The organism is Haloarchaeobius litoreus (genome assembly GCF_024495425.1).
In the GTDB taxonomy this organism is placed as follows: Archaea; Halobacteriota; Halobacteria; order Halobacteriales; family Natrialbaceae; genus Haloarchaeobius; species Haloarchaeobius litoreus.
Map to the genome: position 1 here is coordinate 164,402 of NZ_JANHJR010000001.1, position 53,926 is coordinate 218,327.

Below are 53,926 nucleotides of genomic sequence, written 5' to 3' on the forward strand. Positions count from 1 at the left end.
ACCGCGAGGGGATTCAGGTCGACGTGGTGGTCGAACAGGGCGTCGAGACGGCTGGGTGCCTCCGGCCACGTCCCGTGCTCGACGGCCCGTTCCGCCCAGCCGCCGAGGTGGATCGCGTCGAACCGGTTGCCGTTGTGCGTGAGTATCCCGTCGGCCTCGCGTCCCCGACACCAGTCGTCGACCCGTCTGAGGAGGTCGGTCGTGGCCTCGACGCTCCAGCCGCCATCGCGAAAGAGGACGGCCGTCTCGACGGGTGCGCCGGGTGCAGGCTGGTGGCCGAGCCCGACCGCGACGAGCTCGAAGTAGTCCGTGTCCCGGAAGTCCGAGCCCTCCGGCGACCGGTTGGGGCTCGCCGTCTCGATGTCGATCGCGAGGAGACCGTCGGGGATGGTGGGCATCGCTGTGCACTTTCTCCGTCCTCCGATATGAACGTGTGGTCAGGGACGAGCGCGGGTGGCAGTGCCCGGTGGGTTGCGGTAGGAAGATGCTCCGTCAAGGATTCGAACCACGGTCGTTCCACGCCGTTTCGCTCCCTGATTCGAATCCCCCCTCCGAATCTCGACAGCAAACACGACTCGCTGTCGCTCGCCGGTCTGCCGTAGGAAAATGCTCCGTCAGGGATTCGAACCCTGGTCCTTGCCGTGAGAGGGCAAGATGATTGGCCGGACTACACCAACGGAGCGGCGCGCTTCTTCGCATCTGCTCGTTTCGTCGGTATAATTAAAACCCTTGCGTTTCAGCCTCGCCGTGGGGCGGTTTACCGTTCGTCGTCCTCTGTGTCCTCGTCGTCGAACGGGGAGCCGACGGCGTCGGGTTCGTGGCCGGCGAGGCTGACGATGTTCTCGCGGCCGACGCGGAGCTTGCTGATGCTGCCGTCGTCCTCCATGTCTGAGAGCAGCATGCTGACCTTGGACTTCGACCAGTCGGTCTCGTCGACGATGTTGGACTGGCGCATCCGGCCGCCGTTCTCCGTCAGCAGCTCGACGACGCGGTCCTCGTCGGTGAGCAGCTCCTCGTCGGGGACGCTGGGTTCGGCCGGCGGCGTCTCGGCCGTCGCGCTAGCCCCGGCGGAGTCGGAGGGGCTGTCGGTGGTCACCGCGCCGTCGTCGCGTCCGTCGTCGCGGCGGCGGAACCAGACGGCGGCGCCGGCCATACCGACGATGACGAGCGCGAGCACGATGGGCACCATGGGGAGCGATCCATCGTCGCCGCCCTGGCCGGGCGTCGTGGCGGTGGAGTCACCCGGCCCAGACGTGGTGCCATCGGCGGCGGTGGTGCCCCCGCCTCCATCGCTCGTCGACGTCGACGTCGCGGTCACGGTACCGTAGACGACGCGCGGGCGCTGGTCCGAGAAGCTGCGCTCGCCCTGCCAGGTGACGCTGTCGCTCTCGGCCGGCGTCGGTGCGGAGAACTCGCCGGACGGGCTGACGTTCTCGAACACGAGCCCGTCGGCGGGGAGGAAGACGAGCGACTGTGCGGGGCCGATGTAGAACCCTCCCTCGAACACGTCCGCGACCACGACGCTGTCCCCGGTTGTCTGTGCGAACGCGGTCCAGCGGAACGACATGTTGACGATGCCGACGTGGCCGTCGAAGGTCGGCTCCTCGCTGGCGCCCCGGCGGAAGTCCGTCGCGACCATCTCACGTCCCGTCTCGTTGCGGCCGAACGCGACGAGATCTTGCGCGCGGCGCTCGAAGTTCGTGTACAGTTCGGTCTCGTTGGACTCGAACTCCGTCGCGAACTGCTGGAACTGCTCGCGCTCGGACTCGTTCGAGAGCTGGCGCTCGTAGTGGATGGCGAAGCGCGCCGAGCCGTTCTCGAAGACGCGGATACGGAACTGTGTGCGGTCGAACTCCTGTGCACTGCCCAGCGCGCCCGTCGAGTTTGGCGGAGCGTGGACCGAGCTGTCCGGCCCGGATGCCGCCGCTGTGGCACCTCCGGCGAGCAAGACTGCGCTCACCGCGAGCAGGACGAGCGCTCCGACACCGAGTAGCCGACGCATTCGTCACCCCTTACTCGGGGAGGGATTAAGAACGCTAGGTCCGCGGGTCGACCTGCCGCCCCCGGGTGACTACCGTCTCGACGTCCGACCAGACGTCGACCGAGGTCCGGGGATCGCCGGGGAGCAGCACCAGGTCGGCGTACGCCCCCGGCTCGACCCGTCCGGCGTCGACACCGACGAGCGCTGCGGCGGTGTGCGTGGCGGCTTCGAACACCCCTTCGGGCGTCATACCGTACTCGGTCATCAGCGCCAGTTCGGTGGGGATGTCGGCGAACGTGTTGAACGGGGTGCCAGCGTCGGTGCCCATCGCGATGGTCACGTCCGCCGCTAGCGCGTGCTCGAACGCCTCCTCGAACGCCGCCTGTGCCTCTCTGGCCTTCTCGACGGCGTAGTCGGGGATGGGCGCATCGTCGGCGTTATCGACGATACCGGCGAGCGCGCTCGCGGTCGGCACCCAGTACGTTCCGGCCTCGGCCATCTCCTCGGCGGCCCTGGCGTCCATGAACGTCCCGTGCTCGATGCTGTCGATGCCCGCGTCGACGGCGTTCCGGATGCCGGCGGTCCCGTGGGCGTGTGCGGCTGTCGGGACGCCCTTCGCGCCCGCGGTCTCGACGAGGGTCTCGAGCTCGTCTGGCGCCAGCTCGGGTGCGCCCGTGTTCGCGCCGGGCGTGAGCACGCCGCCGGTGGCCATGCACTTCACGACCCCTGCGCCGCCTTTGAGCTGTTCGCGCACGGCCGTCCGTATCTCGTCACGGCCGTCGGCCTCGCGGCCGAACCAGTGGCCGTGCCCGCCGGTCATCACGACGTTGCGACCGCAGGCGACGACACGCGGGCCGGCGACGACGCCCGCCTCGACGGCCTGTGCGGCGTCGAGCGCGATACCGTCGGGCGCGCCGAGGTCGCGGACGGTGGTGACGCCCGCGGCGAGGGCGTCGCGGAGGTTGCTGGCTGCGCGGTAGGTCAGTGACGCGGTGGAGCGGTCGACGTCGCTCGCCGGGTCGGGTCCGGCGTCCATCATCAGGTGGACGTGCGCGTCGACCAGTCCGGGCGCGACGTAGGACCCGTCGGCGTGGATGGTGGTGTCCGCGGCCACCTCGGTGGCGGGTTCGACGCGGGTTATCTCGCCGTCGACGGCGACCACGTCTGCCTCGCGTGAACCCTGGTGGTCGACCACGGTTCCGTCCCGGATGACGAGCGTGTGGCTCACGAGTCGTCCAGCTCCTCGGTTCCCGCGTCGGTCACGCGCTGCTGGACGCGTGCCGCGGCGTCACGCGCACCGTGCTTGCTCGCGTAGCCCTCGCCGCTGTCGGCGAGGATTCGGCCGTTGTCGGCGACCAGCCGCCAGCGGTACTCGTCGGCCTTGTCCTGGAACACCTCGAAGTGGGTGTCCTCGAACGACGGGATTGCGGCCCCGGGGGCGCGCTCGCGGATGCGTCCGATGGCGTCGCGTGCCCCCGACTTCGTGGTGTAGCCCTCGCCGCTGTCGCCGATTATCTCGCCGTTGCTGGCGACCAGCCGCCAGCGGTACTTCCCGGCACGGTCCTCGTACAGTTCGAACGTTGCGACCATACCGGTCGTTCGACGAGTGGTCACAAAAAACTGGACCCGCACGGGATGACGCATCGCACGGGCAGTCCAGTCGACGCGAAGAGTGGTGGTGGTGGATTGGCGTCGTTGTGGTGGTTGGGGTGTGCCTCTGACCAGAGTTGCGATGGGGGGGTGGGGGGGTCGTCCAGTCAGGGTGGATGGCAGCAGACGAACGGGTAATTCGGGTCTGCCGTCACACCCTACCTTCACGTTGAACCTACCCCTACATAAAATTACCGCAGAAAATCGCTAATGGTTATTAAAATGCGCTGGGGTCGAGACCAATGGTCATGCACCCGTCGAATTGCCATTAGATAGAAATAAAAGGAGCGCCCAAGTAATAGATACAAACCGAAACCCGGAGCGTGTTACCATGAGACTACGACAACCCACCGACTTCCTGATACTCGAAGCACTGCAGGCGCAGGGTCGCAACGTCGCGACGAACCTCGCCCACCACACCGACAAGAGCCGCAAGAACATCAACAGCCGGCTGCCCGTGCTGGCGGACTACGGTCTCGTCGAGAAGATCGGCCCGGCGCAGCGCTCCGGCCTCTACGAGATCACCAAGAAGGGCCGCATCGCGCTGATGTACCAGGACAAGTACGACGAGGTCGAGGACTTCGGCGCCCTCATCGAGGGTCCCCACGCGAGCGACCCGCAGCCCGACGGCCAGAGCCAGGCGGCGCTCGTCCGCGGAGCCGACGACGAGGAAGACGAAGACGACGAGTGACGGCCTCTGCGGCCCCGACCGCTGTGCGGTAGTGACAACCCTGTAGCGCTCCCGTCTCCCCTGCGCTCCCGTCTCCACGGCCCGACCCGCTCTCCGCTGTCCCGAACGTCGAGCGACAGCACCCCAGAACGAGTTCCCGGCCGCCGGTCCCCCGCCTACGGCGCGAGCCGGTTCTTCCGGTTCCGCATCTCCGACTCGTAGTGCCCGAACGTGATGGGGCACCACTCGCTCGCGAGGTCGAGCACGCGCTCGGTCATCTCGCGGATCTCCCACTGCGCGTCGGCCGCCGCGCGCATGTCGGCGACGTGCATCAGCATCCGCGCGTTCATCGACATCACCATGTTCACCTTCGTCCCGATGGGAAGCACGAACCGCGCGTCCTCCGGCGGCATCCCCAGGTCGAGCAGCTCCTGGTAGTCCTCGACGGACTGCCGGACCGAGCGTTGGAACAGCTCCTCCCGTTTCGCGACGGTCTCGTCGTCGACCGCGCCGGTACGCTGGTTGCGCCCGACCCAGTCCGGGTCCGACGCCGACGGCGGCGTGACGACCATCGCACCCTCCTCGACCTCGGCGGGGTCGACGTCGTCGAAGCTGACGTACCGCATCGACTGCACGTCGAAGCTGACGTGGCGATGCCGGGTGATCTGGGCCATGCAGGAGCGGCTGATCCCCTTCACCGCGAACGTCGCCTGGACGTGCTCGAACGGGCCGAAGTGGCCGTGGTCGAGCAGGTGGCCGATGAGCGTCTCCTGTTTCTCCTCGATGCTCTCCCCGTCGATGTTCTCCATCACCGTCTCGAACGATTCCTCGCCCACGAACCCGTCGTAGTAGTCGTTGCGCGCCGCCGTGCAGATGAGTTCCTCCGGGTCCTCCGTGGCCTCGAGTAGTTGGACCTTCATGTGTTCGTCGTACTGGCTCTCGCGGGGGAGCGTAAAAATTCGGTTCCGTTCGTGTCGCCCGCCGGAACCACTACCCCTAAACCACCACCCTCCCAAGCGACGACGAGATGAGCACGTCCGAGGAGTGGACGTTCCCCGACGACGTCGACCACGAGGTAGTGCAGGACGCCCTCGTCGAGTGGTACGAGGCCGACCACCGCGACTTCCCGTGGCGACGCACCGACGACCCCTACGAGATACTCGTCTCGGAGGTGATGAGCCAGCAGACCCAGCTCGGCCGCGTCGTCGAGGCCTGGGAGGCGTTCCTCGACCGCTGGCCGACGACCACCGCACTCGCGGACGCCGACCGTGCAGACGTGGTGGGCTTCTGGACCAGCTACTCGCTCGGCTACAACAACCGCGCGAAGTACCTCCACGAGGCCGCCCGGCAGGTCGAGGAGGAGTACGGTGGCTCCTTCCCCGAGACGCCCGACGAGCTGCGGGAGCTGATGGGCGTCGGTCCCTACACCGCCAACGCCGTTGCGAGCTTCGCGTTCAACGACGGCGACGCCGTGGTCGACACGAACGTCAAGCGCGTCCTCTACCGCGCGTTCGACGTGCCCGACGACGACGCGACGTTCGAGCGCGTCGCGGGCGACCTCATGCCCTCGGGCGAGTCCCGCGTCTGGAACAACGCCATCATGGAGCTCGGCGGCGTCGCCTGCGAGAAGACACCCTCTTGCGACGCGGCGGGCTGTCCCTGGCGCGAGTGGTGCCACGCCTACGAGACGGGCGACTTCACCGCGCCCGACGTGCCCACGCAGCCGAGCTTCGAGGGGAGCCGTCGCCAGTTCCGCGGGCGGGTGATATCGGTGCTGAAGGAGTACGACGAGCTCGGGCTGGACACGCTCGGCCCGCGCGTGCGGGTGGACTACTCCCCCGACGGCGAGCACGGCCGGGAGTGGCTCCGGGGCCTGCTCTCCGACCTCTCGGACGACGGGCTCGTCGAACTGGACGAGTCCGGGGACGAACTCGCGGCCCGACTCCGGCGGTAGCCGCTGGTTCGAAGCGTACGAACCGACACCGGCGTCTCGGAGGCCGCCCCGTTCGGACTCGGGAAACTGGACCGGTCCGTCGAGGCGAACGCTCCCGTCGAGAAGCGAGCTGGCTTTCAGAGAGAGAACGACCGGCTGCTGGCGGTCCCTGTGGCCGAGAAGCTGCCAGTCAAAGCCGGTTCGATGATCGCCTACACGGGTGTCCTGCCGTTCACCGGTGAACTACCTCGGGGCGAGCTCCGAGGCACTCGCCGCGGGCTTCCGTAGATGCGTCGGGGCCGGCACTCCCCGTGTCGTCGGCACGCTGTCGTCGGCACGCTGTCGTCGGCACGTTACGCTGGGTCGGTCTCACTCGTCGCTGGGAGTGGGACGACCCGAAACACGTAATCCTCGTAGACGGCATCGAGATTCGTCGGACTCTCATCGTCGGTGTGCTTTCGACACAGGACGGCCCTCGCCTCGACTGCGCCGTGTCCCGTCTCCTCCTGATACCGTTCGAGGACTTCGAACGTCGCCGGTTCGTCACAACCGCGACGGTGACACCGGGGAGACGAATCCGAGCCACCGTCACCTTCGCGTCGAGTGGCATCGGTCTCCGTCCGTGGTTCGGCCTCGTCGGCCCGGGTACGCGCCTCCGTTGTCTCGCGCTCCCGCTGGCGACGCTCCTCGTCGCCCGCTTGCTTCTCTCGCCCCTCCTTGCTGTCTGCCACGTTCGATTTTCGGGAACAAGAGCCAAGAATCCTGCGGTGGGGTAACAACACGCGTGCCGGCCATCCAGAAACGCCGGGAACGGCGGTTCCCTCTTCGGGGTATGGGGTCCTACTCTCGGACACCAGTGACGACCAGAACGGAGACTGTCTCTGCCGACAGGAGCGCCTCCGTCGTGCTCCAAGGCAGACCTGTCCTGACTGGGGACCGTCGCTTCGCCTGTCAGTCCTCGGCGACAGACCGGGCCGACCCGGTCGCTGTCGCCGGTGCGGGCGGTTCGTGGGTCCCGAACTCGGGGTGGGTCTCCTCCATCCACACGTAGACGACGGCCCCGGAGGCGAACATCAGCAGGGCGGTCATGTAGAACGCTGCCTCGGCGTTCACGAACTCCATCGCGAGGCCGATAAGTATCGCGCCGACGCCGTAGCCGGAGTCACGCCACATCCGGTAGACGCCCATCCCGGTCGCCCGCCACGTCGGGTGAGCCGCGTCGCCCGGGACCGTCATCAGGTTCGGGTACAGCAGCGCCATCCCCAGCCCGGAGACGGCGGAGAGGGCCACCCAGGGGAGGTAGCCCTCGACGAGCACCATCCCGAGGACGCCCGCACCGGTGAGGAACATCCCGGCGATGACGGGCGGGCGACGGCCGATACGGTCCGCGAGCCCGCCGGTCGCGATCTGCAGGAAGTACATCGCGCTGTGGACGCCGACGACGAACCCGACCGCTGCGATTCCGAGCCCCTCACTCGTGAGATACAGCGGGACGGCGAGCCAGAACAGCGTATCGACGAACTTCTCGATGTGTCCGGCCTGTGCAGCGGCGAACAGCGTCCTGTCGCCGTAGGTCGCGCGCTTCAACACCTCGCGGAACGGTAGGTTCGCGTCGTGATGGTCGTCGTCGTCGATCTCCGCTCTCGCGAGCTGGACCGTCTCCCTGATGAGGAACACAGCGATGAGCAGCGCGAGCACGACGACGACGGCGAGAAAGTAGAACGGCTCCGGCCGGAGGTTCGTCCCGGCGGCGATGACGCCCGTGACCCACGCACCGACGGCAACACCACCGTAGCCGAACGCCTCGTCGATGCCGACGGCTAACCCGCGTTGCTCGGGGCCAGCGATGTCGATCTTGGCGTTGATGGCCATGCTCCAGGTGAGTGCCTGGTTGATTCCCAGCAGGACGTTCCCGACGGTGACCCACGCCCAGTTGGGCGCGTAGATGAGGATGATCGGGAGCGGGAGGGCGGTCAGCCAGCCGAGGACGAGCACGGGCTTGCGGCCGTACTCGCTGCCCCACTTGCCGGCGTAGAGGTTGAGTAGCGCCTTGACGAACCCGAAGGAGACGACGAACGAGCCGATGACGAGGAACGACTCGACGCCGAGGACGTCCTCGCCGAGCACGGGGACGACGGCGCGCTCGGAGCCGATGGTCAGCCCGGTCGCGAACACGAGCAGGACGTGCAGCGAGAACTGTCCGAGGTGCTCGCGGATACCCTGCTTGAGGTCGGTCGTCGCCCCAATCGTCACCGCGACACCCTCCGATTCGTCTCCGTCGTCCGGTCGCCTGACTCCTGATTGACCCTCGTCCGTCGACGTCGCTCGACCGTCCCGCGGTCCGACATTCCTGCGTGTCCGTAGGTCCCATCCCTGCATATGAGTACTGCCGGTCATGACCGGTATCCTCTTGCCTGCCGCGTCCCAGCTGTCCGTATGAGCCTCTACCAGTCGTCGTTCCGGGTGCGACACGAGTGTCCGTACCGGGAGCTCTCGGAGCGGTACCCCGACCTGACCATCCGCGAGTGGTACCTGAGCGACTGCCAGGTGCTCGAAATCACCGCCACCGAGGCACCGACCGAGGAGCTCCTGGAGGACGTCGAACGGCTCGGCGACGTACTCCACCGCTCGGTCGACACGACGGGGCTCCACGTCGTCACGCAGTCATGTCTCTGCTCGCTCGAGGACTCCATCATCGAGCGCTTCGAGTCGCACAACTGCCTCTACCAGCCACCGACGGTCCACCGACAGGGTTGGGAGCACTACTCGGTCGTCGCGTTCGACGAGGCCGACGTCCGCGCGCTGCTGGCCGAGCTGGACGACGACCGCGACATCGAGCTCCTCTCGAAGACGGCCATCGAGGAGCAACACGTCCCGCACAGCATGCTCGCACCGGTCGACCGGCTGTTCGCTGACCTCACGGACCGCCAGCTGGCCGCACTCCAGCTCGCGCTCGAACGCGGCTACTACGAGCAGCCCCGGGCCGTCTCGATTCGGGAGCTGGCCGAGGGGACGTCGGTCGCACGCTCGACGTTCGAGGAGCACCTGCGGAAGGCCGAGAACAAGCTGCTGACGAACGCGGGGGAGTTCCTGCGACTGGTGACGGCGACGTCGACGACCGACCCACTCGGGGTCGAGGCAGGACAGCAGGCGGGCGGGACCGCGGACTGAGCACCTCCCGTCCCGGCATCAGCCGATGGTGAGAACCTCGTCCGCGTCCTCGACGACGCCGAGGCAGTCCGCCATCGTGGCCCGCGGTCTGAGCTCGTCGGCTTCGAGGTCGCGCGAGTCGAGACACGTCCCGCAGGCGAGCAGCGTTCCGCCGTTCTGGGTGTACTTCAGCATCACGCCGTGAGGGTTGAACTTCTCGTGCTCCAGGTCTGGAGCGTCGACGCCGTCGCCGAGGAGGAACACCTCGACGGAGTGGTCGGCGTCGAGCGCGGTGTTCGCCAGCCGGAACGCGTTCCAGACCCGCTCGGGATCGTTCGTCTCGAGGATGATGCCGAGATACATACTGGCAGTTCGACCGCTGGACGTTTGAATTCACGTGCTGGCTCTCGGGACCGGAGAACGAACCGACCGTGGTGTCCCGGGATGGGTCTGTTTCCGGACTCAGTCGTCGCTCGCGCCGACCACGGCCCCACGCGACACCTCGCTCGCGTGCCCGGTCCGACGCGCCCAGAGCAGCAGCATGCTCGGGAAGACGAACACGCTGACGAGGAACGACAGGGAGAGCGCGAGCACGACGAGCATGCCGAACGAGCGCAGCTGCGGGCTGGTGTGGAGCAGGAGCGTGGCGAACGCGCCACCGGAGGTGAGCGTGCTGCCGAGTAGCGCCCCACCGGTGCCGGTGACGGCGGTCTGGAGCGCGGTGATGGGGTCGTCACCCCGGGAGAGCTCCTGTGCGAAGCGGTCGCTGATGTGGATGTTGTAGTCGACGCCGAGGCCGACCGCGAGGCTCAACAGCAGCGCGGTGAGCAGCGTCACCGGCGTGTTTGTGAGGTACATCCCCGCGAGCACGAGCCCGATGACGAGCGCGATAGGGACGACGGTGAGCACGCCGAGTGTCGCGCTCCCCCCGGTGAGCCGGTAGACCAGCGCGAGCACGAGGGCGATGACGCCGAGCGCGATGAGCATCGTGCGGACGATGCCGTCGGCCATCTGGCCGAGCTCGGCGTTGGAGAACGTCGCCTGGCCGACCGCGGTGGCCGTGTACTCGCCGTCGCCCTCGGCGACGTCGGCGATGCCGTGCATGGCCGCGGCGCGGTCGTCGACCTGCAGGCCCTGCTCGACGGGGACGAGCATCCGCATCGTGCGGTACTCGTCGTCGGTTCGTTCGACGACCCGGCCGGCCTGCTCCGGGTTGGCCTCGTACAGCGCGTCGTAGACGCCGCCCACGTTCCGGTCGGGGACGCCGTCGCCGTCGGTGTCGGCGTCGGCCAGCACCGCGGCGAACTCCTCGTCCTGGGCGGCGACGCGCTCCATCACCGACAGCGGCGAGACGACGGGAACCGACCCGGAGCGGCTGAACACCGCGTCGCGCTCGGCGGCGTCCGCGGTCGCCCGCTGGACGCGTTCGAGCGCGGCGGGGTCGGTCACTTCGCCCTCGATCAGTATCATCGTGTAGCGCTGGCTCTCGCTCTCGGCCTGGAACCGGTCGTCGACGTAGCGGTCGTTCTGGTACCACTCGGTCTCGACCGCCTCCCAGGCGAGCGGGCCGGGGAGGTTCGTCTTCCAGTCGGCGACCTCCTCGGAGGTCTGGTAGCCCTGCCGGTCGAGGTCGGACCAGGCGGCCGCACCGCCAGCGCCGGCGAGCACGGCGACGACGATGACGACGGGTGCCGCGACGCGGGCGGCTCTGACGCCGGCACCGAGCACCGGGGCCAGGTAGCGACCGCGCCCGAGCGGGGCCTTGCGGCGGTCGAGACCGACCCGTTCGAGCAGGCCGTCGATGCTGACCTTCAGCGCGGGGACGAGCGTCGTGAACACGACGAACGCCGAGACGACGCCGAGGGTGATGCCGATGCCGAGCTGGCGGATGATGGCCAGCGGGCTCGTGAGGTTCGCGAGGAACCCGACGGCCGCGGTGATCGTGACGAGCAACAGCGCGACGCCGACCGAGGAGAGCGACCGATACATCGGCTCGCGGATGCCCTCGCCCTCGCCGCGCTGCTCGCGGTAGCGCATGAACACGTGGAGGCCGTAGTCGATGCTCAGCCCGGTGATGAGCACCGGCCCGATTATCATCGTCACCCCGGCGGGGATGCCCAGCCAGCCGAGGATGCCGAACATGCAGAGCACGGAGACGACGACCCCGAAGAACCCGACGACGACGTCGACGAGGTCGCGGTAGGCGAAGCCGAGCACCGCGAGGATGAGCAGCAGCGCGGAGGGCAGGATGAGCTCGGTCGTGTCGGCCCAGACCTGCTGGCTGTAGCCCTGCTGGGCGTGCTGGCCGACGGTGAAGAACTCGGCCCCGCCGCGGTCATCGGTCGCCTCGTAGAGGGTGCGCTGGGCGTCGGCGGGCGGGCGGAAGTTGTTCGCACCCTCGGCGGTCGTGAACGCGAACACGGTCCGACGGCTCTCCGCGGTCGCGGTGCCGGGCTCGTAGGTGTTCGGAAGGAGCCGCAGCGCGGGCGAGCCCTCGGTGAACGTGTTCTCGACGACGGCACGCACGTCGGACTCGCTCGCGGCCTCGAGCGCAGCGACCTGTTCGTCGAGGCTCGCGTCGCGGTCGCCCGCGAGCTGGGTCGCGACGACGTTCTCGACGCCGGTCACGCCTCCGTCGTCGGTGAGTGCGCCAGCGACGGACTCGTTCGCGCGGACCTCGCGCTGGTACTCCAGCGAGGCGAGCAGCGACTCCTTCGTCAGGACGTTTCCGTCCGTCGAGCGGACGTAGACGTTGGAGTAGGTGACGTTGTTCGATCCCACGTCGCCGTAGTGCTGCTGGATGTAGTCGGCCTTCTGGGCGACGGTGGTGTCGCCGAAGGCGTCGCTGTCCGTGGAGTTGGTCTGGCCGGTATCGAGCTGCGTGATACCGCCGATGACGCCCGCACAGACGACGAGCATCACGAGGAGGACGATTCTGTTGTGGTCGGTGACAGAGCGGACGACCCTGTCGAGGGGACCCCCAATCATTTCTGCACTCCGACCGACGACAGCCGTCCCGTTATAAACCACTCCCCAGTTTCAGACGCAGAAACTACCGTCTCGTCCGGTGATGATGGTCGCGGATCCGGCCCGTCGGCCTGGTAGTTTCTTGTCGCTGGGCCCAGTGGGGGACGTATGGCAACCCCGGCGGAGTCGCTCGCGGAACCGGCCGTCCTCGCACACACGAAGCGGCGGCTGTTCCCCGACGAGACCGAGGGGTCGTACGCGGTCGTGGACACGCAGTTCGCGCAGACGAACTGGGTCGCCGGCGCGGCCATCCCCGCCGAGGTGACCGAGACGCTCGCGCCGTTCAACCACGTGCGGGTCGGGTCGGGCTACCCGGACCTCGTCGGAGTGCGGGCGCTCGAAGCCGACCTCCTCGCGGTCGAGCGCTTCGGTGACACCCCACCGCTGGTGGCCGTTGAGGCGAAGGGCTACACCGAGGCCGGCGGCGTCGACGTCGAGCGCGGCATCGTCCAGGCGTACGACCGGCTGCACGAGGCCAACGCGGCGTACGTCGCCGCGCCCGCACGGTCCATCTCGCAGTCCGACCGCACGCTGGCCCGGGAGCTGAACGTCGGCGTGCTCGGCGTCGAGAAGTCGGGGTCGGTCGCCACGCTCGAACTCCCGCGCGTCGTCGGTAACCGGACCGCGGGCGAGGCGACGGCCATCCGCTTCCAGGCGAGTGCGCAGGGGGTCGCCGACCAGTCGTTCGGTCTGAACCACCCGAAGAACTACCTCGCGTACCCGCTCGCGCTGGCCCAGGACGGCGACACCGAGTCGTTGCTGGCAGAGCACGTCGTCGCCGCCACCGACAGCGCCCGCGGTGGTGCATCGTTCCTCGGGCTGGTCGACCTCGGTGGGGCACGGGAGTCGCTCACGCCGCTCGGCCGCGAGGTCGTCCGGTTCGCCCGACGCGAGCACGACGACCTCGATTCTGCCATCCGGCGGTTCGCCGACTGGAAACGCTCCAGAACGCGGTTCTACGACCTCGCGCCGCGCTGGGGGCTCCTCACGCGGCGCGTCGTGTTCGACTACCCCGCAACGCAGCTGCTCGTCGAGGAGCTCCGGCACCTCCACGACGACGGGTTCCCCGAGCCGTCGCTCCCGCAGTTCGTCCGCTACCTGCACGAACTCCACCCGTCGTTCACCGTCGAGCTGTTCCTCCGCGGCGAGGAGGACGTCCGCGAGCGCGCGCTCACGACCGACGGCGAGCTCCGCGACGAACCCCTGCACGACGGGTCGACCTACCACTCCCCGACGGTGTTCCAGCTGAAGGCGCTGCTCTACCACGCCGGTATCCTCACCGAGCGCGGGAGGGAGCCCTCGCGGCTGACGCCCGACGAGGACGTGTGGGCACTTCGCGACCGGGCCTGAACCTCGGCGCTCCGCAGGTCCTCAGACCTCGACCGCCCACAGTCGGTAGTCCGCCGACCGGCCGTACACCTCGGTGAACACGTCGTCGACGAGCTGTGCGACCCGGTCGTCGTCGGTCCGCACCGTCAGTCGGGCGTGGGTGCCCTCGGCCTCGTCGGGGCTCACGAGCTCCTCGATGGTCGCCGACGGGTAGTCACGGACGAGCGCCTTCAGTCGGTCGAGCTCGGCGTCGGTGCAGTCGAGCGCGAGCGTGTCGTCGAAGTACTGCACCCACGGCGCGCCGTGGCCCTGCTCCGCGTCCGCCTCGTCGGGCTCGGTCGTCAGGGTGACGTACGGGCTCCCCCGTTCGCGGTGGGCGGCGAGCGCGTCGACGAACAACTTGCGGCGTTCCTCGGCGTCCGCAGCGTCGAAGCGGGTCATGACTCGGGCTTCGCGGGGCGGCTGGAAGAACGTGGCGTGTTCGGTTGCCGGGCGTTCTGGCTGTTCTCGGCGCTGTCTCCGTGGTACCCCTGCAGTCGGCAACGCTCCGACCACTCGACGGAACGCCCACCGACGGGCCGGGATACGAAAACATTACTTGCCGGCGAGAGAGGGTTCGGGTATGGCCCTCAGGACACCGCCGTTGCGCGGACGCCACGAGGAGGCCGGTGGGTCGTTCACGGACTTCGGCGGGTGGGAGATGCCCGTCGAGTTCGCGGGCATCCGCACCGAGCACGAGGCGGTCCGCGAGGCCGTTGGCATCTTCGACGTCTCGCACATGGGCGAGGTGGAGGTGTACGGCCCGGACGCCACGAAGCTGATGCAGCGGCTGACCACGAACGACGTGACGGAACTCTCGCCGGGTGACTCGCAGTACGCCTGCATCACCGACGAGGAGGGCGTCATCCTCGACGACACGGTCGTCTACCGGCGGCCCGACGAGGGCGAGACGCCGACGTACCTGTTCGTCCCGAACGCGGGCCACGAGGACTGGATGGTCGACCGCTGGACCGACCACCGCGACGAGTGGGGCCTCGACGCGACTGTCGACGACCGCACCGAGGAGTACGCGATGTTCGCGGTGCAGGGCCCCGACGCGGTCGATCACGTCAGGGAGGCCACCGAGAACGGTAGCGAGGTGGCGTCGCTGTCGCGGTTCACCGCGGCGACGGCGACCGTCGCTGGCGCGGACTGCCTGGTCGCCCGGACCGGTTACACGGGCGAGGACGGTTTCGAGCTCGTCGTGCCGTGGGACGCCGCCGCGGACGTGTGGGACGCGTTCGACGGCGTCGAGCCGTGCGGGCTCGGCGCGCGCGACACGCTCCGGCTGGAGGCGGGGCTGCTCCTCTCGGGGCAGGACTTCCACCACGAGGAGAACCCGCGCACGCCCTACGAGGCGGGCATCGGCTTCACCGTCAAGCTCGACACGGAGTTCGTCGGCCGGGACGCGCTGGAGGCCCAGAAGGAGCAGGGCGTCGACGAGAAGCTCGTCGGCATCCGCCTCGTCGACCGGGGCATCCCGCGCCACGGCTACGACGTGACCGACACCGACGGCGACGTCGTCGGGACGGTCACCAGCGGGACGATGAGCCCGACGCTCGACGAACCCATCGGACTCGCGTACGTACCGACCGACCTGGCCGACCCGGAGACGATGCTGCGCGTCGTCGTCCGGGAGCGCCCGAAGAAGGCCGTGGTCGAACCGCTCCCCTTCTACGAACGATAACATGAGCTTCGAGACACCCGACGACCGGCAGTACAACGAATCGCACGAATGGGCACTGCGCGACGGCGACACCGTCCGCGTCGGCATCAGCGACTTCGCCCAGGACGAACTCGGCGACGTGGTCTTCGTCGAGCTCCCCGACGTGGGCGAGGACGTGACACAGGACGAGGCGTTCGGCGTCATTGAGTCCATCAAGGCCGTCTCCGACCTCTACGCGCCCGTCTCGGGCGAGGTCACCGCGGTCAACGAGGACCTGTTCGACGCGCCCGAGATGGTCAACGAGGACCCCTTCGGTGACGGCTGGATGCTGGAGATCGCCATCGAGGACGAGTCCGAACTGGACGAGCTGCTGTCGGCCGACGAGTACACCGACCAGGTCGCCTGAGCGGTCGGTCGCGGCTTCCTCACCCGTTACTCGCTTCCTCGGAGCGTGCGGTCTGTCGACCGTAATCAGGCCCCGGGAACCGGCGAGCGCCGCCGGGAGCTGGCGCGGCGACAGCTGCCGAGATATGTACAGGAACGAGCCCAGAACTGGAGACTCGGCTTCGGTTGTATCCGTGTCCGTGCATACTACTCCGGTTCGAACCACGGTAATCATATGCCAGTAGCCCAAAGCGCGTTCCATGAAGCGAACCGAGGGACGCGGGTCAGTCGCGGACGGACACGACGGAGTGACACCATGAGTGGAGACCACACACCAGCGGGGAGCCCCTTCGCGCCGCACACCGCCGCCGACACCGAGGCGATGTTGGACGCCGTCGGCGTCGACAGCGAGGCGGAGCTCTTCGACATCCCGGACGGCGTCGGGTTCGACGGCGAGTTCGGCATCGAGCCACGGAGCGAGCGGGCGATACGGGCGGAGGTCGAACGGACCCTCGAGAGGAACGACGACCTGGTGGAGCTGCTCGGCCGGGGCCACTACAGCCACTACGTGCCCTCGCTGGTCGACCACCTCTCGCTGCGCTCGGAGTTCCTCACCTCGTACACGCAGTACCAGCCGGAGGTGACCCAGGGGTTCCTGCAGGCGCTGTTCGAGTACCAGTCGCTGCTCGTCGAGCTGACGGGCCTCGGCGTCGCGAACTGCTCGATGTACGACGCCGCGACGGCACTGGGCGAGGCCGCAACGCTCGCGGACCGCCTGCGACAGACCTCCGGGGCGCGTGTCCTCGTCCCGGAACAGCTCGCGGAGGGCCGCCGTGAGGTGCTCGCGAACTACGTCGGCGGTACCGACCTCACCGTCGAGGAGTACCCGATGGACGACGGCAACGTCGACGTCGAGGCGCTGGGGAACGCGCTCGACGAGTCGGCCGTCATGGTCTACGCCGAGAACCCGACCGTGCGGGGCTGCGTCGAGGAGTCGCTCGACGCCATCGGCGACCTCGCACACGACAACGAGGCCCTGTTCTGTCTCGGTTCGGACCCCGTCTCGCTCGCGCTCCTCCAGGAGCCCGCGAGCGTCGGCGCGGACGTGGTCGTCGGTGCCGCCGACGTGCTCGGACTGCCGACGAGCTACGGGATGGGCCTCGGCCTGTTCGCCACGCGCGAGGAGTACGTCCGGCAGGTGCCAGGGCGACTCGTCGGTGCGAGCACGGACGACACGGGGCGGCGGGCGTACACGCTGACGCTCCAGACCCGCGAACAGCACATCCGCCGCGAGCGCGCCACCTCGAACATCTGCACGAACCAGGCGTGGGTCGCGCTCCGGGCGGCCATCCACGCGGCGTCGCTCGGCCCCGACGGGCTGGCCGACCTCGCGAAGGAGTCCGTCACGGACGCGCAGGAACTCGCCAACCGCGTCACGGAGGTCGTCGGCGTGAAGGCACCGGTGCACGACCGCCATCACGTCCGCGAGTTCGTCGCCCACACCGACCAGCCCGCCCCCGCGGTCGCGTCGGACCTGGAGGACGAGGGCTACGCGGTCCACGTCCTCGGTGAACACCACGTCCAGCTGAACGCGAACGCACTCCCGGAGAGCGAGGTCGACGGGTTCGTCGACGCCCTCACGGAGGTGGCCCGATGAACTACGACCAGGCGCGCTGGACGGACGACGACGAGCGCTACGAGCCCCTGCTCTCGGAGAAGCACACCGACGAGGCCGACCTCGACGACGCGCCGCTGCCGGACGAGCTGACGCGTGACGCCCTCGAACTGCCCGACCTCTCCGAGCCCGAGCTCGCCCGGCACTACACGCGGCTCTCGGAGATGAACTACGGCGTCGACTCCGGGCCGTACCCGCTCGGCTCGTGTACGATGAAGTACAACCCGAAGTTCACCGAGGACGTGGCAGTGCTCGATGCGGCCGCGGTCCACCCCGACCGCTCGCCGGAGAGCGTGCAGGGCACCCTCGAACTCCTCTACGACCTGCAGGACTACCTCGGCCGCATCGGCGGGATGGACGCGGTGACGCTCCAGCCGCCCGCGGGCGCTGCCGGCGAGTTCACCGGCGTCCTCGTCGCGAAGGCGTACCACGAGCACAACGGCGACGAGCGCTCGGAGATCATCATCCCCGAGAGCGCCCACGGCACCAACTTCGCCAGCGCGGCGCTCGCTGGCTTCGACGTGGTCTCGCTGCCCGGCGGCGACGACGGGCGGGTCGACCTCGAGGCACTCGAAGCCGCGCTCTCCGACGAGACCGCGCTCCTGATGCTCACCAACCCGAACACGCTCGGGCTGTTCGAGCGCGACATCGAGGAGATCGCCGAGATGGTCCACGACGCGGGCGGCCTGCTCTACTACGACGGCGCGAACCTCAACGCGCTGCTCGGGCGCGCACGCCCCGGCGACATGGGCTTCGACATCATGCACTACAACGTGCACAAGACGTTCGCGACGCCCCACGGCGGCGGCGGCCCGGGAGCCGGCCCGGTCGGGGTCGTCGACGAGCTCGCGCCGTTCCTCCCGAAGCCTCAGATCGTCCAGACCGCCGAGGGCCGCTACGACTTCTTCGACCCCGAGCACTCCATCGGGAAGGTCCACGGCTACCTGGGCAACTGGCTCGTGCTCGTGAAGGCGTACGCGTACATCGCCCGGCTGGGCGATCCTGGGCTCTCGGACGCCAGTGCGAAGGCGGTTCTCAACGCGAACTACCTCGCCAGCCAGATCGAGTACGAGGTGCCGTACGGGCCGTTCCACCACGAGTTCGTCGCCAGCGCGGGCGAGCAGGACGCGGCCGACGTGGCCAAGCGGATGCTCGACTACGGCGTCCACCCGCCGACGACGAAGTGGCCCGAGATCGTCGGCGAGGCGCTGATGACCGAGCCGACCGAGATCGAGAACCGGAAGACGCTGGACCAGCTCGCCCACGCGTTCAACGCCGTCGCAGGTGAGGACGACGAGGCGCTCGCGGCCGCACCCGAACGGACGACCGCCCGGCGCATCGACCAGACCGCCGCCGCGCGCGACCTGCGGCTCTCCTGGCAGTCCCTCGACGGGGAGTAGTCGACGGGCTACAAAAATCGATTTCAGCGGAGATATACGTTCCTGCGGCCGGTACCCGGGACCGATGACGGACCAGAGCGACGACGTCCGTGTCGAGGGCATCGACCACGTCGAGTGCTACGTCCCGGACCGACGCGAGGCTGCGGAGTGGTATCGAAAGACGCTCGGACTGGAGACCAACGAGATGGGGTGGGAGTCCTACGGCCCGCTGATGGTCACGAGCGACGCCGGCGCGACCAACCTCGCGCTGTTCGAAGGGGACCCCTCGGGCGCGGAACCCGGGGTGGGCTTTCACCGGGTCGCGTTCCGCATCGACGGCGAGGGGTTCTTCGAGATCGTCGACCGGCTCACGGCGGACCCGACGGTCGATGTGGACGGCCGCGACGACGTCAGGGACCACACGTACTCCTTCTCGGTGTACTTCAGCGACCCGTACGGCAACCCGTTCGAGGTGACGACGTACGAGTACGCGTTCGTCGAAGAAGCGCTGAGCGTCGACGGGCCCGGTCCCTCCGGATGACCCGTCGGCCGGGGGACGACAGCTCCCTTCTCGTCTACTCGAACAGCGCGATGGCCTCCCCGTAGCGCCGGGTCGGCTCCTGCCAGTCGACCACGGCGAAGAATGCGTCGACGAAGTCGCCGCGGGCCGGGCCGTAGTCGTGGTAGTACGAGTGCTCCCAGACGTCGAGCGCGAGGATGGGGTGTGCGCCCCACAGTGCGCCCTGGTCGTGCTTGTCGACGACGACGTTCCGGAGCTGCTCGCTGTGGGAGTCGTAGACGAGCAGCGCCCAGCCGCCGGCGGCCGAGGCAGCCGCCTCGAACTCGGCCTTCCACGCGTCGTAGGAGCCGAAGTCGGCTTCGATGCGGTCCCGGAGCGCGCCCTCGGGCTCGTCGCCGCCGTCGGGCCCCATGCAGTTCCAGAACAGGTCGTGGAGGATGTGCCCGGAGCCGTTGTGGGTGACGTTCCGCATCGCGCCGGCGGAGCCGTCGGTGGTCCCGGCGTCGCGGTTCGCCGCGAGCGTCTCTTCGGCCGTATTCCAGCCGTCGACGTAGCCCTGGTGGTGGGTGTCGTGATGCCAGCGGAGGACCTGCTCGCTGACGTGCGGTTCGAGGGCGTCGTAGTCGTACGGTAGCGGATCGAGTTCGTAGTTCGCCATTGCAGACCCTGCTACCGGCGCGACGGGAATATATGTTAGCTGAAATAAATTTTGGTAGCTCGACCGACGTACCCGGTGGTGGTGACGCGGCCGACCGGACCAGGGAGCAACCCCATTTGCTATCGCGCTATATGGTTTACAAGGGGGTTGCGACGGGTGAGTCGGTCGGGGAACAGCCGCTGGCGGGGGATTCGGGGGCAAAAACGGCCCAGCTGGGGCTCGGCGGGGATGACGCGGCAGAGGAGTCGGGTCGCTCGCTAGCTCAGGCTTCGCTCGTGTCGACGTTACCGTTGATCTTCACGAAGCCGTAGTCGCACTCGGTGCAGTGCCACTTGACCTTCTCGCCGAGGTGGACGTGCGTGCTCGCGGCGCGATAGAAGGTGACGTCGCTCTCGCAGTCGGGACAGTAGTGTTCCGTCTCCAGGCTCATGCGAGCCACTCCGTGGGGACGGGACTTTATTGATTCGAAGCGCGCTCAGCCGAACAGCTCGTCCAGGTCGACCTCGTTCTCGTCGTCCGCAGGACCAGGGCGGTCGGTGCGCTCGACCGACACGCCGTCGACGAACCGGTCGAACGCCGCCGTCTCGACACCGTCGGTCGTCGCCGCCGGCTCGGTGTCGGCCAGCGCCATCACTTCCTCAGGGGACTCCTCCGGAAAGGTCTCGAACAGTTCCTCGGGCGCAGCGCGCTGGTCTGGGAGCGACATGACGTTGTATGCGGACGACTACCACATTAATCTACGTCAGACGTCTGACGTACGGGGGTGTCGCCGCGCGCGTGGTGGGGTCCGTGACACCAGTCACGGCATGGCGGCTGTGGTCGGATGGGCTGCGGGGGTTCGATGGGCACGACGACAGGACTCCGATCGAGTGGGCTTCGAGTCGGGGTTGCGACGGGGCGGACGGACTGGCAGTGGGGGCGCGGCGACGGCCCGGCCATCCCAGCTCGGGTAGCGGCTGGGTTCTCCGGCGGTGTGGCCCGTCTCCGGACCTCCGGGTTCAATTCGACGCTGTACGCTCAGTTCGGGGTCGCTGCGGAGCGTCCCGGTCTGGCTAGCCCAGCAGACCATAAACCAAATAGCACGATACCAAATGCCTCCCGCCTGCCCGTTCGCGGCCGGAGTTAAGTGGGTCTCGCCCGAACCGCCGGACATGAAGATATACACGGGCCGTGGCGACGACGGTATGACCGACCTGCGCGACATGTCCCGCGTCTCGAAGACGAGCCCACGCATCGAGGCGTACGGGACCGTCGACGAGCTGAACGCGCTCGTGGGGACGGTCCGACCGACGGGTCACGACGACATCGACGAGAAGCTCGCCGGCGTGCAGAACCACCTCCACGTCGTGCAGGCCGACTTCGCCAACCCCGACCCGGAGGAGGACGACCCGATGATCACGTCGGAGCACGTCGACCAGGTAGAGGCGTGGATCGACGCCTACGACGACGAGCTGGAGCCGCTCCAGTCGTTCATCCTGCCGACGGGCAGCGAGAAGGGGTCGCGACTCCACCACGCGCGCACGGTGTGCCGGCGGGCGGAACGCCGCGCGGTCGCGCTGGCCGCCGACGCACAGGCGAACGAGGACGCCATCCAGTACCTGAACCGGCTGTCGGACGGGCTGTTCGTCTGGGCTCGCGTCGTCAATGCCCGTGACGGCGTCCCCGAGGAAAGTCCGACCTACTGACCGCCGTCCGCGCGTTCGTAGACGACCATCCCGCCGCGTTCGTTGCGCTCGACCGCGCCGCGCTCTTCGAGCACGTCCAGGTGGCCGATAGCCTCGCTCATGCCCGAGAACTGCTCGGTCACGGGGAGGTCGTCGAACAGCCCCGCCATCACGTCGACGGCGGTCGTCGGGTCATCGACCAGTTCGAGCACGGCGGCGGTCCGCTCCTCGTGTGCGTCGAGTATCTCCCGGATGCGCCCCGCCGGGTCGGTGATGACTTCGCGGTGGCCGGGGAGCAGCCGGTCGTAGCCGGCGTCGCGCTGGCGCTCCAGACAGTCGTTGTACCGGGGGAGCACGTGTGGGCGCTCGCCGCCGGGTTCTTCGGGCGGCTGAAGGAACGGGTTGGGTGTGATGTCCGGCAGGACGTTGTCGCCGACGATGCAGACGGAGTCGCCGTCGTCCTCGTAGGTGTACGTGAGTTCGCCCGGTGCGTGGCCGGTGACCTCGTCGACGGTGAGGCTGATGCCAGCGACGGTCACCGTATCACCCGCAGCGAGCGTCTCGTCCACCTCGACGTCGGGAGCGTAGTTGAGGAACGCCTCGGGGAGCTCGGTGACGGTGTCCGCCGTCGACGCGGACATCCCGTTGCGCTCGAAGAAGTCGGTGAAGAACTCGCGCTCGTAGGCCCAGCGCCCTGCGAAGTCGCCGACGATCTCGGCACAGGGTTCGCTTGCGTACACTGTCGCACCCCGCTCGGCGAACCGGTGAGCACTCCCGAAGTGGTCGGGGTGGGGGTGGGTCACCAGGACCTGCTCGACGTCGTCGGGGGTCAGGTCGTGCGCCTCCAGCGCGGTGAGGAGTTCGGCCCAGGCCTCCTCGCCGTCCGGACCGGGGTCGACCAGCGTGCGCCCGGCGAGGTAGGCGTTGATGGGGCCGACCTGGAAGGGGGTCGGAATCGGATACCGCTCGAACATACTCGGGAGTGAGCCCTCTCGGTGGTAAACCCTTGGGCCTCGGCGAAAACGGTGGGTCGGCGGGACAGGCAGGAGCGGGGTCCGGGTGATGCCCACGGGCCCCTGGCGCGTCGGTGCGCGTCTGTGGCATGTGTGGCTATGGGAGTCCAGACGGCGGCTGTGGCACGGTGTGGATCCTCGCCGACCGCAGTTTTAGGTCTGCCTAACAATAACAAAAAGCTGCCGGTTTCGGCCGACCTAAAAGTGGCTGGTTCTGACCTTGCATCGGCGACACATATATAGCTCGCTCCAGCGTACTCTCGTCTATGAACCGCCACTTCAGAGACGCCCGATACCACGCCCGACGCACCGCCGAAGAACTCTACGCTGGCGTCGAGATGGAGCTCGAACCCGTCCGCGAACGCGTCGAAGCGCGTATCGACGAGTACCGCGGCGTCGAGGAGCCGGAACCCGAGCCGACCCGAACCAACCGTGTCCGGAAGGTCGGCGCAAACGCCCGCGAACGCCTCGGCGGAATGCCCATCAGCCGGTAACCCGGAAGGCAACCCTTAAGTTTCGGAACCGGGTAGCGACAGGTGTCGCGGGTTGGTGGTCTAGTCCGGTTATGACACCTCCTTCACACGGAGGAAGTCGGCAGTTCAAATCTGCCCCAACCCACTGAGTTTCTTACCGCTGCTTCAGGAGGAGTGGATACGCCGTCGCTCTCGCGGTTGGATACTCCTGGGCGAGTTGGAGAGGTCACGGCGACGCGCAGGAGCAGGCCGAGGTCCATCTCAGTGACCGGTGTCCAATCTCACGACCGCCGACCCCGACCGGGCCCGCGGTTGATCTGCTGGAACGACTCCAGTACGTTGTCGAAGTCGGCCATCGTCCGGCGAAGCTGACCCTCCAGTTCGTCGACCTCGTCGCGGAGCGCCCGGAGGTCGGAGGTGTCGTCGAGGACGCCGGGGCCGTGTTCGAGTTCGAGGAGGGTGCGCTTGGTGGACAGCTGGAGGAAGCGCCGGAGGTCGTCGCCGTGCTCCCGTGCGGCCAGCTGTTGTTCGATGACGGCGACGAGGTCGTCGGCCTGGACGGGTTTGCAGACGTAGTCGTCGAACGACAGCTCGAGAATCTCGAAGTCGGGGTCGACGGCGGTGACGACGACGATGGCAGGGTCCTCGTCGCGGCGTTCGAGCCGTTCGAGCACTTCGTCGCCGGAGCAGCCCGGCATCCGTCGGTCAAGCAGGACGACGTCGACGCCGTCGAGCGCGCCGAGGACGTCCTCGCCGTCGTAGACGGTCCGGACGTCGTACTCGTTCCGGAGCCAGAGTGTGTACATGTCGGCCAGTTTCTCCTCGTCGTCGACGACGAGGACCGTCGGTCGCTCGGTGTCGTCCCCGGGCATCACTGGCCAGTACGAGGATTGTCACCGAGTTATACTTTATTGCAAAATCGTGTGTCGCTGTCGCCGTCTCCCCTCTTCGAAGTGGTCGAGGAGCAGTCGTCGTGCTGTGCTATCGCGCCGGAATCACGCGAGCGACGCGTTCTTGTCGGTCGCATCGTCGTCGACGGCGTCGGTCGTCGTCTCGATGTCCTCGACGTCGTTCGCGGACGCCTCGTCCGAGCCGGACTTCGTGGACACTGTGGACTCCTTCGCGGCCTTCAGTTCGCGCTCTACCTCTTCGCGACCCTTCTGGAACTCCCCCATCGCCTCACCGCTGGATCGTGCGAGCTTCGGCAGTTTGTCCGCGCCGAAGAGCAGGATGACCAGCAGGAAGATGAGTACGATCTCCGGGCCGCCGATTCCCCCAATGAACAGCGGTATCATCATGGCTCTAACCGAACGGTAGTAGGGTGTGTGAGCAGATAAACATATCGTAGGTGATAGTTGTGTCGCCGGGATGCACAGCTTTACGTCGGGAACGGCGCAACCGAGCGACGACGCGATGGAGACGGAACACGCCTGCACTGTCGGCGACGCCCGCGACATGACGACGCTCGCGACCGACTCGGTCGACCTGGTCGTCACGTCGCCGCCGTACCCGATGATAGAGATGTGGGACGAGACGTTCGCGTCGCTGAACCCGGCCATCGGCGACGCGCTCGACGACGGCGACGGCGAGCGGGCGTTCTCGCTGATGCACGACGAGCTGGCGGCGGTGTGGGCGGAGCTCTCCCGGGTGGTCCGCCCCGGCGGCATCGTCTGCTGCAACGTCGGTGACGCGGTCCGCACGCTCGACGGGAGCTTCTCGCAGTACCCGAACCATGCCCGGGTCACCGCTGACATGCGCGAGCTCGGGTTCCGGCCGCTGCCCGACGTGCTCTGGCGCAAGCCCACGAACAAGGCGAACAAGTTCATGGGGTCGGGGATGCTCCCGACGAACGCCTACGTCACCCTCGAACACGAGTACGTGCTGGTGTTCCGCAATGGTGCGGACACCAGACCGTTCGAGCCCGGGGCGGACCGGCGCTACGAGAGCGCGTACTTCTGGGAGGAGCGCAACGACTGGTTCTCCGACGTCTGGACGGACCTCACGGGGGCCATGCAGGACCAGCACGTCGACGACGCGGTCCGGAGCCGCTCCGCGGCGTTCCCGTTCGCGCTTCCCTACCGGCTCGTGAACATGTACTCCGTCTACGGCGACACGGTGCTCGACCCGTTCTGGGGCACCGGTACGACCACGTTGGCGGCGATGCTCGCCGGCCGGGACTCCCACGGCTACGAGCTGGATGCGGGCTTCGCGGCCGCGTTCGACGACCGGCTCGAGGACCTGCCGGCACGCTCGCGTGCGCTCATCGACGAGCGTCTCGACGCACACCGTGCGTTCGTCGAGGCCTGTCGTGAGGAGGGTGACACGCTCGGCTACGACGCCGAGCACTACGAGTTCCCGGTGCGGACGAAGCAGGAGCGTCGCATCCGCTTCTACGAGGTGGCCGGGGTCGAGCGGACCGGCGACGGCTACCGGGTGTCGTACGACCCACGGTGATCGCTGCTCAGAGCAGCGTCGCGAGCACGAACAACGCGAGGGGGACGCCCGTGACGACTGCCGCCCTCGGTCGGTCGACGTCCGCCTCGACGGCGAGCCCCGCCGAGAGGATGTGCAGCTGCCAGGCGGCGGTGAGCACCGTTGCGAGGGCGATGTACGGTTCGACGGGGGCGATGGCGGTCCTGACCGCTTCGGGGGCGCTCTCAAGGTTCGTGATCGTCACGTCCGCGAGCGCGAACTGGATGGCGACGAGTCCGGCCGCGAGTCGCCCGAACTCCGGTACGGCCACCCAGCCGGCGATCGAGAACGAGCCCGAGAGGCTGGTGTCACCACCGGCGAGCACCCCACCGAGGTACACCGTGACACCGCCGGCGAGCCAGAGCAGGAACGGGGCGACCACCACCGTACCGATGAACCCGTTGGCGGCCTCCCGGACGAGCGAGCCGGCGTCACGCTCGATTTCGGCGGGCTCGTCGCAGCCTTCGGTGGCCGGGGAGTCGTTGCCGAAGGCGTCGCAGATGCCCTGGGGCGGGCGGTCCGGGTTGTCGACCATCACGGTCCCCTGCACAGCACCGGCGAGGATGCCGGCCATGACGGTGACGCCGACGGCCAGTGCGATGGCGAGGCCGACGACGGCGAGCGCCGCGACGGGTAGCGTCGAGGCTGTCCCGCGGTCCTCGAAGAACGCTCGTGGGTCCAACAGGAACTGGCGGACGGCGGCGAGCACGGAGTGGAGGGCTGACATCGACCGGGGGTTCGGCGACGGTCCCTGAAAACCTTCTCCTTCTCCGAACAGGTCAGATTATGTACCACTGCCGGAGCAGCACGCCGATGGCGTGGAACGCCCGGAAGCCCATCCCGAATGCGACGCCCGCCGGGACGATGCCGAGGAGGGCCGCTCGCTGGCGACCGAGGTCGTGACGGACGGTCAGCCCGACGACGTAGAGCCCGATGGCCCACAGGCCGACCACGGACCGGACGTAGGGGTTCGGGACGCCCGCGACGACGCAGGGCGCGGTCGCATAGCAGAGTATCTGGACGGTCTCGCTCACGCCACCGCGGTCGGGCGCGAACGGAGCCAGCAGTACGGTCTGGAGTGCCGCGAGCAGGTGGACCGCCGCCGGGGCCACGAGCAACACCGCGACGCCGAGCCAGAGCGCGGCCGAGAGCGGCTCGCTCCCGGCGACGACCGGGTAGGCGTCGTCGACGAGCGCGAACCGCACGCTCTCCTCGACGAGCACGACGACCATCGCGAACACGAGCCCGGGGGCCTGGTCCGACGGGGCGATGCCGTTCGCGAAGAAGCGTCGCGGTCGGAGGAGGACCTCGGCCCACGCACGGGCCAGCCCGCTCGGGCCGCGGGCACGCCCACCCTCCGGGTCTTCGGTCCACTGGGTCATGTCAGTCGTTCCTGAGCGTGTGACAGCTGCGACAGCGCGCCTCGTAGGACTCCTCCGCACCGACGACGATGGTCGGGTCGTCGCGGTGGGCGGCCTCGCCGTCGACGAACCGCTGGGTCCGCGTCGCCGGCTCGCCACAGACCGCACAGATGGCCTGCAGCTTCTCGACGTACTCCGCGGTGGCGAAGAGCTGTGGCATCGGCTCGAACGGCTCGCCGCGGTAGGTCTGGTCGAGCCCGGAGACGATGACCCGGCGACCCTCGGCGGCGAGATGGTCGCAGACCGCAACGAGCGTCTCGTCGAAGAAGTTGCCCTCGTCGACCGCGACGACCTGCTCGCCGTTCAGCCCCTCGACGATGTCCCAGACGCCCTCGCCCTCGGACTCGACGGCGACGGCGTCCCAGCTCCGCCCCTCGTGTGATCCCACGGTGTCCGTGCCGTACCGGTCGTCGAGCGCGGGCGTGAACACCGCAACGTCCTGTCCCGCGATCTCGGCGCGTCGGAGGCGTCGGAGCATCTCCTCGGTCTTCCCCGAGAACATGCTGCCCGTGATGACCTCCACCCACCCGCTGTTCGTGATGGCGTGCATCTGCACGGAACCGCGTGAGCCGACACTAAAGACGTTACTCTCTCGGGCCGGTGGTCGCGTTCCGGCATCGGAAGTTTACAATTACTGTAAACCCCGGGCCCGGTGAGTGTCGACATCGCCGGACCAACCGGGTGGCGTGGTTCCTCCGACGATGTGACCGTCCACTCGGCCGTCTCCAGACCAACGTCACTCCGCGCCGACGTTCTCCTGACTCTCGAAGGACGCCGGGTCGGGCTCGATGTTCGCGTACTGCACCGCACGGGTCCCGAGCGTCGCCACGCGCTCTGCCAGCTTCTCGTCGACGAACGCGCCGTCGTCGAACGCCTGGTACGCCTGCGGGATGGCCGCCTGGTGCGGGATGACCCAGGCGTTGAGCGCGCGACAGACCGACCGGAGGTGTTCGAGCGCGGTCACCGGGAAGTGGCCGCCCGAGACGGCGAGCAGGCCGACGGTCTTGTCCTCGAACTCGTCGAACCCGCAGTAGTCGAGCGCGTTCTTCAGCGGGGTGGCGTACGAGCCGTGGTACATCGGCGTGCCGAGCAGGACGGCGTCGGCCTCCCGGACCGTCCGCGTCAGCCCGGGCGCGTCGCCGGCCACGTCGTCGTCGGCGTCGTACACCGGCAGGTCGTACTCGCGCAGGTCGACCAGCTCGGTGGCTGCGCTGGCGTCCTCGGCGGCCGATAGTGCGTGGCGGAGCGCCTTCCGGGTGTAGCTGCCGTCCCTGAGACTGCCGCAGATGGCGATGACGGAGAGGTCCTCGTCTGTCGACATAATCGATCGGAGGACTCCCGCGGTGAAATAGGTAGGTGACGGCGCGTCACCCCTTATATCTCTTCCCTTGGTTTCGAGTGCCGAGTCGCAGGCCGACTCCGGGGTCGATTCTGTTGCGAGGTTTATGCGACCAAAACGGGTACTACCGTCTATGAGCACCCCCGACACCAGCTACGAACACGGGGCCGGAAGCCCTGCCGAAGAGTTAGTCCGTCCGACCGAGGCACGAGGCGATATCGCGGTGCGCGCTGCCCGGTATCCGTTGAAACTCGCGAAACACGCCCTCTGGCGAGCCGTTGTGGCCAACAAGGGCCTGTCACGAAGCGTTCTACCTGCGGTGTTCCGGCCGGCGACCGCACTCGTACCGGGACACCATTCGGGGGATATCCGTCACGAGAATGGTCGCTGGTGGCTGGACGTCGACGGGAACCGCACGTACGCACTGCCGGACTTGGCGAGCAACGCGACGAACCTGAAGCAGGGGACCGTCGCCCGGCTGCTCACGGTCGGATTCGGGAACGATAGGATGGTCAGACGGTACGAACTTCCCGGATTCGTCGAGCTCGAACCCGAGGACGTGGTCGTCGACGTCGGCGGCTACGTCGGGACTTTCGCCGCTTTCGCTGCCGGCCGAGCGGACATCGTCTACTCTCTCGAGCCGGACCCGCTGAACTTCAGCTGCCTCGCGCACAACGTCGCCGACCGCGGCGATATCTACCCCCGTGAGATCGGGCTCTGGTCCGAGGCGGGCACGATGGCCGTCGCGCCAGTCGCCGATGCCTCCGACGCCCATCTCTGCGAGGAAGGAACCCTTGAGGTTGACGTGACGACGCTCGAACGCTTCGCCGCGAAGGAAGAAATCGATGAAATAGACTTCCTGAAACTCGACGCCGAGGGGTTCGAGCAGCCCGTCCTCGAAGGGATGGGCGACCTGTCCGTGCGCAAACTCGGCGTCGACTGCGGGGAAGGTGAGGGCGACAACACCGACGAGATACGGGCGCTGCTGGAGGCACGCGACTACAGGGTTCGGACGAAAGGACACCTGCTGTACGCCCGGCTGTAGCTCAAAGCGATATCTCGCTCGCCTGCTCGCGGTAGGATTCGAACTCCTCGCGGAGCCACGCGACCGCGTTCGGGCTCGTGTTCCGCACCACGACCTGCACGCCGTTCTCGGTGTAGATGCCGAAGCTCGCCTCCGTCGTCCCGTCCTCGTGGTCGACGAGCATCAGCCCCAGCGGCGGGAGCTCGTCGATCTGGTAGATGGTGACGCCGTCGGCGTCCTCCATGATGTAGTCCGCGTACGTCGTCGCCAGCTCGGTCAACGCGTCGGCGCTGAACACCAGCTCCGTCTCCAGGCCGTCCGTCTCGATGCGCTCGTTGAACGCCTCGACGTACGCGCCGTGGACGGCCGGCGAGACGCCCCGCACCCGCTTCGCCGTCGAGACCAGGTCGACCGTCTCCTGCATCGCCTTGTCGGGCGCGTGGATGTCTGACTGTGTCACCTCGCAGCCGACGAACATCTCGGGCGGGACGAGGTCCGACCGCGGCAGCGTCGAGAGCCACTCGTCCACCTCGCAGATCGCGTCGACCGCGTGTTCGAACTCGTGGAACTGGTCGACGACGAGCCGGCCCGATACCGTCAGCTCGAAGCCGCGGTCGCCGCGGTCGACCAGCCCGGCGAGCTCCAGCTCGCGGATGGCCCGTCCGACCGTCGACCGTGCGACGTTGCAGTCGGCCGCCAGCTCGGGTTTCTCCTTCGGTTCGTCGTACAGCGACGCGAGGAACGGCCTGCGCTTCGAGAGAAGCTTCAACACTTCGCCTACGTCATCGGCCCCCATACCACGAACGTAACGGTCGATTGGTATACAGATTACGGCATCCCGACGGTCACTCGCGCCGGCCCCAGACGGCTTTCCCGTGGTCGAGCCGGACGGCACAGCTGCCGTCGACCGGCAGGCTCCGTCCTTCGGTCCACGCGGAGGAAAACACGCGCCGGGCTCGACGACGAGCGGTGGGTAAAAACGGTTTTTGAGCTTGGGATAGTTGAAAGTCCCCCCGGGTCCAACGTAGAGGCGTGCCCCGCGGCGCTCCGGCCCTCCCGGCCGAAGCCGACCCACGCTAGTCGTTGCCCCAGTGGGTTGCCAACCGACCCGTCCACACCGCCCTGCGTCCGGGGCACTGCCCGACCCCGCGCCCTGTCGGTCCCCGCAGCTCGCACCCACTTCCCGGTGCACTGCCCTCCCGCCATCCATCTGCCACGCCGGAGTCGCCAGCCCACGAACTCCGGCGGGCTCCGTTCGCTACTCCGATACTGCCGAGAGAACCAGCGTCGTCGTCGTCGACGCGAACGGGACGCCGAGAAACGGCGTCGACCCCGCCTACTCGATCACGACGAGCACGTCGCCCATGTCGACGCTCTGGCCCTCCTCGATGGCGATCTGGGTGACCGTGCCGCCGCGGGAGGCGACCACGTCGTTCTCCATCTTCATGGCCTCCAGCACGACGAGCACGTCGCCCGCCGCGACCTCGTCGCCCTCGTCGACGTCGACGGAGAGGATGGTGCCCTGCATCTCGGCGTTGACCGTCTCGCCGTCGCCCTCGACGTCGACGCCGCCACCGCCGGACGCGGCGCTCCCGCCGGAGCCGCCGTCACCGCCACCGCTGCTGCCGCCCCGCGGGCCGCTCGTGCCGCCGACGGGCATCGCGCCGCGCTCCTCCAGGTTGACGTCGAAGCGCTTGCCGTTGACCTCGACGGTGAACTCGCGCTCGACGACGTCCTCGTCGTCGCCCGCGCCGCCCGTGTCGGAGCCCCACTGCTCCTGGGCCTCGGCGATGCGGTCGTGGTCGAGGTGCTCGTCGAGGTACTTCGTCGTGTGCGTGCCAAGGACGAACTCCTGGTCCGAGAGCATCAGCCGGTGGAACGGCATGATGGTCGTCACGCCCTCGATGTCGTACTCCCGGAGCGCGCGCAGGGAGCGCTCGATGCACTCGTCGCGGTCGCTTCCCCACACGACGAGCTTCGCGATCATCGAGTCGTAGTCGGTGACGATTTTGTCGCCCTGCCGGAGCGCGTCGTCCAGCCGGACGCCGATGCCGCCCGGCGGGTCGTACGTCGTGAGCTTGCCGCCCGGCGCGGGCGCGAACTCGTTGGCCGCGTTCTCGGCGTTGATGCGGAACTCCATCGCGTGGCCGGAGAGGTCGACGTCGTCCTGTGCGAAGTCGAGCTCCTCGTCTGCGGCGACCTTGAGCTGCCACTTCACGATGTCGATACCGGTGAGCTCCTCGGTGACGGTGTGTTCGACCTGGATGCGGGTGTTGACCTCGAGGAAGTAGAAGTTCGCGTCCGGACCGAGCACCTCACCGGCTGCGGCGTCGCGCTCTTCCTCCTCGACGAGGAACTCGAACGTGCCGGCGTTGTAGTAGCCGGCCGCGTCGGCACCGCGACGGGCGGAATCACCGATCTTCTCGCGGAGCTCGTCCGAGAGCGCGGGGCTCGGCCCCTCCTCGATGACCTTCTGGTGGCGGCGCTGGAGTGAGCAGTCGCGCTCGCCGAGGTGGCGGACGTTGCCGTGGTGGTCCGCGAGGATCTGCACCTCGATGTGGCGCGGGTTCTCGAGGTAGCGCTCGAGGTAGACGTTGTCGTTGTCGAAGTACGCCTCGCCCTCGCGCTTCGCGCTCTCTAACTGGTCGGCCGCCTCGTCGGCGCTCTCGACGATCTTCATGCCGCGGCCGCCGCCGCCGCCCTCGGCTTTGATGGCGATGGGGTAGCCGTGTTCCTCGCCGAACTCGGTGACCTCCTCGGGCTCTTCGACGGGGTCGGTCGTCCCGGGGACGATGGGCACGTCGGCCTCGCGCATCGTCTTCCGGGCCTTCGTCTTCTCGCCGAGTTGCTCCATCGCGTCGGCGGCGGGGCCGACCCAGGTGATGCCGTCCTCCGCTTCGACCTTGCTCGCGAACTCCGCGTTCTCCGCGAGGAAGCCGTAGCCGGGGTGGATGGCGTCGGCGTCGGCCTTCTTCGCGGCCTCGATGACGGCCTCGTGGTCGAGGTAGGAGTCCGCCGCGCGGGCGGGCCCGACGTTGTACGCCTCGTCCGCGTAGCGCACGTGGCCGGAGTTCTTGTCGGCCTCGCTGTAGACGGCGACGGTCGACACGTTCAGCTCCTCGCAGGCGCGCATGACGCGCACCGCGATCTCCCCTCGGTTCGCGACGAGAACCTTCCTGAACATTCTTGCCGAAAGCGTCTCGGACGACGCACCTTATTGTATCGATTCTTGCTACCCTGGTCAACCGGCGACCCCCCACCGGTTCACGGCCGACCGCTGCGCCGGTCGACGAGCCGCCCGAACACCGCAGATTCCGCCTTCCGAAGCAGGTTCGAGGCCGTCGACGGGGCACAGTCGAGCTCGGCTGCCACGACCTCGAGGTCTCCCTCGCGGGGGACGGTGTAGTAGCCGCACTCGACGGCGACCTCGACGGCCTCGCGCTGTCGCTCGGTCAGCGCGCCGACGAGCGACGGGCGGCGCGTGTCGTACTCGCCGATGCCGCGCACGTCGACCTCGAAGCTCTCGGGCAGGCTGTCGAGCATCGTCCGCAGGTCGTCGCCGTCGCCGATTATCGTCATCCCCATCGCGGCCTCCCGGTCGTAGACGATGGGCGGGACGACGACGAGCGAGAGCGCGGCGAAGGCGGCCCGCCAGTCCCGGTCGTCTGCCCGGGTCTCCTGGCAGGCGTAGACGTAGAACGACTCGTCATCCACGTCGGTGATGTCGTACCAGCGGATGGAGTCGACCCCGTCGATGACCGGCTCGTACCGCTCGCGGTCGGCGACGACGTAGAACAGCTCGTACTCGATGCCCTGCTCGTGGACCACGTGCCAGGTCTGCAGCTCCTCGTACCGCACCACGTCCTCGTGGCGGATGAACTCCTGCATCGGATGGAGCCACTCGTCCGGCTGTCGGATGCGCACGTCGAGGTACTTCACGACCCTCCACCACCATCGGCGACGACGGCCCGTTTCATCTGTTCGTTCGTGGTTCGGAGCCGTGCGTCTTTGTCGTTACTGCTGTGTGGACACTCCGACCGCCGTACGCATTTAAACGAACTAGACACGACGACGGAACCGCCATTCGCCGTCGCAGGCAATCTCCAGCTATGAGTGGTCAGTCGACCCACCACGGACACCGGCCGGTCGAGCGCCCGGACGACGGCGGCTTCCCGCCCGGCCCGGACGGCATCCCCGTCCTCGGCAACACCCTCCAGTTCACGAGCGACCCGCACGCCTTCTACGACGAGCTCGCCAGCTACGGCGACGTGGTCGGCTACAGCGTCGCCCGCCAGCGCATGACCACGGTGCTCCACCCGGACCTCGTCGAGCAGGTGCTCGTCACCGATTCGGACAGCTACGGCAAGTGGGACCTCTCCGACTTCGGCACCCAGTTCGCCCCCGACGGCCTGCTGTTCACCGAGGGCGAGCAGTGGCGCGAGCAGCGCACCCAGGCCCAGCCGGCGTTCCAGCTCGACCGCGTCCGGGGCTACGGCGACGCGATGGCGGGCTACGCACGGGAGCTGGTCGACGGGTTCGACGACGGCGAGACCATCGCCGCCAACGAGCGGTTCTCGGCGCTCACCATGCGCATCCTCGCGGACTCCCTGTTCGACCTCGACGTGGACGGCAGCGAGGCCGGTGCGGCCATCACCCGTGCTGCCGAGGCACTGAACGAGCGCGCCGACCCGGACGGTATCACGACGTTCGTGCCCACGTGGGTTCCGATGCCGTCGAACCGGCGGTACAAGCGGGCGATGGAGGCGTTCGAGGAGACGGTCGACGGGCTCATCGCCGAACGACGCGCCGCCGACACCGACGAGCACGACGACCTGCTCGCGATGCTCATGCGGGCCGGCGACGATGGACAGGGGATGTCCGACGCGGAGTTGCGCGACACGATGCTCACGTTCCTGTTCGCCGGCCACGAGACCACCGCCCTGGCACTCACCTACACGACGTACCTGCTCGCGGAGCACCCCGACGTGGCCGACCGACTGCGCCGGGAGGTCGACGACGCCGTCGACGGCGACACGCCCGACACCTTCGACGTGTTCGGTCTGGACTACCTCGACCGCGTCTGCAGCGAGTCGATGCGGCTTTACCCGCCGGCGTACGTCGTCTTCCGCGAGGCCCGCGAGGACGTGGAACTGGGCGGCTACGAGCTCCCCGCTGACACCAAGCTGACCCTCCCGCAGTTCCACATCCACCACGACGAGCGCTGGTTCGACGCGCCCGGCGAGTTCCGGCCCGACCGCTGGACCGACGAGTTCGAGGCCCAGCTTCCGGAGTACGCCTACTTCCCGTTTGGCGGTGGTCCCCGCCACTGCATCGGGATGCGCTTCGCCACCCTCGAACTGAAGCTCGTGCTCGCCACGCTCGTCCGTGACTGCCGGTTCGACTACCTCGGCGACGAGCCACCGGAGCCGAAGATGGGCGCGACGTACCAGCCCAGGGAGGACGTTCGGCTGCGGGTGACGAAGCGGGACTGACGCGAGAACGGGACCGGGTCAGAATCGATCCGCGCGTCCGGACGCCGCCCAGGCGTTCGTCGGCGCGCCGTCCGGGACGCGCCCGGCGTGTCCACGGGTACCCCGCAGGCGACCCGCGAACGACCACTTCCTGCCCGACCACGTCTCCTCGCTGTCCTCCTCGGCGGCCTGCGCTTCGAGGTCCCGCAGGTGCGCCGCGACGACGGCCGCGATGGCGGCGGCCTCGTCGTCGGTCGCGTCGTCGGGCACGTCCAGCGCCGCGAGCAGTTCCCCGCTCATGGCTACAGCGGGATGTTGCCGTGTTTCTTGTCGGGCTGGTCCTCGCGCTTCGAGAGCAGCATGTCGAGGTCGTCGACGAGCCGCGAGCGCGTCTCCGTCGGCTCGATGACGTCGTCGAGGAAGCCCTGGTCGGTCGCCGTGTAGGGGTTCGCGAACTCCTCGCGGTACTCCTCGATGAGCTCGTCGCGCAGCTCGTCGGGGTTCTCGGCCTCCGCGAGCTCCTCGCGGTAGAGGATGTTGACCGCGCCCTGCGGGCCCATGACCGCGATCTCGGCGGTCGGCCAGGCGTAGTTCACGTCCGCACCGAGGTTCTTCGAGGCCATGACGCAGTACGCGCCGCCGTAGGCCTTCCGCGTGATGACGGTGAGCAGCGGGACGGTGGCCTCGGAGTACGCATAGAGGAGCTTCGCGCCGTGGCGGATGATGCCCCGGTGCTCCTGTTCGGTGCCGGGCATGTAGCCGGGCACGTCGACGAGCGTCACGATGGGGATGTTGAACGAGTCACAGAAGCGGACGAACCGCGAGCCCTTCATCGAGGCGTCGACGGTGAGCGTGCCCGCGTTCACCCGGGGCTGGTTGGCGACGACGCCGACGCTGTGGCCGTCGAGCCGGCCGAAGCCGACGACGATGTTCTTCGCGAAGTTCTCGGCGACCTCGAGGAACGAGCCCTCGTCGACGATGGAGCCGATGACGTCGACCATGTCGTAGGGCTTCTGCGGGCTGTCCGGCACGATGTCGAGCAGCCGGTCGTCCTCGCGGTTCGGGTCGTCCCACGGCTCGACGCGCGGCGGGTCCTCGACGTTGTTCGAGGGGAGGTACGAGAGCAGGTCGCGGATGCGGTCGAGCGCGGCCTCGTCGGACTCGCAGGCGAACTGCGCGACGCCCGTCTTGCTGGTGTGTGTCTTGGCCCCGCCGAGTTCCTCCTGTGTCACCTCCTCGCCGGTGACTGTCTTGATGACGCCCGGCCCGGTGATGTACATGTGGGCGCTGTCCTCGACCATGAAGATGAAGTCCGTGATGGAGGGGGAGTACACGGCCCCGCCCGCGCACGGCCCCATGATGCAGGAGATCTGCGGGACGACGCCGGAGGCGAGCTGGTTGCGGTGGAAGATGTTGGTGAAGCCCGCGAGCGAGTTCACGCCCTCCTGGATTCGCGCGCCGGCGGAGTCGTTCAGGCCGACGATCGGCGCGCCGACCTCCATCGCCATGTCCATCACCTTCGTGATCTTCTCGGCGAACACCTCGCCGAGCGAGCCGCCGAAGACGGTGAAGTCGTGGGCGAAGACGAACACCTTGCGGCCGTCGACGTCGCCGTAGCCGGTGACGACGCCGTCGCCGAGTATCTTGCGCTCCTCCATCCCGAAGTTGTGGGAGTCGTGGGTGCGCAGCTGGTCGAACTCGTGGAAGGTGCCGTCGTCGAGGAAGTACTCGATGCGCTCGCGAGCGGTCATCTTGTCCTTCTCGTGCTGGGACTCGATGCGGTCCTCGCCGCCGCCCAGCAGGGCCTCCTCGCGCAGTTCCTCGAGTTCCTCGATGCGGTCCTCCATCGTCACGGTGACCACCCAGCAGTCATTGCTCGAATCGTCTCCTACCTCGCCCAAAAGGTTTCCGTACTCCGCAACGTCGATCGTCGAAATTCCGCGGCAGTATTTGGGACGGCCGGCGGCAGGCCGTCGCGTCAGGCGGCGGCAGCGTAGCCGTCGCGGGTCCAGCGGACGAAGGCGACCACCGTGGCGGCGACGACGGTCCCCGCGAGCCCGAGCTGCCACGACGGGAGCGTGACGCCCAGCAGTTCGAACACGCCTACGAGCAGCGTGAAGGCGAGGAACGGCGGGATGACGACCCCGACGAGGAGCCGCCAGGCGTCGGCGAGCCCGGACGAGAACTGCGTCCCGCGGACGAACTCGTCGATGGCGTCGCCACCCAGCACCCACGCGGCGAAGACGACGAACGCGAACAGCCCGGTCGTGAGCACGAAGTCGACGACGGGACCGGCGAGTGCTTCGAACAGTTCGGGGGTGAACGCGCTGGCGGTCCCGGTGACGAGGACGACCGCGCCGACGCCGACGACCGCCTCCTGCCGGCTGCGGTCGCGCTCGTCGACGAGGTACGCGACGACGATCTCGAGCATGCTGATGGACGACGAGAGCGCGGCGAGCGCGACGACCGCGAAGAAGCCGAAAGCGGCGAGGCGACCGACCGGGAGCTCGGAGAACGCCCTGGCGACGCCGACGAACAGCGCACCCGGGCCGCTGGTCTCGACGTCCGCGCCGGGCGTCGAGAACAGCAGCGGGAAGACGACGAGCCCGGCGAGCACGCCGACGGCGGTGTTTAGCACCGCGACGAGGGTCGCGTCCGCCGGGAGCGAGCGGTCCTCGGCGACGTAGCTCGCGTAGGTTATCATCGTGCCAGCGCCGACGGAGAGGGTGAACAGGGCCTGCCCGGCGGCCGCGAGGACGATGTCGAGGAAGCTCGCCTGGATCGCGTCGAGGTCGAACGAGAGGTAGAACGTGTACGCCTCCGACGCACCGGAGAGCCCGCTGACCCACACGGAGAGCCCGATGAGCGCGAGGAAGACGATGGGCATCATCACCGTCGTCGCGCGCTCGATGCCGTCGCGCACGCCGCCGTAGACGACGCCCGCGGTGAGCGCGAGGAACAGGACGTGGAACGCGGCGGCCGTCGGCCCGAACGAGATGGCGCCGAAGTACGCGCCGGGGTTGTCGAAGTACGCGCCCGTCGGCGAGGCGACGAGGTAGCGGAGAATCCAGCCGCCGACGACGCTGTAGAACGAGAGCAGGACGAGCCCGGCGACGACGCTCAGGAGACCGACGTGCCCCCAGTTGCGCGAGCCGGAGAGGTCCCGCAGCGCGCCGACGGGGCTCTTCTGCGAGCGACGGCCGATGACGAACTCCGCGAGCAGGCCGGGGACACCGACCGCGAGGACGATGCCGAGGTAGACGAGCAAGAACGCGCTCCCGCCGTTCTCGGCGGTCATCCACGGGAACCGCCAGAGGTTCCCCAGTCCGACTGCGCTGCCAGCGGCGGCGAGGACGAAGCCGATACGCCCCGTCCACGATTCACGTGCCATTGGTAGCCTCGGGTCCGTCCCACCCCAAGAGCGTTACGAAGCTCGAATCGTCAACCGCTAAATATCACGGTTTTCAGGGCCTCTGTCGGACGTTTGTACGGTTCGGGGGTCGGGTGAATCGAAGCCGGCGCGGTCGGCACGCGCTGGCAGGAGGCACACGACTCCGTGTACCGGGCCGGCCCCTCGGGGAGTCCACGACGTAGCTATTTGTGACTCCCAGCCGAACCGTGGCGTATGTCACCACCACCCGACGACCTCGGGCCTGCCACGGAGATGTACCGCCACCGGGCGGACACGCTCGTCGACGACCGGGGCGACGGGCCCGCGCTCGTGCTCAGCCACGGGACGCTGATGGACCGGACGATGTTCCGACCGCAGCAGGATGCCCTCGCCGACGACTACCGCGTCGTCGCCTACGACAACCGCGCCCGCACCGACAACTGGCGGGGACCCTACGACCTCGACGACCTGACCGACGACTGCCGGACGCTGCTCGACGCGCTCGGGGTCGACTCCTGTGTCCTCGGCGGGATGTCGATGGGTGGGTTCATGGCGCTCCGGTTCGCGCTGCGCTACCCCGACAGCCTCGACGGCCTCGTCCTGATAGACAGCATGGCCCAACCCCACCCCGAGGCGGACCGCGAGCGCTACGGCGGGATGGTCGACCGCGCGAAGGCCGCCGACGAGCTGCCCCCGGACCTCGCCGAGGTCGTCGCACACATCCTGTTCGGGCCGACGACGAACGAGGAGCACCCGGAACTCGTGGACGCCTGGAAGAACCGCTGGCTCACCTACCCCGGCGAGGCGGTCCACGACGAGGTGCACTCGTGGCTGAATCGCCCGGGGGTCGTTGACCGACTCGACGAGATCGACGTGCCGACGCTCGTCGTCCACGGCGCGGAGGACCTCTCCATCGACCCCGAGTACGGCGAGTCGATGGCCGACGCCATCCCCGACGCCCGGTTCGTCGAGGTCCCCGGGGCCGGCCACTCCTCGAACGTGGAGAACCCCGAGGTCGTGAACGATGCACTCCGGGAGTTCCTCGACGAGGTGTACTGAACGGCTACGTCGACCCGCGGAAGTTTACGTATAGTGTAAACCCTCCACTGCCGGCGCGCGCCGCCGAGACTGCGCGAGCGCAGCGAGGCGACGAGCACGTCGGGGCTATCCGGCCGTCGCCACCACCAGTCGGTCCGGTGCACCAGACGACCCCGAACGCACTCAGACCGGACACCCGACAGCCGCCGAACACGAATCGAAGAAAGACACTTCCGAACAGCACCCACAGTCACGGGCATGCGCAGTGAAGAGGAGATACGGGAGCAGTACGAGTTCCTGATGGACGAACTGGACGACGAGGACATGAAACACGAGGGCGTCAAGCAGATGTTCACGTACTACAAGCGGGCGCTGGGCTGGGTGCTGGAAGAGGAGCACATCTGACAGCACGACCCACCACGGACACCCGGGAGCGTCGGACTTTTCTCACAGCCACCCGACGACGGCGACATGGACGTACGAATCGCGGGTGACGGACCGGCCGCCGAGGCGGTCGCGGCCGCGCTGGCGGACACGGACGCCGAGGCGTCGCCGGAGCGGGTCGCCCCCGACGGCATCGCCGGCGCGGACCTGGCGGTCGTCGTCGCGCCGACCGGGGACGACGCCCTCGTAACGGCAAACGAGACCGCCGACGGACCGTGGCTGGCGGTCGAACTGGGCGGCATCGGTGGCTATCCGGTCGCGGGGGTCGACGCCGCCGTGACCGGACTCGCGCCGGGCCGGGGCTGTTTCGACTGCCTGCGTGCGAGAGTCGGCTCGAACGCGAGCGAGATGGACGACGGGACCGTCGACCGGCCGACGGCGCGGCTCGCGGGTGCAGTCGCCGGGAGCGAGGCCGCCGTGGCCGTCGACGACGGGGACGACACGACGACAGACGACCTGGTCGGTCGCATCCACGAGCTCCCGCACGAGGACCGCCGCTTCCTGGCGGTTCCGGGCTGCTGTGGCACCACCGACGACCAGCTCAGGCGCGACCACGCCGACGTGAGCCTCGACGAGGCCCTCGAACGCGCCGAGCGAACCCTCGACGGGCGCGTCGGACTCGTCAGCGACATCGGCGAGCTGGAGTCGTTCCCGGCACCGTACTACCTCGCGACGACGGCAGAGACGTCCGTCTACTCCGACGCGAGCGCGCCCGGGCAGGCCGCCGGCGTCGCCGACGACTGGAACGCGGCGTTCATGAAGGCCGTCGGCGAGGCCCTCGAACGGTACAGCGCGGCAATCTACCGGAACTCGGAGTTCGAGCAGGCACCCCCGGCCATGGTCGGCAACGGCGTCTCGCCCGACGAGGTCGTCAGGGCCGACGACGCCCCGACGGTCGACCCCGACGCAGCGATCCCGTGGACGACGGCGACGGACCTCGCGACCGACGAGCGGGTCCCTATCCCGGCCGAACTCGTGCACTTCCCGCCGCCGGAGGAGCGCTACACGTCGGCAATCACGACCGGGCTGGGGCTCGGCACCTCGGGGGCCGACGCGCTCGTCGCCGGGCTCACGGAGGTCGTCGAGCGCGACGCGACGATGCTCGCGTGGTACTCGACGTTCGAGCCGCTCGAACTGCGCGTCGACGACGAGGACTACGAACGGCTGGCGCGACGCGCCCGCGCCGAGGACCTGGAGACGACCGCGCTGCTCGTCACGCAGGACGTGGACGTCCCGGTGGTCGCGGTCGCGGTCCACGACGAGGACGGCGACTGGCCGCGGTTCGCGGTGGGCTCGGACGCCGCGCTCGACCCGGTCGACGCCGCGCGGTCGGCGCTGGCCGAGGCGCTCCAGAACTGGATGGAGCTGCGCTCGATGGGCCGGGCCGACGCGAACCAGGAGTCCGGTGCGATCGGCCGGTTCGCGGACTTCCCCTCGGCGGCGACGGACTTCCTCGACGCCGGTGGCCCGATCCCGGCGAGCAGCGTCGGGCCGGACGACGCACCGTCCGGGACGGCCGCGGTCGACGCGCTGGTCGAGCGGGTGACCGACGCCGGGCTGACGCCGTACGCGAGCCGGCTGACACCGCCCGACGTGGAGACGGCGGGCTTCGAGGCGGTCCGGGTCGTGGTGCCGGGCGCACAGCCGCTGTTCACGGACGACCCGGCGTTCGGCGCGCGCGCCGACACGGTGCCGGAATCGCTCGGGTTCGAGGCGCGGCTGAACCGCCAGCACCACCCGTACCCGTGAGTCCTGAATCGGTCGCGTTCCGGGGGCTACCCGGGATTTAAGACGAACACACTCGTTGGTAGATACGGTGTGTCAACTTCTCACATGAGCGAACGTTCGGCGGCCGGGGGAGAGGCAGTATCGGAGTTCGAACTATCCTGTGCGACGTGTGGTGGGACGCTGTCACGGACGGCGGTCTCGGGCGACACCCTCGGCGTCGCCGTCGAACGGGAGGTCGTGCTTGCGGAGTGTGTCGACTGCGGCGAGCGGTACTTCCCGCGGGAGACGCTGGACGAGCTGACCTAGACGTACAGCGTCGCGCGGACCATGTCACGGGTGCCGGGGCCGAGGCCGACGGCGACGATTGCGACGAGCAGCATCACGGTGAAGCGTGGGCTGTCGTCGAACACCGTCTCGTCGAACACCCAGAGCACGAACGTGGCGGCGACCATCTTCACGACGAGGAACGGGAACGCGTCGAGGTAGGCGGGCAGGTACTGGCCGGCCACGTCGACGATGAACCGGTTGACCGGGTGCTTGCCCTGCAGGTTCGCCTGGCCGGTGAGCGCCGGCATCAGGTTCAGACCGACGAAGTTCGCGACGCCGTCGATGGCGTGGGCCCAGAGCACGACCAGACCCATGAAGCCGGTGCCCGCGTTGATGCTCGGTTTGAGCGTCTCGATGCCGTACCAGACCCCGCCCGCGACGACCGTCGCCCCGACGAGCACGACGACGGTCACCTGCGGGTAGAAGGAGACGTACGGCTGGGTAGCAGCGGCCCAGCCCAGGTAGACGAGGCTCGCGGCGAGGATGCCCGAGCCGATAGCGAACAGCGGGTACTCGAACTCCCTGTCGACGACGTTCTCGGCGAGAGAGACCGCGAGGACGACCGCCGCCAGCGCGACGAAGAAGACGGTGAAGTAGATGACCGGGCTGATGAGGAAGCTGTTCAGCGGGTAGTCGAAGATCGGTGAGTGGCCTGCCGCGAGACGGGCCTTGTCGTTCACGTCCTCGACGACCCGGAGGGTCCCGCCGAAGAACATGAACGGGAACAGCCCGTAGAACAGCGCCCGGTAGCGCTGGATGCGCAGGCGCTTGACCAGCAGGCCGACGCCGACGAGCATCAGCAGGAGGATGAGGGCGTACCCGATCTCGCTCACGACGGTGTAGCCGGGTTCGGCCACCGGCCCGAGGCCCGCGGGGACCGACCCACAGCTCTGGGGCTGGACCTGTGCGCCGTCGGCCCAGGCCACGCAGTTCCAGTTGTGTGCGTCGGCGTACACCGGCCCCCAGAAGTACTGCCAGACGAAGTTCGCGTACACCGTACGCGGGAACAGCACCGACCCGAGGCCGAACACGGCCGTCAGCAGGCCGACCGCGCCGACCCACGCCCGTTCGATGCCGATGCGGTCGATGAAGTCGCTCATACACCGACGGGCGGACGGACGGGCCATTACCCTTCTGGTCTCCCGTCGCGCGGTCACTCCGCGGTAACCGGACCGCTACTCCGCAGCGATGGGCAGCTCCTCCGACTCGTGGGGCGTCCCGAGGATGACCATCGTCTGCGAGCGCGCGAAGCCGTCCATCTGGGCGATGCGGTCGAACATCAGCTCCCGCAGCGCGTCGGCGTCCTCGGCGTACACGCGGGCCATCACGTCCCACTCGCCCGTCGTCAGGTGGACCTCCTGCACACCCTCTATCTCCTGCAGCCGCTCCAGTGTGTCCTGCTCGCGGCCCTGTTCGACGCGGAGCCCGACGATGGCGGAGATGCCGAGGTCGATGGCCTTCGGGTCGAGCTTCGCGTGGTAGCCCTGGATGACGCCGGCGTCCTCCAGTCGGCCGACGCGGTCGTGGACCGTCGCGCTCGACATGTCGATGCGACGGGCGATCTCGCTGAACGTCGTCCGGGCGTTCTCCTGGAGGATGCGGAGGATCTGTCTGTCCGTCTCGTCGAGTTCCATACCCCGTGGTACCGCCGACAGGGGAAAAAACGCGACCCTCCCGACCGGAGTTTTATCAGCTACCGTGGTGTACGTTCACGTTGGGCATGGAGCTCATAGATTCGGTCAGAGGCCTGTTCAGTACCGACGAACGAACGTTCCAGTACGTCTGTGACCGGTGCGAGACGGAGTTCGAGTCCACCAAGTCGGACATGTCGTCCGTGGCGTGTCCCGACTGCCGGTCGACGAAGATACGGGCAGTCTCGCCTGCGTGAGCCGTCCGGGCACGCTCACGCGCCGGACAGCCTCGCTACCGATGCCCTACCCCTGCCGCACGTCCTCGACAGCCTGTGCAGCGGCCAGCGCCTCCTCGTGGACCGCGCCGTTCGAGGCCACCAGCCCGATGCTGTCGTGCCGCCAGCGCTCGCCGTCGAGGTCGGTCACCGTGCCGCCGGCCTGCCGGACCATGTGGACGCCGGCGACGGTGTCCCACGGGTTCGCGTCGACGTTGGTGATGGTCGCCTCCAGCCCGCCCGAGGCGACCATCCCGAGCGCGGCCTGGGCGCAGCCGACCCGGCGCATGTCGCCGAACCGTTCGACGATCTCTCGGCAGGCCGTCGCGTACTCTTCGCGGCGACCGCGTGGCCACCAGATTGTCGGGCAGGCGACCGCACGCTCCGGGTCGCTCGTCTCGCTGACCGCGAGCTCGTCGCCGTTCAGCGCCACGCTCGCGTCGTCGGCCGTGTAGACGTCGTCCAGTGCGGGCAGGACGTTCGCCGCGGCGACGGGTTCGCCGTCGACGACCGCCGCGACGCTCGTGGCCCACACCGAGAAGCCGCGGACGTAGTTGTTCGTCCCGTCGATGGGGTCGATGATCCACGCCGGCCCCGAATCCGGTACCTCCTTCAGCTCGTCGTCCTCCTCGCCGACGATGGCGTCCTCGGGGAACTCGTCACGGATGGTCGAGACGACCTCGCGCTGGGCGTCACGGTCCGCCTGGGTCACCACGTCCGTCTTCCCGTCCTTCTCCTCTACCGCGATGTCGGTCCGGAAGCCCGCCTCGGCGACGGCCGCCCCGGAGCGTGCGGCACGCTCGACGAGCCGGGCGCGCGCTGCGTAGTCGGTCATGCACTCACTCGGGAGAGCCGCGCAAAAAGGCCCTCCGGTTTCAGGTCTGTGACACCTGCACGGCGGCACGCTCGCCCGAACCGACGCCGATTTGCCGGCGGACGTACACGAGCCGGGTATGAACAGGCTCGCGAAGCGACTCTACAACATCGCACCGGACCCCGTGACGCTCACACTCGCCGACGGCTCTTCGGTCCACCTCTCGATGCACCACGCCGAGTTCTTCCAGGACGACCTCGAGGCCGAGGGCGAGACCGACGACGGCACCACCTACCGCATCGTCGACGGTGACGACGACGAGACCCTGCTGGCCGCCCGCGAGACCGACGACGGCTGGGACGTGGTCGGCGACGTGACCGGCGTCGAGGCGGCCTGACCCGACCGTCGAGCTACCGAATCAGCGCCAGCAGCTCCCGTGCGTCCTCGAGTTTCTTCTGCCGGAGCTCCTCCTCGATGTCGGGCGTGTCCAGCCCCTCGAGTGCGGTGAGTGCCCGGTCCAGCCCGTGGATGCTTCGGACGAGTTTCTTGCCCTCCGTCTCGGTGATGTCCCCGTCCTCCAGCCGCTGCTTTCGCTGGAGCCGCTCCCGCCGGAGCTGGCTCTCCACTTCCTCGATGCGCTCGCGCTCGCTCTCGGGGATGGTGTCGAGACGTTTGCAGTCGAAGACGAACTCGCGCACGTCGACGGTCGTCCCCTGCACGGTCAGTTCGTCGGGCAGGTCCTTCCCGACCGTTCCCGACGGGCGACGCACCTCGTGGAGGAGCTCACGGCGTGTCTCGTCGTCCATGTTCGACACTTCCGCGACGCCCGTGAAATGTGTTCTGCGTGAACCGTTCTCGTCCGGGGACGGCCCGGCCGCTGGCCGGTCTGTCTTCGTGAGTGGTTTTGCGAGGGCAAGACGCTCCGTCTTGCCGCATTCGGCCGCGGACGTCGTCCGCGGCGTCATGCGAGGGAAGGGATTTGAACCCTCGGACCTCTACAGGAGCGGATCTTGAGTCCGCCGCCGTTTCCAGGCTTGGCTACCCTCGCACGTGTCCCAGTCTCGGCGTGGTGGCTGGTAAAACGTTGCGAACCGGCACGAACTACCGGCCGTCGCCAGAGTCCGCGCCCCCTGACCACCGCCCTTCAGATTGGCCACCCGACACGTTCCCGAGGAGACGTCTTGCGATTCCGACTCGAGACCGAAGGAGTATGCCGGGGGAGACCGTACGAAGAACTGATGGACGAACACACGCTGGACACCGGGGTCGCACCGCCCGCGACGGGCGACCCGGCGGGCTGGCGTGCCGACAGACCGGAGTCCAACGGCTGGGAGCACGGAACGCTCCGGCGCGCGGTCATCCACGGCGTGCGCCTCTACAACAGCGGCGAGTACCACGAGAGCCACGACTGCTTCGAGGACGAGTGGTACAACTACGGCCGCGGCTCCATCGAGTCGAAGTTCCTCCACGGGATGGTGCAGGTGGCCGCCGGCGCGTACAAGCACTTCGACTTCGAGGACGACGGCGGGATGCGGAGCCTGTTCCGGACCGCGCTCCAGTACTTCCAGGGCGTCCCGCCGGACTACTACGGCGTCGACGTGCTCGACGTTCGGACGACGCTCACGAACGCGCTGGAGGACCCGACGGTGCTGCACGGCTGGCAGATCGAACTCGACGGCGGGTTCCCGACCGCGGGCGAACAGGACTTCGAGTACGCCGAGCGGCTGGAGTGAGTCGGGGCAATGTGTGTTGGGACGGTACCTGATTAGAGAAACGGAATCAGTGAGCGGAATCTAGAAAAGATGCTGGAGTCACTCGCGGTATCGTCGGACGCTTCGGAATCGTCGCGGGCGATGCTGCCATCAAGGTTCACGTCCGGCGAACCGTCCCCTCCTTCCATACTCGATACGGTGCGTGCCGAATCATCGGGATCGATTGGAGAGGGTGACTCGACACCTGTCGACTCTCTGGCTGTCTGCTCTGCGGTCATCGGCTGGAAGTTGCTGTTAGCACAATTCCTGCATTCGACCGGGTTTTGGGCGTGTATCGTTCCGCAACGTTTACATTTCCAGTTCATCGTTCGTCAATCCAGTACCAGCGGTAGAATGGCCTCTCGTCTGCTCCTACTGGAGATTCGACATGCGTAGTCCAACTCACTGTGCCGTACCTTCATCTCTCAGGTAGAACACGCGGTGCGAATGTAATAATCCCGATGGCTCCGGGCTTCAGATACCATCTCTTTTCTCCAGTAACAGAACTGTCTCTCCCTACCCCGGGCAGGTGACAGGTTTCGCGGGGCGAGATGATAAATCGGGGGTTCGGGAAAGATGGACTGAACCGCGTACTCAGGCCGTCGTCGACTCCTCTTCCCCGTCATCGTCCGCCCGCTCGCGGCTGACGACCCAGATGCCGAGCGCCATCAGCGCGCCGCCGACGGCGAAGCCGGGACCGAGCGTCTCGCCGAGCAGGGCCGCGCCGAGGGCCGCGCCGACGACCGGCTGGGCGAAGAAGAACACCGAGATGGTCCCGGCCGGCACGTACTCCAGGCCCTTGTACCAGAGGTACCAGGCGGTCGCGGTCGCGCCGACGCCGAGGTAGAGCACGGCGAGAACGGACGTGGTGTCGGTCGGGAGCGACGCCAGCCCACCGGGCGTGCCGGCGAGTTCGACCGCCGACAGCGCGCCGAGCATCGGCACCGAGGCGACGGTGGCGTACGTCGCGGCCGCGAGTGCGGAGTACCGCCGGACGACGCGGACGCCCTGGACCGTGTAGGCAGCCCAGGCGACGCTCGCGGCGAGCAGGAGGACGACGCCGAACAGACTGCCCGAGCCGACCGCCGCGAGGTCGTACTGGCCGGCGACGACGGCCACCGTCCCGGCGAGGGCGATGGCGATGCCGGCGGTCTTCGCGGGCGTGACCCGCTCCCCGAGGACGACGGCACCGAGGAAGACGGTCGCGACGGGCGTCAGCACGGTCAGCAACGACGCCTCGCTCGCGGTGGTCAGCTCCGTCCCGACGAACTGCGTGGCGTTGGTGAGGGTGACCCAGGCACCGAGCGCGACGAACGTCGGCCAGTCGGCACGGTCGACCGTCGACCGACCGTCCCCCAGCCCGAGCACCGCGAGGAGGACGGCCGCCCCGACGGCCACCCGCAGGAAGCCGAGCGTGAGCGGCGGGATGCTGCCGAAGCTCCACTTGCTGACGACGTACATCCCGCCCCACAGCGCGGCCGCTGCGAGCGGGGCGAGCGCGAAGACGTAGCGTCTGATGTCGGTCACTGGTTGGGGTGAGACGATGGTGGGACGACGGAAGGCTGCTGCGGTGCGTGGCCGGGCTACGCGCCGAGGTACAGCTTCGAGACCTCCTCGTTGTCGAGCAGGTCATCGGCTGCGTCCTCGAACCGGACGGTGCCCTGGTCGAGCACGTAGCCGCGGTCGGAGATGCCCAGTCCCTTCTTCGCGTTCTGCTCGACCATGAGGATGGCGGTGTCGAGTTCGTTGACCGCCTGCACGTGCCCGAACACCTCGTCGGCCGTGTTGGGCGCGAGCCCGGCGGACGGCTCGTCGATGAGGAGCACGTCGGGCTCCATCACGAGCGCCCGTGCGAACGCGAGCACCTGCCGCTGGCCGCCCGAGAGGGTGCGCGCCTTCGACTTCCGGCGCTCGTCGAGCAGCGGGAACTGGTCGAACAGCTCCTGGATGACCCGGTCCAGTCCGCTCTCCCGGGCGACCCCGCCCATTCGGAGGTTCTCCTCGATGGTGAGCGAGCTGAACACGTTGTCCGTCTGCGGGACGTAGCCGATACCCTCGCGGACGATGTCCTCCGGTGCCATCCCGCCGATCTCGTCCCCGTGGTAGGTCACGGACCCGGTCCACGGCGTCAGCAGGCCGAAGGCGGTCTTCAGCACGGTCGACTTGCCGGCCCCGTTCGGGCCGATGAGGCAGACGATCTCGTTCTCGTTCAGGTGCAGCGAGAGGTCGGTGAGCACCTGGACCTCGCCGTAGCCGCTGTCGACGTCCGACAGCGCGAGGACGGGCTGGTCGCTCATGTGTCACCTCCGAGGTAGGCGTCGATGACCCGTTCGTCCGTCTGGACGGCGTCCGGCGGGCCCTCCATCAGCACGCTCCCCTGGTTCAGCACGACGACGGGGTCGGCCAGTTTCATGACGAACTCCATGTCGTGCTCGATGATACAGAACGTGGTTCCCTGCTCGTTGAGCCGGCGGATCTGCTCGGCGAGGTCGTTCCGGAGCGTCGGGTTGACGCCGGCGACCGGCTCGTCGAGCAGCAGTATCTCGGGGTCCGCGAGCATCGCCCGGGCGAGCTCGACCAGCTTCATCTGCCCGCCCGAGATGTCGGTCGCGGGCTGGGTCGCGAGGTGGTCGATCTCGAAATCTTCGAGGATGCGCTGGGCCTCCTCCATGTTGGCCGACTCGGCCTGGGCGACCTCGTCGGGCGCGGTGAACAGCTTCACGAACGACTCGCCGGGCTGTTTCCGTGGCCCGACGAGCATCGCCTCGCGGACGGTCATCCCCTCCAGCTTGCGCGGGGTCTGGAACGTCCGGATGAGGCCGGCGTCGGCGATCTCGTGGGGCTCCCGGCCGGTGACGTCGATGCCGTTGACCTCGACGCGTCCCCCGTCGGGCTCGTAGAAGCCCGAGATGAGGTTGAAGATGGTCGACTTGCCGGCCCCGTTCGGGCCGATGAGCCCGGTGATGGTGCCGCGCTCGACCGCGAAGCTCGCGTGGTCGGTGGCGACCAGGCCGCCGAAGCGCTTCTGCAGGTCGTCGACGCGGAGGACGATGTCCTCCTTCTCCATGTCGGCGCCCTCGTGGCGCTCGCGCATGGACGGTGTCTCACTCATCGGCACCACCCCGTGCCTCGCGGACACCGACGTCCGGACCCTCGGGCACGTCGTCGACGGTGCCCGGCCAGATGAGTTCGCGCTGTGGCGGGAGCAGCCCCTCCGGCCGGAAGCGCATCAGGAGCACGATGATGACCCCGATGAGCAGCAGCCGCATCGGGCCGCCGAAGCCGGCGAGCGAGAGGACGACCTCGGTCGCGCCCATGTCGAACGAAAGGGTGACCTGGTTGAGAAAGCGCGTCCCCTCGCGGATGGCGACGACGACGAAGCCGCCGAACAGCGCGCCGCGGTTCGAGCCGCTGCCGCCGAGGATGACCGCGACCCAGACGTAAAACGTCGTGATGGGGTCCAGGTCGCCCGGGCTGACGTACAGGTTCAGGTGCGCGTAGAACACGCCTGCCAGCGCCATGACGAGGCTGCCGAGCACGAACGACTGCATCTTGAACGAGTACGTGTTCTTGCCGAGCGCGCGGGCGAGGTCCTCGTCGGCCCGGATGGTCCGCAGCACGCGCCCCCACGGCGAGCGATGCACCCGCCGGAGCACGGCGTAGCTGATGCCGAGGAACACGAACACGAGGGAGACGTTCAACAGCGCGCGCCAGAACGGCGTCCCGAGCACGATCTCCTGGCCGAACGTGAACCCGAAGCCGAACAGCGGCTCCGCGATAGTGATAGTGCCTCCCGGCACGAGGTCGATGACGGTCTCGGGCATCGACTGCGGGAACGTCGCGAGCACCGGCCAGCCCTCGAAGAAGCTCGGGATGCCGCGGACGCCGGCGCTGCCGTTCGTCCAGTCCTGCTGGTTCAGCACGACGAGCCTGACGACCTCCGCCAGCCCCAGCGAGGCGATGGCGAGGTAGTCCGCACGCAGGCGCAGCGTGGGGATGCCGATGGCCAGCGCGATGACGGCGGCGACGACGAGCGCGACGATCAGACCGACCATGGGGTTGAACCCACCGGCGATGGGTGAGGAGCTCGCGCTCATCAGCGCGGTGCCGTACGCGCCGATGCCGAAGAACGCGGCGACGCTGAAGTTGATGAGCCCGGTGAACCCCCACTGGGAGTTCAGCCCGAGCGACAGCAGCGCGTACATGCTTGCGAGCCCGAGGAGGAACAGGAAGTACGACGGGTTCAGCCCGCCGGTCAGCAGGCCGAACACGAGGAACAGCGCGAAGCCGACGACGAACAGCGTGACACCCTGCTCGGCGCGGGTCAGGTCGGCGAACTCGTCGGTGGGATTGGCGAGCCAGCTCATGTCAGGTCGCCTCCCCCGCGATACCGTTCGGTCTGACGAGCAGGACGACGACCATGATGACGAAGACGACCGCCTCGGCGTACTCGATGCCGATGGGGATGCCGTAGTCGGTCAGGATGGGCATGAGCTGGTTGATCATCCCGATGAGGAATCCCCCGAGCATCGCGCCGTACACCGAGCCGATGCCGCCGAGGATGACGGCGGCGAAGATGAGCAGGAGCAGCGAGAAGCCCATCCGCGGGGAGAGCTGGTTGTAGAGTCCGAGGAACACGCCGCCGGCCCCCGCCAGCCCGGCCCCGATGACCCACGTCCAGAGCTTCACCCGGTCGGTCCGGATGCCGCTGACGCGGGCGAGTTCGGGGTTGTCCGCCATCGCGCGCATCTTCCGACCGAGATCGGTGTGCTGCAACAGCAGGTGCAGGCCGGTGACGAGGATAGCCGCCGAGAGGACGATGGCCACGTCGTGCTCGGTGATGCGGATGCCGTACGGGACGAGCCACTCGATGGGCCGGAGCGCCCCCACGTCGTACCGGGTGAAGTCAGCCCCGAAGCGGAGCTGGAGTATCGCACGGTAGATGAACGCGATACCGATAGAGGTGATGAGCATCCCGATGGACCCCACGTCCATGGGCTTGTAGACGATCCACTCCGTGACGACGGCGACGAGTGCCGCGACGGCGATGCCGGCGAGCAGCGCCACGAAGAAGCCGAACGGGAGCCCGAGCACCGCGCCGCCGAGGCTCCCGACCGCGCCGAAGGTCAGGAGCGCGGTGTAGGCCCCGATGGTCATCGTGTCCCCGTGTGCGAAGTTCGCGAAGTCCGCGATGCTGTACACCAGCGAGAGCCCGATGCTCCCGAGCACGATGATGCTGCTGAATATCAGACCGTTGGCGAGATAGTCCAGAAGGGGCATCGGTGGCTCAGCCTTCGATGAAGCCGATGCCGACGTAGTCGTGGTTCTGGACCTCGAGGATCTGCAGGAACCCCTTCGGGTCGCCGTTCTCGTCGAAGTCGATGGGACCGCTGACGCCCTGGTAGTCCACGTCGCTCGGGCCGCCGCCGTCGGCGAGTATCTGGTGAGCTGCCTCGTAGGAGGTCACCTGCTCGCCCTCGGGGCCGCTGACCTCGCGGACCGTCTCCTGCAGCGCCGCGCCGGTGAACTCGTCGGCCGCCTGGATGGCCAGCGCCGCGTTGATGACGCAGTCGTAGGCGTAGGCGGACCAGACGGTCGGCTGCTCGCCGTACTCCTCTTCGAACGTCGAGGCGAACTGCTGGTAGTTCTCCTCCTCGACCGGTGCGGAGGGGACGACGATCCTCATGCCGTTCATGCTGCCCTCCGGCGTGTTCTCCAGTACGTCCGTCCCGGAGACGGAGTCCGCACCGTACATCGGTGCATCGTACCCGCTGGAGTACATCTCGTTGACCATCGTGGTGAACTCCGGCTGGTACGTGATGAACAGCCAGGCGTCCGCCCCGGAGCTGTTCATCTGCGAGACGACGCTGGAGTACGACTGCTGCTCCTGGTCGTGGGAGTTGTTGTACGCGATCTCCCCGTCCCAGTTCGCGACGAACGCGTCGGCGAGGCTCTGCCCGTAGTCGTTGTTGACGTACGTGACGGCGACCGACTCGTGCCCGTCGTCGGCCATGATGTTCGCCAGCGCGAGCGACTGCGTCCGGCCCGTCGGCGACATCCGGAGCAGCCCCGGGAAGTCGGTCAGGCTCAGCCCCGTGGAGTTCTGGCTGAGCTGGACCACGTCGGTGCCCTGGACGACGCTCTCGTAGATGGCCAGCGAGACGCCCGAGCCCACCGCGCCGATGAGGAAGGGGACGCCGTCCTGGTTGACGAGCTTCTGCGCCGCCGAGACACCGCCCTGTGGTTCGGAGGCGGAGTCCTCGACGATGATGCTGAGCTCGCCGTCCTTGAGGCCGACCTCGTTGACGTCGGCGAGCGCGAGGTCCTTCCCGCGCTGGTTGCGCTGGCCGAACGCGGACAGCGAGCCGGTGGTCGCGTCGACCATCCCGATCTCGTACGTCATGCCGCCGCCGCCACCACCGCCCCCGTCGGTCGTCTCGGTCTCGTCGCCACCACCATCGGTCGGCGTGTCGGTGTCACCGCCGTCGTCGTTGTTCGTGCTGATACAGCCAGCCAGTGCCGCGATGCCCGCGCCACTGCCGACCTTGAGTACTGTTCTTCTGTCCATATCTCCCGTGCTGTCTGGTGTCATGGTCTATGCTGAGTAATTATACGGGTGGAGTTAACCCCTCACCTACCATGGTCGGGGCCTCCACGCGTCCTTGGTGTGTGGTAACGATAACCTCGTCGCATGTGTGTTGTTCTCACCCAAGGAATATATTCATTTCCCAGCCCACAGAAGGAATTGGTCGGGTCACGGTATAGGGGGATGGAGCACCCAGATGAATGTCATGATACCACCCATCGCGAACAACTTCGTCGCCGGCGAGACACCGGCGGAGGCGGTCCAGCACGCCCGCGAGCTGAACCGGCGCGGCGTCGCCGTCATCCTGAACCTGCTCGGCGAGCACTACGACGACCGCGCCGACGCGGACGCCGACGCCGACGCGTACGTCGACCTCGCCGAGTCCATCGCCCACGACGACCTCGACGCCTGCATCTCGGTCAAACCCAGCCAGATCGGACTCTCGCTCTCGGACGATGCCTTCCGCGAGAACCTCGCCCGAATCGTCGACGTCGCCGACGAGCACGGCGTGTTCGTCTGGATCGACATGGAGGACCACCCGACGACCGACGTGACCCTCGACGCGTTCGAGCGCCACGCCCGCGAGACCGGGGGCAACGTCGGCGTCTGCGTGCAGGCGAACCTCAGACGGACCAGCGAGGACCTCGAACGGCTCGCCGACCTCCCGGGGAAGGTCCGGCTCGTGAAGGGTGCTTACGACGAACCCGGCGACATCGCCTACCGGAAGAAGGCGAAGGTGGACGAGGTGTACCGCGACCTCCTCCGGTTCATGTTCGAGGCGTTCGACGACGGCGTCGCCGTCGGCAGCCACGACCCGGCGATGGTCGACTACGCCGCCGAGCTCCACGCCGAACACGGCACCCCCTACGAGGTGCAGATGCTCATGGGCGTGCGCGAGGAGGCCCAGTTCGACCTCGCCGCGGAGGGCGTCGAGGTCTGGCAGTACGTCCCCTACGGCGGCAAGTGGTTCTCGTACTTCTACCGGCGGGTCCGCGAGCGCAAG

At 68.2% G+C, this 53,926-nt stretch carries 58 protein-coding genes and 3 tRNA genes (2 of these 61 cut by a window edge); 23 read left to right on the top strand and 38 right to left on the bottom strand.

Going from position 1 to position 53,926, the window contains the following annotated elements:
* From NOW55_RS00920 to NOW55_RS00940, 5 genes are all read right to left on the bottom strand, one after another.
* On the bottom strand, positions 1-398 hold the 5' portion of the coding sequence (locus tag NOW55_RS00920) for a hypothetical protein (RefSeq protein WP_256398169.1). 319 nt of this gene lie to the left of the window's left edge; 398 of the gene's 717 nt are visible here — the first part of the coding sequence; it begins with the start codon at positions 396-398; the stop codon falls past the left edge of the window.
* Positions 399-607: 209 nt separating this feature from the next.
* Positions 608-682, bottom strand: a tRNA-Glu gene (locus NOW55_RS00925).
* Between the two features lie 75 nt (positions 683-757).
* Positions 758-2,002: a helix-turn-helix transcriptional regulator gene (locus NOW55_RS00930; RefSeq protein ID WP_256398170.1), complete on the bottom strand. Its 1,245-nt coding sequence runs from the start codon at positions 2,000-2,002 to the stop codon at positions 758-760.
* Between the two features lie 34 nt (positions 2,003-2,036).
* The gene (locus tag NOW55_RS00935; RefSeq protein WP_256398171.1) at positions 2,037-3,209 is read right to left on the bottom strand and encodes a metal-dependent hydrolase family protein; all 1,173 of its coding nucleotides are present in this window, start codon (positions 3,207-3,209) and stop codon (positions 2,037-2,039) included.
* Complete coding sequence (locus NOW55_RS00940; protein WP_256398172.1) at positions 3,206-3,571, bottom strand: YegP family protein; 366 nt, start codon at positions 3,569-3,571, stop codon at positions 3,206-3,208. The genes NOW55_RS00935 and NOW55_RS00940 overlap by 4 nt, the downstream gene beginning before the upstream one ends.
* A 391-nt stretch (positions 3,572-3,962) precedes the next feature.
* On the opposite strand from NOW55_RS00940, the gene NOW55_RS00945 reads away from it, so the two are divergent.
* Positions 3,963-4,322, top strand: coding sequence for a winged helix-turn-helix transcriptional regulator (locus NOW55_RS00945; RefSeq protein ID WP_256398173.1), 360 nt, complete (start codon positions 3,963-3,965; stop codon positions 4,320-4,322).
* Between the two features lie 155 nt (positions 4,323-4,477).
* Here NOW55_RS00945 and thyX read toward each other — a convergent pair whose 3' ends face one another.
* On the bottom strand, positions 4,478-5,221 hold the full coding sequence (gene thyX / locus NOW55_RS00950; protein WP_256398174.1) for an FAD-dependent thymidylate synthase: 744 nt from the start codon (positions 5,219-5,221) through the stop codon (positions 4,478-4,480).
* Positions 5,222-5,328: 107 nt separating this feature from the next.
* On the opposite strand from thyX, the gene NOW55_RS00955 reads away from it, so the two are divergent.
* Positions 5,329-6,255 (top strand): HhH-GPD family protein, encoded by a 927-nt coding sequence (locus tag NOW55_RS00955; protein ID WP_256398175.1) that lies wholly within the window; start codon positions 5,329-5,331, stop codon positions 6,253-6,255.
* A gap of 332 nt (positions 6,256-6,587) precedes the next feature.
* Here the strand turns inward: NOW55_RS00955 and NOW55_RS00960 are convergent, their stop codons facing one another.
* Complete coding sequence (locus NOW55_RS00960; RefSeq protein WP_256398177.1) at positions 6,588-6,965, bottom strand: hypothetical protein; 378 nt, start codon at positions 6,963-6,965, stop codon at positions 6,588-6,590.
* A 220-nt stretch (positions 6,966-7,185) separates the two neighbouring features.
* Positions 7,186-8,481 (bottom strand): MFS transporter, encoded by a 1,296-nt coding sequence (locus NOW55_RS00965; RefSeq protein ID WP_368407718.1) that lies wholly within the window; start codon positions 8,479-8,481, stop codon positions 7,186-7,188.
* A gap of 189 nt (positions 8,482-8,670) precedes the next feature.
* Here NOW55_RS00965 and NOW55_RS00970 point away from each other — a divergent pair, with 189 nt between their 5' ends.
* Entirely contained in the window at positions 8,671-9,405 is a 735-nt protein-coding gene (locus NOW55_RS00970; protein ID WP_256398179.1) for a helix-turn-helix domain-containing protein, read from the top strand.
* A gap of 18 nt (positions 9,406-9,423) precedes the next feature.
* Here the strand turns inward: NOW55_RS00970 and NOW55_RS00975 are convergent, their stop codons facing one another.
* Together NOW55_RS00975 and NOW55_RS00980 are read right to left on the bottom strand one after the other, a co-directional pair.
* A complete protein-coding gene (locus NOW55_RS00975) occupies positions 9,424-9,747 on the bottom strand; it encodes a DsrE family protein (protein WP_256398180.1) in 324 nt (107 codons plus the stop codon).
* A gap of 99 nt (positions 9,748-9,846) precedes the next feature.
* The gene (locus tag NOW55_RS00980; RefSeq protein ID WP_256398181.1) at positions 9,847-12,372 is read right to left on the bottom strand and encodes an efflux RND transporter permease subunit; all 2,526 of its coding nucleotides are present in this window, start codon (positions 12,370-12,372) and stop codon (positions 9,847-9,849) included.
* 147 nt (positions 12,373-12,519) lie between these two features.
* Between NOW55_RS00980 and NOW55_RS00985 the strand changes: the two genes are divergently transcribed.
* Complete coding sequence (locus NOW55_RS00985) at positions 12,520-13,761, top strand: hypothetical protein (RefSeq protein WP_256398182.1); 1,242 nt, start codon at positions 12,520-12,522, stop codon at positions 13,759-13,761.
* 21 nt (positions 13,762-13,782) lie between these two features.
* Here the strand turns inward: NOW55_RS00985 and NOW55_RS00990 are convergent, their stop codons facing one another.
* Positions 13,783-14,181, bottom strand: a complete 399-nt coding sequence (locus NOW55_RS00990) for a DUF7975 family protein (RefSeq protein ID WP_256398183.1) — start codon at positions 14,179-14,181, stop codon at positions 13,783-13,785.
* A 181-nt stretch (positions 14,182-14,362) separates the two neighbouring features.
* Here NOW55_RS00990 and gcvT point away from each other — a divergent pair, with 181 nt between their 5' ends.
* From gcvT to NOW55_RS01015, 5 genes are all read left to right on the top strand, one after another.
* Positions 14,363-15,466 (top strand): glycine cleavage system aminomethyltransferase GcvT, encoded by a 1,104-nt coding sequence (gene gcvT, locus NOW55_RS00995; protein ID WP_256398184.1) that lies wholly within the window; start codon positions 14,363-14,365, stop codon positions 15,464-15,466.
* Position 15,467: 1 nt separating this feature from the next.
* Complete coding sequence (gene gcvH, locus NOW55_RS01000; protein ID WP_256398185.1) at positions 15,468-15,851, top strand: glycine cleavage system protein GcvH; 384 nt, start codon at positions 15,468-15,470, stop codon at positions 15,849-15,851.
* Between the two features lie 294 nt (positions 15,852-16,145).
* The gene (gene gcvPA, locus NOW55_RS01005) at positions 16,146-17,486 is read left to right on the top strand and encodes an aminomethyl-transferring glycine dehydrogenase subunit GcvPA (protein WP_256398186.1); all 1,341 of its coding nucleotides are present in this window, start codon (positions 16,146-16,148) and stop codon (positions 17,484-17,486) included.
* Positions 17,483-18,904 carry an aminomethyl-transferring glycine dehydrogenase subunit GcvPB gene (gene gcvPB, locus NOW55_RS01010; RefSeq protein WP_256398187.1) on the top strand — a complete coding sequence of 474 codons (1,422 nt, stop codon included), beginning with the start codon at positions 17,483-17,485 and terminating at the stop codon, positions 18,902-18,904. The genes gcvPA and gcvPB overlap by 4 nt, the downstream gene beginning before the upstream one ends.
* A 64-nt stretch (positions 18,905-18,968) precedes the next feature.
* The gene (locus tag NOW55_RS01015; RefSeq protein WP_256398188.1) at positions 18,969-19,424 is read left to right on the top strand and encodes a VOC family protein; all 456 of its coding nucleotides are present in this window, start codon (positions 18,969-18,971) and stop codon (positions 19,422-19,424) included.
* Positions 19,425-19,458: 34 nt separating this feature from the next.
* Here NOW55_RS01015 and sod read toward each other — a convergent pair whose 3' ends face one another.
* The 3 genes from sod to NOW55_RS01030 form a co-directional block, all read right to left on the bottom strand.
* Entirely contained in the window at positions 19,459-20,061 is a 603-nt protein-coding gene (gene sod / locus NOW55_RS01020) for a superoxide dismutase [Mn] (protein ID WP_256398189.1), read from the bottom strand.
* Positions 20,062-20,323: 262 nt separating this feature from the next.
* Entirely contained in the window at positions 20,324-20,491 is a 168-nt protein-coding gene (locus NOW55_RS01025; protein WP_175526439.1) for a DUF7838 family putative zinc beta-ribbon protein, read from the bottom strand.
* 45 nt (positions 20,492-20,536) lie between these two features.
* Positions 20,537-20,767 (bottom strand): hypothetical protein, encoded by a 231-nt coding sequence (locus NOW55_RS01030; protein WP_256398190.1) that lies wholly within the window; start codon positions 20,765-20,767, stop codon positions 20,537-20,539.
* A 445-nt stretch (positions 20,768-21,212) separates the two neighbouring features.
* On the opposite strand from NOW55_RS01030, the gene NOW55_RS01035 reads away from it, so the two are divergent.
* Entirely contained in the window at positions 21,213-21,746 is a 534-nt protein-coding gene (locus NOW55_RS01035) for a cob(I)yrinic acid a,c-diamide adenosyltransferase (protein ID WP_256398191.1), read from the top strand.
* Here the strand turns inward: NOW55_RS01035 and NOW55_RS01040 are convergent.
* Positions 21,740-22,699 carry an MBL fold metallo-hydrolase gene (locus tag NOW55_RS01040; RefSeq protein ID WP_256398192.1) on the bottom strand — a complete coding sequence of 320 codons (960 nt, stop codon included), beginning with the start codon at positions 22,697-22,699 and terminating at the stop codon, positions 21,740-21,742. The two genes, NOW55_RS01035 and NOW55_RS01040, sit on opposite strands and share 7 nt — an antisense overlap.
* A 305-nt stretch (positions 22,700-23,004) precedes the next feature.
* Here NOW55_RS01040 and NOW55_RS01045 point away from each other — a divergent pair, with 305 nt between their 5' ends.
* The gene (locus NOW55_RS01045; RefSeq protein WP_256398193.1) at positions 23,005-23,232 is read left to right on the top strand and encodes a hypothetical protein; all 228 of its coding nucleotides are present in this window, start codon (positions 23,005-23,007) and stop codon (positions 23,230-23,232) included.
* Positions 23,233-23,281: 49 nt separating this feature from the next.
* Positions 23,282-23,356 (top strand) — tRNA-Val (locus NOW55_RS01050).
* Between the two features lie 136 nt (positions 23,357-23,492).
* Here the strand turns inward: NOW55_RS01050 and NOW55_RS01055 are convergent.
* Positions 23,493-24,083 carry a response regulator gene (locus NOW55_RS01055; protein ID WP_256398194.1) on the bottom strand — a complete coding sequence of 197 codons (591 nt, stop codon included), beginning with the start codon at positions 24,081-24,083 and terminating at the stop codon, positions 23,493-23,495.
* A gap of 123 nt (positions 24,084-24,206) precedes the next feature.
* Entirely contained in the window at positions 24,207-24,509 is a 303-nt protein-coding gene (tatA, locus tag NOW55_RS01060; RefSeq protein WP_256398195.1) for a twin-arginine translocase TatA/TatE family subunit, read from the bottom strand.
* 115 nt (positions 24,510-24,624) lie between these two features.
* Here tatA and NOW55_RS01065 point away from each other — a divergent pair, with 115 nt between their 5' ends.
* The gene (locus NOW55_RS01065; protein ID WP_256398196.1) at positions 24,625-25,665 is read left to right on the top strand and encodes a DNA-methyltransferase; all 1,041 of its coding nucleotides are present in this window, start codon (positions 24,625-24,627) and stop codon (positions 25,663-25,665) included.
* Positions 25,666-25,672: 7 nt separating this feature from the next.
* Here NOW55_RS01065 and NOW55_RS01070 read toward each other — a convergent pair whose 3' ends face one another.
* The 4 genes from NOW55_RS01070 to NOW55_RS01085 all read right to left on the bottom strand — a co-directional run bounded on the left by NOW55_RS01070 (position 25,673) and on the right by NOW55_RS01085 (position 28,425).
* Positions 25,673-26,410 (bottom strand): YIP1 family protein, encoded by a 738-nt coding sequence (locus tag NOW55_RS01070; RefSeq protein WP_256398197.1) that lies wholly within the window; start codon positions 26,408-26,410, stop codon positions 25,673-25,675.
* 52 nt (positions 26,411-26,462) lie between these two features.
* Positions 26,463-27,065 (bottom strand): YIP1 family protein, encoded by a 603-nt coding sequence (locus NOW55_RS01075; protein WP_256398198.1) that lies wholly within the window; start codon positions 27,063-27,065, stop codon positions 26,463-26,465.
* Position 27,066: 1 nt separating this feature from the next.
* Positions 27,067-27,654, bottom strand: a complete 588-nt coding sequence (locus NOW55_RS01080) for a thymidine kinase (RefSeq protein WP_256398199.1) — start codon at positions 27,652-27,654, stop codon at positions 27,067-27,069.
* A gap of 186 nt (positions 27,655-27,840) precedes the next feature.
* Positions 27,841-28,425, bottom strand: a complete 585-nt coding sequence (locus NOW55_RS01085; protein WP_256398200.1) for an NADPH-dependent FMN reductase — start codon at positions 28,423-28,425, stop codon at positions 27,841-27,843.
* Positions 28,426-28,576: 151 nt separating this feature from the next.
* On the opposite strand from NOW55_RS01085, the gene NOW55_RS01090 reads away from it, so the two are divergent.
* Positions 28,577-29,488, top strand: a complete 912-nt coding sequence (locus NOW55_RS01090; protein ID WP_256398201.1) for an FkbM family methyltransferase — start codon at positions 28,577-28,579, stop codon at positions 29,486-29,488.
* Position 29,489: 1 nt separating this feature from the next.
* On the opposite strand, the gene NOW55_RS01095 is transcribed toward NOW55_RS01090, so the two are convergent.
* The 3 genes from NOW55_RS01095 to NOW55_RS01105 all read right to left on the bottom strand — a co-directional run bounded on the left by NOW55_RS01095 (position 29,490) and on the right by NOW55_RS01105 (position 33,406).
* Positions 29,490-30,263 (bottom strand): helix-turn-helix transcriptional regulator, encoded by a 774-nt coding sequence (locus NOW55_RS01095; protein WP_256398202.1) that lies wholly within the window; start codon positions 30,261-30,263, stop codon positions 29,490-29,492.
* A gap of 540 nt (positions 30,264-30,803) precedes the next feature.
* Positions 30,804-32,651, bottom strand: coding sequence for an acetyl/propionyl/methylcrotonyl-CoA carboxylase subunit alpha (locus NOW55_RS01100; protein WP_256398203.1), 1,848 nt, complete (start codon positions 32,649-32,651; stop codon positions 30,804-30,806).
* Positions 32,652-32,731: 80 nt separating this feature from the next.
* Positions 32,732-33,406 (bottom strand): helix-turn-helix domain-containing protein, encoded by a 675-nt coding sequence (locus NOW55_RS01105; RefSeq protein WP_256398204.1) that lies wholly within the window; start codon positions 33,404-33,406, stop codon positions 32,732-32,734.
* Between the two features lie 170 nt (positions 33,407-33,576).
* Here NOW55_RS01105 and NOW55_RS01110 point away from each other — a divergent pair, with 170 nt between their 5' ends.
* Positions 33,577-34,959, top strand: a complete 1,383-nt coding sequence (locus NOW55_RS01110; protein ID WP_256398205.1) for a cytochrome P450 — start codon at positions 33,577-33,579, stop codon at positions 34,957-34,959.
* Positions 34,960-34,977: 18 nt separating this feature from the next.
* Here the strand turns inward: NOW55_RS01110 and NOW55_RS01115 are convergent, their stop codons facing one another.
* The 3 genes from NOW55_RS01115 to NOW55_RS01125 all read right to left on the bottom strand — a co-directional run bounded on the left by NOW55_RS01115 (position 34,978) and on the right by NOW55_RS01125 (position 38,329).
* Positions 34,978-35,238 (bottom strand): DUF8022 family protein, encoded by a 261-nt coding sequence (locus NOW55_RS01115; RefSeq protein WP_256398206.1) that lies wholly within the window; start codon positions 35,236-35,238, stop codon positions 34,978-34,980.
* Between the two features lie 2 nt (positions 35,239-35,240).
* Positions 35,241-36,785, bottom strand: coding sequence for an acyl-CoA carboxylase subunit beta (locus NOW55_RS01120; protein ID WP_303648628.1), 1,545 nt, complete (start codon positions 36,783-36,785; stop codon positions 35,241-35,243).
* Between the two features lie 131 nt (positions 36,786-36,916).
* Complete coding sequence (locus tag NOW55_RS01125) at positions 36,917-38,329, bottom strand: sodium-dependent transporter (protein ID WP_256398208.1); 1,413 nt, start codon at positions 38,327-38,329, stop codon at positions 36,917-36,919.
* Positions 38,330-38,563: 234 nt separating this feature from the next.
* Here NOW55_RS01125 and NOW55_RS01130 point away from each other — a divergent pair, with 234 nt between their 5' ends.
* From NOW55_RS01130 to NOW55_RS01145, 4 genes are all read left to right on the top strand, one after another.
* Entirely contained in the window at positions 38,564-39,388 is an 825-nt protein-coding gene (locus tag NOW55_RS01130; RefSeq protein ID WP_256398209.1) for an alpha/beta fold hydrolase, read from the top strand.
* 237 nt (positions 39,389-39,625) lie between these two features.
* Positions 39,626-39,772 (top strand): DUF8555 family protein, encoded by a 147-nt coding sequence (locus tag NOW55_RS01135; protein ID WP_256398210.1) that lies wholly within the window; start codon positions 39,626-39,628, stop codon positions 39,770-39,772.
* A gap of 66 nt (positions 39,773-39,838) precedes the next feature.
* On the top strand, positions 39,839-41,560 hold the full coding sequence (locus NOW55_RS01140; protein WP_256398211.1) for a YcaO-like family protein: 1,722 nt from the start codon (positions 39,839-39,841) through the stop codon (positions 41,558-41,560).
* A gap of 84 nt (positions 41,561-41,644) precedes the next feature.
* The gene (locus tag NOW55_RS01145; protein WP_256398212.1) at positions 41,645-41,845 is read left to right on the top strand and encodes a hypothetical protein; all 201 of its coding nucleotides are present in this window, start codon (positions 41,645-41,647) and stop codon (positions 41,843-41,845) included.
* On the opposite strand, the gene NOW55_RS01150 is transcribed toward NOW55_RS01145, so the two are convergent.
* Positions 41,842-42,966: a DUF63 family protein gene (locus NOW55_RS01150; protein WP_256398213.1), complete on the bottom strand. Its 1,125-nt coding sequence runs from the start codon at positions 42,964-42,966 to the stop codon at positions 41,842-41,844. The genes NOW55_RS01145 and NOW55_RS01150 overlap by 4 nt on opposite strands.
* Before the next feature lie 75 nt (positions 42,967-43,041).
* Entirely contained in the window at positions 43,042-43,500 is a 459-nt protein-coding gene (locus NOW55_RS01155) for an Lrp/AsnC family transcriptional regulator (RefSeq protein WP_256398214.1), read from the bottom strand.
* Positions 43,501-43,586: 86 nt separating this feature from the next.
* Here NOW55_RS01155 and NOW55_RS01160 point away from each other — a divergent pair, with 86 nt between their 5' ends.
* The gene (locus NOW55_RS01160) at positions 43,587-43,754 is read left to right on the top strand and encodes an FmdB family zinc ribbon protein (RefSeq protein ID WP_256398215.1); all 168 of its coding nucleotides are present in this window, start codon (positions 43,587-43,589) and stop codon (positions 43,752-43,754) included.
* A gap of 46 nt (positions 43,755-43,800) precedes the next feature.
* Here NOW55_RS01160 and NOW55_RS01165 read toward each other — a convergent pair whose 3' ends face one another.
* A complete protein-coding gene (locus NOW55_RS01165; RefSeq protein WP_256398216.1) occupies positions 43,801-44,607 on the bottom strand; it encodes an inositol monophosphatase family protein in 807 nt (268 codons plus the stop codon).
* Between the two features lie 118 nt (positions 44,608-44,725).
* Here NOW55_RS01165 and NOW55_RS01170 point away from each other — a divergent pair, with 118 nt between their 5' ends.
* Complete coding sequence (locus NOW55_RS01170) at positions 44,726-44,983, top strand: DUF8072 family protein (protein WP_256398217.1); 258 nt, start codon at positions 44,726-44,728, stop codon at positions 44,981-44,983.
* Between the two features lie 13 nt (positions 44,984-44,996).
* On the opposite strand, the gene NOW55_RS01175 is transcribed toward NOW55_RS01170, so the two are convergent.
* Together NOW55_RS01175 and NOW55_RS01180 are read right to left on the bottom strand one after the other, a co-directional pair.
* On the bottom strand, positions 44,997-45,392 hold the full coding sequence (locus tag NOW55_RS01175) for a DUF5788 family protein (RefSeq protein WP_256398218.1): 396 nt from the start codon (positions 45,390-45,392) through the stop codon (positions 44,997-44,999).
* Positions 45,393-45,550: 158 nt separating this feature from the next.
* A tRNA-Leu gene (locus NOW55_RS01180) sits at positions 45,551-45,634 on the bottom strand.
* Positions 45,635-45,824: 190 nt separating this feature from the next.
* Here NOW55_RS01180 and NOW55_RS01185 point away from each other — a divergent pair.
* Positions 45,825-46,319, top strand: coding sequence for a DUF309 domain-containing protein (locus NOW55_RS01185; protein ID WP_256398219.1), 495 nt, complete (start codon positions 45,825-45,827; stop codon positions 46,317-46,319).
* Between the two features lie 612 nt (positions 46,320-46,931).
* Here NOW55_RS01185 and NOW55_RS20700 read toward each other — a convergent pair.
* The 6 genes from NOW55_RS20700 to NOW55_RS01215 are packed head-to-tail and all read right to left on the bottom strand — an operon-like array spanning position 46,932 to position 52,929.
* Positions 46,932-47,864: a DMT family transporter gene (locus NOW55_RS20700; RefSeq protein WP_256398220.1), complete on the bottom strand. Its 933-nt coding sequence runs from the start codon at positions 47,862-47,864 to the stop codon at positions 46,932-46,934.
* A 56-nt stretch (positions 47,865-47,920) separates the two neighbouring features.
* The gene (locus NOW55_RS01195; RefSeq protein WP_256398221.1) at positions 47,921-48,634 is read right to left on the bottom strand and encodes an ABC transporter ATP-binding protein; all 714 of its coding nucleotides are present in this window, start codon (positions 48,632-48,634) and stop codon (positions 47,921-47,923) included.
* The gene (locus NOW55_RS01200; protein WP_256398222.1) at positions 48,631-49,449 is read right to left on the bottom strand and encodes an ABC transporter ATP-binding protein; all 819 of its coding nucleotides are present in this window, start codon (positions 49,447-49,449) and stop codon (positions 48,631-48,633) included. Before NOW55_RS01200 ends, NOW55_RS01195 begins: the two co-directional genes overlap by 4 nt.
* Positions 49,442-50,704 carry a branched-chain amino acid ABC transporter permease gene (locus tag NOW55_RS01205; protein WP_256398223.1) on the bottom strand — a complete coding sequence of 421 codons (1,263 nt, stop codon included), beginning with the start codon at positions 50,702-50,704 and terminating at the stop codon, positions 49,442-49,444. The genes NOW55_RS01200 and NOW55_RS01205 overlap by 8 nt, the downstream gene beginning before the upstream one ends.
* 1 nt (position 50,705) lies before the next feature.
* Positions 50,706-51,617, bottom strand: coding sequence for a branched-chain amino acid ABC transporter permease (locus NOW55_RS01210; protein ID WP_256398224.1), 912 nt, complete (start codon positions 51,615-51,617; stop codon positions 50,706-50,708).
* A gap of 7 nt (positions 51,618-51,624) precedes the next feature.
* The gene (locus tag NOW55_RS01215; protein WP_368407680.1) at positions 51,625-52,929 is read right to left on the bottom strand and encodes an ABC transporter substrate-binding protein; all 1,305 of its coding nucleotides are present in this window, start codon (positions 52,927-52,929) and stop codon (positions 51,625-51,627) included.
* Positions 52,930-53,128: 199 nt separating this feature from the next.
* On the opposite strand from NOW55_RS01215, the gene NOW55_RS01220 reads away from it, so the two are divergent.
* A protein-coding gene (locus NOW55_RS01220; protein WP_256399329.1) for a proline dehydrogenase family protein crosses the window boundary here: on the top strand, positions 53,129-53,926 show its 5' portion. It continues 42 nt past the right edge of the window; only the first 798 of its 840 coding nucleotides appear in the window; it begins with the start codon at positions 53,129-53,131; its stop codon lies beyond the right edge, outside the window.

Coding starts and splice junctions, on each gene's coding strand:
- NOW55_RS00930 (WP_256398170.1), bottom strand. CDS start 2,002: ATGCGTCGGCTACTCGGTGTCGGAGCGCTCGTCCTGCTCGCGGTGAGC.
- NOW55_RS00940 (WP_256398172.1), bottom strand. CDS start 3,571: ATGGTCGCAACGTTCGAACTGTACGAGGACCGTGCCGGGAAGTACCGC.
- NOW55_RS00945 (WP_256398173.1), top strand. CDS start 3,963: ATGAGACTACGACAACCCACCGACTTCCTGATACTCGAAGCACTGCAG.
- thyX (WP_256398174.1), bottom strand. CDS start 5,221: ATGAAGGTCCAACTACTCGAGGCCACGGAGGACCCGGAGGAACTCATC.
- NOW55_RS00955 (WP_256398175.1), top strand. CDS start 5,329: ATGAGCACGTCCGAGGAGTGGACGTTCCCCGACGACGTCGACCACGAG.
- NOW55_RS00970 (WP_256398179.1), top strand. CDS start 8,671: ATGAGCCTCTACCAGTCGTCGTTCCGGGTGCGACACGAGTGTCCGTAC.
- NOW55_RS00975 (WP_256398180.1), bottom strand. CDS start 9,747: ATGTATCTCGGCATCATCCTCGAGACGAACGATCCCGAGCGGGTCTGG.
- NOW55_RS00980 (WP_256398181.1), bottom strand. CDS start 12,372: ATGATTGGGGGTCCCCTCGACAGGGTCGTCCGCTCTGTCACCGACCAC.
- NOW55_RS00985 (WP_256398182.1), top strand. CDS start 12,520: ATGGCAACCCCGGCGGAGTCGCTCGCGGAACCGGCCGTCCTCGCACAC.
- NOW55_RS00990 (WP_256398183.1), bottom strand. CDS start 14,181: ATGACCCGCTTCGACGCTGCGGACGCCGAGGAACGCCGCAAGTTGTTC.
- gcvT (WP_256398184.1), top strand. CDS start 14,363: ATGGCCCTCAGGACACCGCCGTTGCGCGGACGCCACGAGGAGGCCGGT.
- gcvH (WP_256398185.1), top strand. CDS start 15,468: ATGAGCTTCGAGACACCCGACGACCGGCAGTACAACGAATCGCACGAA.
- gcvPA (WP_256398186.1), top strand. CDS start 16,146: ATGAGTGGAGACCACACACCAGCGGGGAGCCCCTTCGCGCCGCACACC.
- gcvPB (WP_256398187.1), top strand. CDS start 17,483: ATGAACTACGACCAGGCGCGCTGGACGGACGACGACGAGCGCTACGAG.
- NOW55_RS01015 (WP_256398188.1), top strand. CDS start 18,969: ATGACGGACCAGAGCGACGACGTCCGTGTCGAGGGCATCGACCACGTC.
- sod (WP_256398189.1), bottom strand. CDS start 20,061: ATGGCGAACTACGAACTCGATCCGCTACCGTACGACTACGACGCCCTC.
- NOW55_RS01025 (WP_175526439.1), bottom strand. CDS start 20,491: ATGAGCCTGGAGACGGAACACTACTGTCCCGACTGCGAGAGCGACGTC.
- NOW55_RS01030 (WP_256398190.1), bottom strand. CDS start 20,767: ATGTCGCTCCCAGACCAGCGCGCTGCGCCCGAGGAACTGTTCGAGACC.
- NOW55_RS01035 (WP_256398191.1), top strand. CDS start 21,213: ATGAAGATATACACGGGCCGTGGCGACGACGGTATGACCGACCTGCGC.
- NOW55_RS01040 (WP_256398192.1), bottom strand. CDS start 22,699: ATGTTCGAGCGGTATCCGATTCCGACCCCCTTCCAGGTCGGCCCCATC.
- NOW55_RS01045 (WP_256398193.1), top strand. CDS start 23,005: ATGAACCGCCACTTCAGAGACGCCCGATACCACGCCCGACGCACCGCC.
- NOW55_RS01055 (WP_256398194.1), bottom strand. CDS start 24,083: ATGCCCGGGGACGACACCGAGCGACCGACGGTCCTCGTCGTCGACGAC.
- tatA (WP_256398195.1), bottom strand. CDS start 24,509: ATGATGATACCGCTGTTCATTGGGGGAATCGGCGGCCCGGAGATCGTA.
- NOW55_RS01065 (WP_256398196.1), top strand. CDS start 24,625: ATGGAGACGGAACACGCCTGCACTGTCGGCGACGCCCGCGACATGACG.
- NOW55_RS01070 (WP_256398197.1), bottom strand. CDS start 26,410: ATGTCAGCCCTCCACTCCGTGCTCGCCGCCGTCCGCCAGTTCCTGTTG.
- NOW55_RS01075 (WP_256398198.1), bottom strand. CDS start 27,065: ATGACCCAGTGGACCGAAGACCCGGAGGGTGGGCGTGCCCGCGGCCCG.
- NOW55_RS01080 (WP_256398199.1), bottom strand. CDS start 27,654: ATGCACGCCATCACGAACAGCGGGTGGGTGGAGGTCATCACGGGCAGC.
- NOW55_RS01085 (WP_256398200.1), bottom strand. CDS start 28,425: ATGTCGACAGACGAGGACCTCTCCGTCATCGCCATCTGCGGCAGTCTC.
- NOW55_RS01090 (WP_256398201.1), top strand. CDS start 28,577: ATGAGCACCCCCGACACCAGCTACGAACACGGGGCCGGAAGCCCTGCC.
- NOW55_RS01095 (WP_256398202.1), bottom strand. CDS start 30,263: ATGGGGGCCGATGACGTAGGCGAAGTGTTGAAGCTTCTCTCGAAGCGC.
- NOW55_RS01100 (WP_256398203.1), bottom strand. CDS start 32,651: ATGTTCAGGAAGGTTCTCGTCGCGAACCGAGGGGAGATCGCGGTGCGC.
- NOW55_RS01110 (WP_256398205.1), top strand. CDS start 33,577: ATGAGTGGTCAGTCGACCCACCACGGACACCGGCCGGTCGAGCGCCCG.
- NOW55_RS01115 (WP_256398206.1), bottom strand. CDS start 35,238: ATGAGCGGGGAACTGCTCGCGGCGCTGGACGTGCCCGACGACGCGACC.
- NOW55_RS01120 (WP_303648628.1), bottom strand. CDS start 36,785: ATGGAGGACCGCATCGAGGAACTCGAGGAACTGCGCGAGGAGGCCCTG.
- NOW55_RS01125 (WP_256398208.1), bottom strand. CDS start 38,329: ATGGCACGTGAATCGTGGACGGGGCGTATCGGCTTCGTCCTCGCCGCC.
- NOW55_RS01130 (WP_256398209.1), top strand. CDS start 38,564: ATGTCACCACCACCCGACGACCTCGGGCCTGCCACGGAGATGTACCGC.
- NOW55_RS01135 (WP_256398210.1), top strand. CDS start 39,626: ATGCGCAGTGAAGAGGAGATACGGGAGCAGTACGAGTTCCTGATGGAC.
- NOW55_RS01140 (WP_256398211.1), top strand. CDS start 39,839: ATGGACGTACGAATCGCGGGTGACGGACCGGCCGCCGAGGCGGTCGCG.
- NOW55_RS01145 (WP_256398212.1), top strand. CDS start 41,645: ATGAGCGAACGTTCGGCGGCCGGGGGAGAGGCAGTATCGGAGTTCGAA.
- NOW55_RS01150 (WP_256398213.1), bottom strand. CDS start 42,966: ATGAGCGACTTCATCGACCGCATCGGCATCGAACGGGCGTGGGTCGGC.
- NOW55_RS01155 (WP_256398214.1), bottom strand. CDS start 43,500: ATGGAACTCGACGAGACGGACAGACAGATCCTCCGCATCCTCCAGGAG.
- NOW55_RS01160 (WP_256398215.1), top strand. CDS start 43,587: ATGGAGCTCATAGATTCGGTCAGAGGCCTGTTCAGTACCGACGAACGA.
- NOW55_RS01165 (WP_256398216.1), bottom strand. CDS start 44,607: ATGACCGACTACGCAGCGCGCGCCCGGCTCGTCGAGCGTGCCGCACGC.
- NOW55_RS01170 (WP_256398217.1), top strand. CDS start 44,726: ATGAACAGGCTCGCGAAGCGACTCTACAACATCGCACCGGACCCCGTG.
- NOW55_RS01175 (WP_256398218.1), bottom strand. CDS start 45,392: ATGGACGACGAGACACGCCGTGAGCTCCTCCACGAGGTGCGTCGCCCG.
- NOW55_RS01185 (WP_256398219.1), top strand. CDS start 45,825: ATGGACGAACACACGCTGGACACCGGGGTCGCACCGCCCGCGACGGGC.
- NOW55_RS01195 (WP_256398221.1), bottom strand. CDS start 48,634: ATGAGCGACCAGCCCGTCCTCGCGCTGTCGGACGTCGACAGCGGCTAC.
- NOW55_RS01200 (WP_256398222.1), bottom strand. CDS start 49,449: ATGAGTGAGACACCGTCCATGCGCGAGCGCCACGAGGGCGCCGACATG.
- NOW55_RS01205 (WP_256398223.1), bottom strand. CDS start 50,704: ATGAGCTGGCTCGCCAATCCCACCGACGAGTTCGCCGACCTGACCCGC.
- NOW55_RS01210 (WP_256398224.1), bottom strand. CDS start 51,617: ATGCCCCTTCTGGACTATCTCGCCAACGGTCTGATATTCAGCAGCATC.
- NOW55_RS01215 (WP_368407680.1), bottom strand. CDS start 52,929: ATGACACCAGACAGCACGGGAGATATGGACAGAAGAACAGTACTCAAG.